The sequence below is a fragment of the Pacificibacter marinus genome, assembly GCF_018860505.1.
In the GTDB taxonomy this organism is placed as follows: domain Bacteria; phylum Pseudomonadota; class Alphaproteobacteria; order Rhodobacterales; family Rhodobacteraceae; genus Celeribacter; species Celeribacter marinus_B.
Map to the genome: position 1 here is coordinate 559 of NZ_JAHKPU010000045.1, position 55290 is coordinate 55848.

Annotated in this window: 47 protein-coding genes and 2 pseudogenes; 32 read left to right on the forward strand and 17 right to left on the reverse strand. The window is 50.9% G+C overall.

The annotated features are described in order from the left end of the window. The 4 genes and pseudogenes from KO503_RS16045 to KO503_RS16060 all read right to left on the reverse strand — a co-directional run. Positions 1-286: pseudogene (locus tag KO503_RS16045) on the reverse strand (hypothetical protein); the annotation flags it as partial. 288 nt (positions 287-574) lie between these two features. Continuing rightward, positions 575-1942 (reverse strand): hypothetical protein, encoded by a 1368-nt coding sequence (locus KO503_RS16050; RefSeq protein ID WP_215992567.1) that lies wholly within the window; start codon positions 1940-1942, stop codon positions 575-577. Positions 1943-2045: 103 nt separating this feature from the next. Next, the gene (locus KO503_RS16055) at positions 2046-3212 is read right to left on the reverse strand and encodes an iron-containing alcohol dehydrogenase (RefSeq protein ID WP_252731143.1); all 1167 of its coding nucleotides are present in this window, start codon (positions 3210-3212) and stop codon (positions 2046-2048) included. 66 nt (positions 3213-3278) lie between these two features. Then, entirely contained in the window at positions 3279-4724 is a 1446-nt protein-coding gene (locus tag KO503_RS16060) for an NAD-dependent succinate-semialdehyde dehydrogenase (RefSeq protein ID WP_215992568.1), read from the reverse strand. Positions 4725-4872: 148 nt separating this feature from the next. On the opposite strand from KO503_RS16060, the gene KO503_RS16065 reads away from it, so the two are divergent. The 12 genes and pseudogenes from KO503_RS16065 to KO503_RS16120 all read left to right on the forward strand — a co-directional run. Then, a complete protein-coding gene (locus KO503_RS16065; RefSeq protein ID WP_215992569.1) occupies positions 4873-5637 on the forward strand; it encodes an IclR family transcriptional regulator in 765 nt (254 codons plus the stop codon). Between the two features lie 124 nt (positions 5638-5761). Continuing rightward, positions 5762-7315 carry a PLP-dependent aminotransferase family protein gene (locus tag KO503_RS16070; protein WP_215992570.1) on the forward strand — a complete coding sequence of 518 codons (1554 nt, stop codon included), beginning with the start codon at positions 5762-5764 and terminating at the stop codon, positions 7313-7315. A gap of 143 nt (positions 7316-7458) precedes the next feature. Continuing rightward, entirely contained in the window at positions 7459-8787 is a 1329-nt protein-coding gene (locus KO503_RS16075) for an aspartate aminotransferase family protein (protein ID WP_215992571.1), read from the forward strand. A gap of 5 nt (positions 8788-8792) precedes the next feature. Continuing rightward, positions 8793-10121, forward strand: a complete 1329-nt coding sequence (locus KO503_RS16080) for an NAD(P)/FAD-dependent oxidoreductase (RefSeq protein WP_215992572.1) — start codon at positions 8793-8795, stop codon at positions 10119-10121. Position 10122: 1 nt separating this feature from the next. Continuing rightward, the gene (locus KO503_RS16085; RefSeq protein ID WP_215992573.1) at positions 10123-10797 is read left to right on the forward strand and encodes an amino acid ABC transporter permease; all 675 of its coding nucleotides are present in this window, start codon (positions 10123-10125) and stop codon (positions 10795-10797) included. A gap of 1 nt (position 10798) precedes the next feature. Continuing rightward, positions 10799-11467 carry an amino acid ABC transporter permease gene (locus KO503_RS16090; RefSeq protein ID WP_215992574.1) on the forward strand — a complete coding sequence of 223 codons (669 nt, stop codon included), beginning with the start codon at positions 10799-10801 and terminating at the stop codon, positions 11465-11467. After that, the gene (locus tag KO503_RS16095; protein WP_215992575.1) at positions 11464-12237 is read left to right on the forward strand and encodes an amino acid ABC transporter ATP-binding protein; all 774 of its coding nucleotides are present in this window, start codon (positions 11464-11466) and stop codon (positions 12235-12237) included. The genes KO503_RS16090 and KO503_RS16095 overlap by 4 nt, the downstream gene beginning before the upstream one ends. A gap of 59 nt (positions 12238-12296) precedes the next feature. Beyond that, positions 12297-13148, forward strand: a complete 852-nt coding sequence (locus KO503_RS16100) for a transporter substrate-binding domain-containing protein (RefSeq protein ID WP_215992576.1) — start codon at positions 12297-12299, stop codon at positions 13146-13148. Between the two features lie 105 nt (positions 13149-13253). Next, positions 13254-14183, forward strand: a complete 930-nt coding sequence (locus KO503_RS16105; RefSeq protein WP_215992577.1) for an aminotransferase class IV — start codon at positions 13254-13256, stop codon at positions 14181-14183. Between the two features lie 108 nt (positions 14184-14291). Next, positions 14292-16421 carry a malate synthase G gene (locus KO503_RS16110; RefSeq protein ID WP_215992578.1) on the forward strand — a complete coding sequence of 710 codons (2130 nt, stop codon included), beginning with the start codon at positions 14292-14294 and terminating at the stop codon, positions 16419-16421. A gap of 9 nt (positions 16422-16430) precedes the next feature. Continuing rightward, positions 16431-16856 carry a GlcG/HbpS family heme-binding protein gene (locus KO503_RS16115; protein WP_215992579.1) on the forward strand — a complete coding sequence of 142 codons (426 nt, stop codon included), beginning with the start codon at positions 16431-16433 and terminating at the stop codon, positions 16854-16856. A gap of 194 nt (positions 16857-17050) precedes the next feature. Further along, positions 17051-17141: pseudogene (locus tag KO503_RS16120) on the forward strand (IS481 family transposase); the annotation flags it as partial. Between the two features lie 24 nt (positions 17142-17165). Here KO503_RS16120 and KO503_RS16125 read toward each other — a convergent pair. Then, a complete protein-coding gene (locus KO503_RS16125; protein ID WP_215992580.1) occupies positions 17166-18308 on the reverse strand; it encodes an FAD-dependent monooxygenase in 1143 nt (380 codons plus the stop codon). A 303-nt stretch (positions 18309-18611) separates the two neighbouring features. Here KO503_RS16125 and KO503_RS16130 point away from each other — a divergent pair, with 303 nt between their 5' ends. The 8 genes from KO503_RS16130 to KO503_RS16165 all read left to right on the forward strand — a co-directional run bounded on the left by KO503_RS16130 (position 18612) and on the right by KO503_RS16165 (position 27469). Further along, entirely contained in the window at positions 18612-19286 is a 675-nt protein-coding gene (locus KO503_RS16130; protein WP_215992581.1) for a TetR/AcrR family transcriptional regulator, read from the forward strand. A gap of 170 nt (positions 19287-19456) precedes the next feature. Beyond that, positions 19457-20158: a maleate cis-trans isomerase family protein gene (locus KO503_RS16135; protein ID WP_215992613.1), complete on the forward strand. Its 702-nt coding sequence runs from the start codon at positions 19457-19459 to the stop codon at positions 20156-20158. Between the two features lie 10 nt (positions 20159-20168). Then, positions 20169-20945 carry an alpha/beta fold hydrolase gene (locus tag KO503_RS16140; protein WP_290122957.1) on the forward strand — a complete coding sequence of 259 codons (777 nt, stop codon included), beginning with the start codon at positions 20169-20171 and terminating at the stop codon, positions 20943-20945. A 19-nt stretch (positions 20946-20964) separates the two neighbouring features. Then, entirely contained in the window at positions 20965-21996 is a 1032-nt protein-coding gene (locus KO503_RS16145; RefSeq protein ID WP_215992583.1) for a leucyl aminopeptidase, read from the forward strand. 115 nt (positions 21997-22111) lie between these two features. Next, entirely contained in the window at positions 22112-22732 is a 621-nt protein-coding gene (locus KO503_RS16150) for an isochorismatase family protein (protein WP_215992584.1), read from the forward strand. Between the two features lie 276 nt (positions 22733-23008). Further along, on the forward strand, positions 23009-23494 hold the full coding sequence (locus KO503_RS16155; protein WP_215992585.1) for a (2Fe-2S)-binding protein: 486 nt from the start codon (positions 23009-23011) through the stop codon (positions 23492-23494). Next, complete coding sequence (locus tag KO503_RS16160; RefSeq protein WP_215992586.1) at positions 23491-26916, forward strand: molybdopterin cofactor-binding domain-containing protein; 3426 nt, start codon at positions 23491-23493, stop codon at positions 26914-26916. Before KO503_RS16155 ends, KO503_RS16160 begins: the two co-directional genes overlap by 4 nt. 109 nt (positions 26917-27025) lie before the next feature. After that, positions 27026-27469 (forward strand): MarR family winged helix-turn-helix transcriptional regulator, encoded by a 444-nt coding sequence (locus KO503_RS16165; RefSeq protein ID WP_215992587.1) that lies wholly within the window; start codon positions 27026-27028, stop codon positions 27467-27469. A 17-nt stretch (positions 27470-27486) separates the two neighbouring features. On the opposite strand, the gene KO503_RS16170 is transcribed toward KO503_RS16165, so the two are convergent. The 3 genes from KO503_RS16170 to KO503_RS16180 form a co-directional block, all read right to left on the reverse strand. Beyond that, on the reverse strand, positions 27487-28746 hold the full coding sequence (locus KO503_RS16170; protein ID WP_215992588.1) for a TRAP transporter large permease: 1260 nt from the start codon (positions 28744-28746) through the stop codon (positions 27487-27489). Beyond that, positions 28746-29324: a TRAP transporter small permease gene (locus KO503_RS16175; protein ID WP_215992589.1), complete on the reverse strand. Its 579-nt coding sequence runs from the start codon at positions 29322-29324 to the stop codon at positions 28746-28748. Before KO503_RS16175 ends, KO503_RS16170 begins: the two co-directional genes overlap by 1 nt. Positions 29325-29390: 66 nt before the next feature. After that, positions 29391-30371, reverse strand: coding sequence for a TRAP transporter substrate-binding protein (locus KO503_RS16180; protein WP_215992590.1), 981 nt, complete (start codon positions 30369-30371; stop codon positions 29391-29393). An 868-nt stretch (positions 30372-31239) separates the two neighbouring features. On the opposite strand from KO503_RS16180, the gene KO503_RS16185 reads away from it, so the two are divergent. The 10 genes from KO503_RS16185 to KO503_RS16230 all read left to right on the forward strand — a co-directional run bounded on the left by KO503_RS16185 (position 31240) and on the right by KO503_RS16230 (position 41360). After that, positions 31240-32289, forward strand: a complete 1050-nt coding sequence (locus KO503_RS16185; RefSeq protein ID WP_215992591.1) for a tartrate dehydrogenase — start codon at positions 31240-31242, stop codon at positions 32287-32289. A 127-nt stretch (positions 32290-32416) separates the two neighbouring features. Next, complete coding sequence (locus KO503_RS16190; RefSeq protein WP_215992592.1) at positions 32417-33370, forward strand: XdhC family protein; 954 nt, start codon at positions 32417-32419, stop codon at positions 33368-33370. Beyond that, the gene (locus KO503_RS16195; protein WP_215992593.1) at positions 33370-33942 is read left to right on the forward strand and encodes a nucleotidyltransferase family protein; all 573 of its coding nucleotides are present in this window, start codon (positions 33370-33372) and stop codon (positions 33940-33942) included. Before KO503_RS16190 ends, KO503_RS16195 begins: the two co-directional genes overlap by 1 nt. Positions 33943-34077: 135 nt before the next feature. Then, positions 34078-34545, forward strand: coding sequence for a MarR family winged helix-turn-helix transcriptional regulator (locus tag KO503_RS16200; protein WP_215992594.1), 468 nt, complete (start codon positions 34078-34080; stop codon positions 34543-34545). Between the two features lie 182 nt (positions 34546-34727). Next, the gene (locus tag KO503_RS16205; protein ID WP_215992595.1) at positions 34728-35798 is read left to right on the forward strand and encodes an aromatic ring-hydroxylating dioxygenase subunit alpha; all 1071 of its coding nucleotides are present in this window, start codon (positions 34728-34730) and stop codon (positions 35796-35798) included. A gap of 58 nt (positions 35799-35856) precedes the next feature. Next, a complete protein-coding gene (locus tag KO503_RS16210) occupies positions 35857-36930 on the forward strand; it encodes a xylose isomerase (RefSeq protein WP_215992596.1) in 1074 nt (357 codons plus the stop codon). After that, entirely contained in the window at positions 36923-37981 is a 1059-nt protein-coding gene (locus KO503_RS16215; protein WP_215992597.1) for a 2Fe-2S iron-sulfur cluster-binding protein, read from the forward strand. The genes KO503_RS16210 and KO503_RS16215 overlap by 8 nt, the downstream gene beginning before the upstream one ends. 303 nt (positions 37982-38284) lie before the next feature. Then, entirely contained in the window at positions 38285-39271 is a 987-nt protein-coding gene (locus KO503_RS16220; RefSeq protein WP_215992598.1) for a Bug family tripartite tricarboxylate transporter substrate binding protein, read from the forward strand. 69 nt (positions 39272-39340) lie between these two features. After that, entirely contained in the window at positions 39341-39856 is a 516-nt protein-coding gene (locus tag KO503_RS16225; RefSeq protein WP_215992599.1) for a tripartite tricarboxylate transporter TctB family protein, read from the forward strand. Between the two features lie 13 nt (positions 39857-39869). Continuing rightward, on the forward strand, positions 39870-41360 hold the full coding sequence (locus tag KO503_RS16230) for a tripartite tricarboxylate transporter permease (protein WP_215992600.1): 1491 nt from the start codon (positions 39870-39872) through the stop codon (positions 41358-41360). Between the two features lie 315 nt (positions 41361-41675). Here KO503_RS16230 and KO503_RS16235 read toward each other — a convergent pair whose 3' ends face one another. The 8 genes from KO503_RS16235 to KO503_RS16270 all read right to left on the reverse strand — a co-directional run bounded on the left by KO503_RS16235 (position 41676) and on the right by KO503_RS16270 (position 50513). Beyond that, complete coding sequence (locus tag KO503_RS16235) at positions 41676-42374, reverse strand: peptidoglycan-binding domain-containing protein (RefSeq protein WP_215992601.1); 699 nt, start codon at positions 42372-42374, stop codon at positions 41676-41678. An 80-nt stretch (positions 42375-42454) separates the two neighbouring features. Beyond that, positions 42455-43822, reverse strand: a complete 1368-nt coding sequence (locus tag KO503_RS16240) for a DUF3131 domain-containing protein (RefSeq protein ID WP_215992602.1) — start codon at positions 43820-43822, stop codon at positions 42455-42457. Further along, positions 43819-45651, reverse strand: a complete 1833-nt coding sequence (locus KO503_RS16245; RefSeq protein WP_252731146.1) for a glycosyltransferase family 2 protein — start codon at positions 45649-45651, stop codon at positions 43819-43821. Before KO503_RS16245 ends, KO503_RS16240 begins: the two co-directional genes overlap by 4 nt. Then, complete coding sequence (locus tag KO503_RS16250; RefSeq protein WP_215992603.1) at positions 45648-46796, reverse strand: acyltransferase; 1149 nt, start codon at positions 46794-46796, stop codon at positions 45648-45650. The genes KO503_RS16245 and KO503_RS16250 overlap by 4 nt, the downstream gene beginning before the upstream one ends. A 2-nt stretch (positions 46797-46798) precedes the next feature. Beyond that, on the reverse strand, positions 46799-48526 hold the full coding sequence (locus KO503_RS16255; RefSeq protein ID WP_215992604.1) for a DUF3131 domain-containing protein: 1728 nt from the start codon (positions 48524-48526) through the stop codon (positions 46799-46801). Between the two features lie 54 nt (positions 48527-48580). Then, positions 48581-48973 (reverse strand): ATP-binding protein, encoded by a 393-nt coding sequence (locus KO503_RS16260; protein ID WP_215992605.1) that lies wholly within the window; start codon positions 48971-48973, stop codon positions 48581-48583. A gap of 17 nt (positions 48974-48990) precedes the next feature. Beyond that, on the reverse strand, positions 48991-49335 hold the full coding sequence (locus tag KO503_RS16265) for an STAS domain-containing protein (protein WP_215992606.1): 345 nt from the start codon (positions 49333-49335) through the stop codon (positions 48991-48993). Beyond that, positions 49332-50513 (reverse strand): PP2C family protein-serine/threonine phosphatase, encoded by a 1182-nt coding sequence (locus KO503_RS16270; protein WP_215992607.1) that lies wholly within the window; start codon positions 50511-50513, stop codon positions 49332-49334. Before KO503_RS16270 ends, KO503_RS16265 begins: the two co-directional genes overlap by 4 nt. Before the next feature lie 479 nt (positions 50514-50992). Here KO503_RS16270 and KO503_RS16275 point away from each other — a divergent pair, with 479 nt between their 5' ends. Beyond that, a complete protein-coding gene (locus tag KO503_RS16275; protein ID WP_215992608.1) occupies positions 50993-51535 on the forward strand; it encodes a heme NO-binding domain-containing protein in 543 nt (180 codons plus the stop codon). A 13-nt stretch (positions 51536-51548) separates the two neighbouring features. Then, a complete protein-coding gene (locus KO503_RS16280; RefSeq protein ID WP_215992609.1) occupies positions 51549-53288 on the forward strand; it encodes an ATP-binding protein in 1740 nt (579 codons plus the stop codon). A gap of 7 nt (positions 53289-53295) precedes the next feature. Here the strand turns inward: KO503_RS16280 and KO503_RS16285 are convergent, their stop codons facing one another. Continuing rightward, a complete protein-coding gene (locus tag KO503_RS16285) occupies positions 53296-54804 on the reverse strand; it encodes a hypothetical protein (protein ID WP_215992610.1) in 1509 nt (502 codons plus the stop codon). Between the last annotated feature and the right edge of the window lie 486 nt (positions 54805-55290).

Below are 55290 nucleotides of genomic sequence, written 5' to 3' on the forward strand. Positions count from 1 at the left end.
AACTAAAACCGGGCAAGACCACATGGGAAAATGCACGAACATGTGCTGCGCAAACTTGCCTGACATCGTACCCAGCAGCATCTAACGCTTTCCATACGGTCCATTCATAACCGCCTGTGGGCTCCAGAGCGATAATTTGGCCGTCAACTGGCCCTAACTTGCGCTGAAGACTGCTATGACCCGCAGGTGTATTTGACACCGAAAAAGCCGCGCCAGTTTTGCTAACATATACAAAAATCTCAAACTTACCGACATCAAGGCCGACAAAATCCGTATTCTGTCCCATATTCTAAATCTCTTTCTTATGCTCCGGGGTCATACGCCCCAATCAACTGTTCGAGTTTGAAGAAAAAGAAGGGGCGCCAGTCTAGATTACGTGGTCGCACCACAAGGGGCTAACGGCGTACACCTTCCCGATCCGGTATCTTGCAAAACGCTGGATCGGGATAACGATAGCAAACTTCCGATACATAAGGGGCTGTTCAGTTCTAAAAAGCAGGTCCAGGTCGTGATCAGCACTCAACCGTCGTAGAAAACGAGGACAATTGTGCCCTCGTTTTCGATTTTAAAACCCTTACGAGTTTTGATCTTTCACAAAGGTATTGTCGACTTCTCCACGGAAAAAATCGCGACCGTAGACCAAGAGACACAGCACAACACCGACACCAAAGGCCCAAGCTGCACCGCGTGTGGCAAGCACCGCACCGACCACACCGGCGATACCAAGGTCACGTTGCGAACGCGCTTCCATAACGCCGATACGCACGGAAACGTAGCCTTGGATCAACAGTGTCAAGGCGAGCGCAACGCCAAGGATCGGCTGAACCAGCGTCACGATGGGCATCAACAAAAGCCCTGTGTTTGTGCCCCAGCGGAAAGAGCCCGCACCACCAAAGATAGAGTCCATAGTCTTTTTGCCTTGGGTGAAACGCTCGACGATCACCACGTGCATCGCTGCCCAAAGCGGACCACACATCGCCACATCAGGGCCGATGATGGACATAACCGAGTTGCGCGCACCAAAGATCATGTGAGCACGATCAGGATCGTAATCGATCTTTTCATCAGGGCGCATTTCGTCCGCTTCGGTCAGGATGGCTTTACTTTGCAACACGTCACCAAACAAAACGATATAGGCAGCCAAAACAGTCGGGATCGCAGTCAAGAACATCGACACAGGTGGCAAGCCCAGACCAAAGACAGTGTATTCTTTCCATAAGGTGGTAAAGTCAGGCTTAGAGATACCCCATTCGATTTGTGGCCATGACGCTTCACCAAAGATAGGCGCTACGATAATAGCAAGGGCAACAATCGGGAAGATCCCCAGTTTGCCAATCGCGCCAAAAATACGGTTCTCAGATTTTAGCTTGGCAAAGTGGCGCGAGAAAATCACGTAGAACGCGATGCCGACAGCAATAGAAATCGTGAACGGGTAGGTGTCGAAACGACCACCGATTTTGAACACGGAAATCACGGCGGCCATACCTGCGCCAATAATGATACCGGACTTAATCGCTTGGGGGATCAGTTGCACAACGCGGTGCGCCAATCCCGAGGCTCCAATGAAGATCGAGAATAACCCCAACATCAACTGAAAGGCGATCAAGGCATGAACGCGCTCAGGGCCTTCTGGGAAGGCAGCACAATAGGCCATCAAAAGCGGGATCGCAGGTGTGATCCATCCTGGGATAACCGGATCGCCGAGCATGTGGTGAGCCAGATACAAAACACCGTTCATCATGACAACAGCAAGAGCCACCTCAAAGGGCATCCCTAACAGTTCAACCATGAGTGGGATCGCAGCCAAGTCCACGGCACACATCAGCAAGCCTTGGCAGTAATCCGGCCATTCAAATCTGTAGTGCAAAAAGGGCAGGCGGATTTTAAATGGGCCCGCCGGCCAATAGGGCGTTTCCTGCCCATCTATACGTTCTTGTCTCATTTTGTCTCCTCGCTTTACGCAGAATTGCCTTCCCCCTCCGAAAGGCTTTTTTGTTATGTGTCAGGCGCTTTCCTGCGGTGCGTCGCAGCACCTGACATGAGGGTCAAAATGCTTCGCGGTAGAGTGCGAGCGCATCTGTTTCGGTAACTTCAACTGGATTGTTGACCAAAAGCCGCGTTTGCAGCATGGCGTCTTGCGCCAATGTTGGCAGGCTGTCTTCTGTCACTTTGCAATCGCGCAAACGGCGCGGGGCGCCAGAGCGATCCATCAAGTCTTCCATGAACTCGACGAACTTGGCAGAACGTGCCTGCACGCCATCTTCAGACGGGCCCATCACCACGTCTGCCAGCTCCGCATACAAAGGTGCTGCTTCACGCATGTTGTAGCGCAACACAGGTCCAAGCATCAGCGCATTGGTCAACCCGTGTGGCAAATGGTAGTGCCCCCCCAGCGGATAGGCCAAGGCATGAACCGCGCCAACGGGGCTGTTTGAAAAGGCTTGTCCGGCAAGGTTTGCCCCCAAAAGCATCGCTTCGCGCGCGGCGCGGTTGCTGCCATCTTCACAGGCTGTCACGAGATTGGCGGTCATCAAACGCAGCGCTTCTTTGGCGAATACGTCTGACAACAAGTTCTTTTTATGTTGGCTGGTAAAGGCTTCTATCGCATGAACCATGGCGTCAATGCCTGTGGCTGCGGTTTGAACCGCTGGCAGACCAATCGTCAATTCCGCATCAAGCAGCACGCGGTCGGCGTAGAGTTGATGTGAGACGATGCCCATTTTGGTTGTCTCGCCTGTGGTCAAAATGGTGATGTTTGTCACTTCGGACCCTGTGCCCGCTGTGGTTGGCACTTGAACCAAAGGTGTGCGTTTGCCTTTGATTTTTCCAATGCCGTATAATTCAGCAAGCGGTTGTTCGGAAACCAACATCACCGCGACAAGTTTCGCGATGTCCATTGATGATCCGCCACCAAGTCCAAGTACAATATCTGCTTTTGCGGCTTTGGCGCTTTCAACGCAGGACATCACAATCGCTTCGGGCGGATCGGCGACCACATCATCGAACACGGTTACGGTAAACCCGTGTTCTTTGAGCGAGGCAATCGCGGGATCGAGTAAGCCGTTTTCATGCAAGAATTTGTCTGTCACGATCAGCAGATTGCGTTCCGTGAACCAGTCACCCAAAAGTGCGCCCATCCGCTTTGCCCCACCCCATTCAACAAGAGTAGATCCAGGTGTGTCAAAAGAAAACGGTTTGATGCCATCAGTCATTGGTCTTGTCCTTGAAGTTAGAAAAACATGCGGGCGCAGGTGTCTACGCGTCGCGTGGTCTTAAGTTTAAATCGCGCTGCAGATGTATTTCAGCTCGAGATATTCATCGATGCCGAACTTAGATCCTTCGCGGCCCAAACCGGATTGTTTGACTCCGCCAAAGGGCGCGACTTCGTTGGAAATCAGACCTGTATTGTGGCCGACCATGCCGTATTCCAGCGCCTCAGATACACGGATCATGCGCGCGTGGTCCTTGGTGTAAAAATATGCGGCCAAACCGAAAATTGTATCATTGGCCATCGCGACGGCATCTTCTTCGGTGTCAAATGAGAACAACGGCGCAAGTGGGCCAAATGTTTCTTCGGTTGCCACTTTCATGTCTGGCGTCACACCCGTCAGGATCGCAGGTTCAAAGAACAGCCCGCCCAATCGCGTGCCGCCTTGGACCAAGGTGGCCCCTTTGGAAACGGCGTCTTCAATATGGCTTTCGACTTTGTCCAAAGCTTTGGCTTCGATCATCGGGCCAATGTCTGTGCTAGCTTCTGTGCCGTTGCCAACGTTCAACGCCTTCACTTTGGCGGCGAGTTTTTCAGTGAAAGCTTCATAGACGCCGCTTTGCACCAAAATACGGTTTGCGCAGACACATGTTTGGCCAGCGTTGCGGTATTTTGATACCATCGCACCTTCGACAGCTGCATCTAAATCAGCGTCATCAAAGACAATAAATGGCGCGTTGCCGCCAAGTTCCAAAGACACTTTTTTGATCGTGTCCGCACATTGCGCCATCAACAAGCGGCCGACTTCGGTGGAGCCTGTAAAGGATAACTTGCGCACAACATCGCTGTCAGTGATGACCTTGCCAATTTTCGATGCAGGGCCAGTCACAATTTGAAATACGCCAGCAGGAATGCCAGCACGCTGAGCCAATTCACCAAGGGCAAGCGCTGTCAGGGGCGTTAAATCAGCAGGGCGTACAATCATCGAGCAGCCAGCTGCCAATGCGGGTGCTGCTTTGCGTGTGATCATAGCGGCAGGGAAATTCCATGGCGTAATCGCCGCAGTCACACCAATAGGTTGGCGCAACACAGTTAGGCGTTGGTTGACTTTGGGGGCAGGGATCGTATCGCCGTAAACCCGCTTTGCCTCTTCGGCGAACCATTCAATAAAGGATGCCGCATAAGCAATTTCGCCTTTGGCCTCGCTTATTGGCTTCCCTTGCTCAAGCGTCATGATCAGGCCTAGGTCTTCGGTGTTTTCAACGATCAATTCAAACCATTTGCGCAAGACAGTAGAGCGATCTTTTGCTGCCCAAGCGGCCCATTTCGCCTGTGCCAGCTGTGAAGCTGCAATCACAGCAGGTATTTCATCTGGGGACATCGATGGCACAGTGCCGACAATAGTGCCATCCGCAGGGTTGGTGACATCCGTGGTGCCGCCAGATGCGGCTTGAACCCACTGGCCGTTTACAAGACAAGAATTTTTTAAAAGTGTTGGATCTTTGAGCGTAAGCAATGTGGGCCTCTTTACGTTTGTCTTGTATTTTGCAAATGACCGTTCCTTATATGGAACGTTGTTTTCAATATGGAACGTATGCCATTGTATGCGCCTCTGTCAATCACCAGGACACTCGTTTATTATGTGCGACTAAAAGGAACCGAAAATGTCCACACAGGTTAAAAGGCGCGCGCCGGCAGCGCAGCGCACGGTCTTGATACTTGACCGTCTTTCAACCAGCTCAAAACCGCTTGGAGTGTCCGAGATTGCCCGCGATATAGACGCGCCCAAAAGCTCGGTTTACGGAATCTGTGAAACTTTGGTTGCAGCAGGCGTTTTGCACTTTGAAGCAGATGGTTACAGCCTAGGGTCGCATTGTTTGCGTTGGAGTGCTGCCTATTTGAACAGGTCATCCTTGGTTTCAGAATTTCGCCGCATTCTGGCCGTTGACGGGCGGCTCGCCAGCTATACTGTGACCTTATCCGAGCTTGATAAAGATCAGGTGGTCTACTTAGATTGTCGCAACTCGGACAAACCATTGGGGTTTACGTTTCAGGTTGGTATGCGCTTGCCTGCCGTTTATTCTGCAACGGGTAAGGCAATGCTGTCCTATATCTCAGACGAGGAACGCCACGAAATTCTATCTGCGGTGCTTTGGGATGCTCCCTTTACTGCTAATAGTGTTCCAAATCATAAAAAATTCGATGCAGATGTTAAAGTTTGGCGCGCACAAGGTTACGCGGTCGACAATGGCGAGATTCGAGAAGGTATGGTTTGCTTAGGTGCCCCAATTTTGAATCCGCAAGGCCTGCCTGTCGCGGGGATTGCCATATCAATGACGGGTGCGGAGGCGCGTCTAGAGATTCAGAAAGAGCTGGGGACAATCGTGCGCGATATCGCAAACGTTTTAGCGCAGCGTTATACGAGCTGAGCACTGGCGCTGGTATGGTTCGGTGGCGACCATTTTCTTCATCATACCGCTGCTTGGTTGAATGCTGCGCGCGCAAAAAACTTTAAAACTATCCTTATGGCTTTGGCCGTAAGGTGTCACCATCTTGGCGCTGCAACATAGATTGGGTAGAGTTCCTGAAACCAACACGGGACCCTTTATGCTCAATGCACGTTTCCTGACTTTGCCGAAGGCATCTAAGTTAAGCTTACGCGATCAAGTGTGTGAATTGATGAGCTCTGCCATCACGCAGAATTTGTTTCCTAAGGCAGAGCGACTGCCGTCTTGCCGTGCTTTGTCTGAGCATCTGGGAGTTTCGCGCAATACGGTACATGATGCCTATTGTCGCTTAATTGATATTGGTCTTGTAACGTCACGGGACCGCAGCGGATATTTCGTTGATGACACGATAATCGATCTGAACCGTTCAAATACTATGGCCAGGAGCAATGGCGAGACCATCTCGTCACCACTGGAACATGCGCTGGCGGACCGAAAGCGTCCGTCGGATATGGCAAAAGTGGATCATCCTGAGGATTGGAACAACTACCCTTACCCATTTGTTTATAATCAAATTGACCCCACATGGTTTCCGATACAGGAATGGCGCGAAAGTATGCGGACTGCGATGGCATCATCGGGCCTTGTTGAATGGAGCCGCGATGCTGGGGGCGCAGACAGTTCTAATCTGATCAAGCAACTGCAACACAGACTGTTGGGGTACCGTGGGATTCATGCCGCGCCAGACGAAATTCTAATAACCTCAGGGGCGCAGAACGCGATTTCTTTACTCGCGACTTTGAATGCTTATCTTGGACGCCGCGTCGCAATCGAAGATCCATGTTACCCTGAAGCTCGCAATGCATTTGAAGTTGCTGGCAATCAATTGTTTTGCGTTCCTGTGGATCAATCGGGCCTCATTGTCGAGCAAATACCAAGCGATGTTGGGTTGGTTTACACAACTCCAAGCCATCAATTTCCTACCACGGTAACAATGTCGGTAAAGAGGCGATTAGAGCTGTGTGAGCGTGCTGTTCGCGATGATTTCTTGATTTGCGAAGACGACTATGAAGCAGAAATGAGTTTCACTCAAAAGCGCGAAAAACCCATCTCGTCCTTGGATGCATCTGGTAGGACAGTTTACGTTGGAAGTTTGTCTAAAAGTGTCGCGCCAGGGCTGCGGATTGGGTATATGGTAGCCCATCCAGATGTCATTAGAGAAGTAAAAGCGATCCGGCGATCCACCATGCGCCACCCGCCGATCCTGCTTCAAGATGCTATGGCCCACTTCATCGCCAGCGGCGCACTTGACGCGCACTTGCGTAAAATGGAGCGGCGGTACCGATCTCGGTGGGAAATAGTCTTAGAGGCATTAACCGAGCACTTACCTGATTTTGACCGACAAGTGTCTCACGGCGGCACCTGTGTATGGCTGACGGCTCCCAAAGGAATTGATACAAGTATTTTAGCACATAGGTTGAAACAACAGGGTGTTCTGCTCGATGAGGGGGGCGTTTTTTACCGAGATCCGTCACAAGGGCAGCGCAAGTTACGGATCGGCTTTACTGCATTGCCGCGCGCGTCACTCAATGATGGTATTAAACTTATCGCAGCAGAAGCACAAGAAATGAGCGCTGAATTAAAAAGAGTGAGCATTTAAAGTGATTTTCATCTGTCCTATTCTTTGATCCAAACTGTCCATTAAACTTCTCATAGATCTTTGCAATGCTCGCGATTGAATTGCAGGAATTTTGGTGCGCCGTACTGAGTAAAGCATCATTACTCTTTTTAAGGATCTTGAAAATGAATGAGATAACATCCCACGTTGATTGGTCGACGCAGTCCATTATCGATAAGCGTGACAAATATTATGCAGCGTCTCAGAGTGCGTTTGTTCCCTATAAAAAACCGTTGATCCTGAAAAAAGGTAAGATGCAGTATTGCTGGGACGAGAAAGGCAACAAGCTGACTGATCTATTGGGTATGAACCTGTGTATCAGCGTTGGCCATGCGCACCCTGCAGTTGTCGAAGCGGTGACCGAACAGGTGAAAGATCTGACGCATTGTACGACAATGTTTCATCACCCAGTGCCCGCACACCTAGCTGAAGAGTTAGCCGCAACCATGCCTGTAGGCCACGAGTGGGTTGTCCATTTCACCAACTCGGGAGCGGAAGCGATTGATTTGGCGATGATGATGTCACGCGCCTATACAGGCAATCACGACGTCATCTCGTTGCGCAACTCTTACCATGGCGCAACTTATGGCGCACAGGCTGTGACAGGCGTTCATGGCTTCCGCCACAATGTTGCGCAATTGGCTAATATTACCTTTGCGGCAGAGCCGAACCAGTATCGAGGCATATTCGGTGAGGGGACAGATCCGTATCTCGACGAAATTGATCGCACGATCGCATATACGACAAGCGGCGCTCTTGCGGCGATGTTGATTGAACCTGTTCAGGGCTATGGCGGTATCATTCCAATGCCAGCCGGATACATGAAGGGCGCTGCAGAAAAAGTGCGTGCTGCAGGTGGCCTGATGATTGTCGATGAGGTGCAGTCAGGCTTTGGCAAAACGGGCGATTCAATGTGGTGCTTTGATCAGCACGATATCGTGCCTGATATCATGGTTATCGCCAAGGGCTTGGGCAATGGCATTCCTATTGGTGCTGTCGTTGTTAAAAAAGAAATCGCTGAAAGCATGTCGGGCAAATTCATCTTCCATACTTATGGCGCGAATCCTGTTGCCTGCGCTGCTGCACGCGCTGTTCTGCGTGTCATCCGCGAAGACAACCTGATCGAAAATGCCAAAACGGTTGGTGCTAAACTGCATGAGGGTCTGCAGCATCTCAAAGATCGCTATGACATTATTGGCGATGTACGTGGGCGCGGCTTTATGCAGGCGGTTGAGCTGGTCAAAGACCGCGATACAAAAGAACCGGCTCCCGATCATACATCTTATGTGTTTGAGAGAACTCGCGAGCATGGGCTGATCCTGTCCAAATCAGGCACGTACAAGAACGTGCTGCGCATGGTGCCGCCTTTGTGCTTGCAAATGGAGGATGTGCAACCCGTTCTCGATGCATATGACCGAAGCTTTGCGGATCTTCAGAAAGTAAAGTTGGGTTAACTGACATGGCGCATGTTTTCCCCAATGCCGCGGATGAAACCGAGCCGCCAATCGTTGTGATTGGGGGTGGTATGGTCGGGATAGCAACGGCAATTTGGCTACAAAAATCCGGTCAGCGGGTGACGCTGATCGACAAGGCAGAGCCAACAGGACGTGCGAGCTATGGCAATGCTGGTGTCTTGGCATCATCTTCGGTGCTTCCTGTGACAATGCCGGGGTTGCTCACCAAGTTGCCTAAGATGGTGCTGAATCCATTCGAGCCGATTTTTGTGCGCTGGCCCTATCTGCCAAAGCTCATTCCTTGGGCTTTACGTTACCTCTCACACGGAAATGAAGCTGACGCCCGCCGCATTGCGTCGGCAATGGTGCCGATTATTGGCAACAGTTTAGACGATCATCTGTTGCTCACCGAAGGCACGCCCGCGCAACGACATATCAAGCCCTGTGATTTTGCGGTGTTGTTCAAAGATCGGGCTCAGTTCGAAGGTAGCAAGCTCGGCTTTGACATCCGCCGCGACCTTGGCTTTGAGTGGAGCGAACACGAAGGTGCCGCTTGCGAGTCCTATGATCCTTTATTTCCGAAAGACTATGGTTTTCTCGCCGCGTTTGGCAAACATGGCCGCATAACTGATCCTGGCGCGTATCTTGATGACCTACATGGCCATTTCGTTGCTTCAGGGGGTACAACACATCAAGCTGAAGTCACAGACATTACACATGAACGCGGCCAAGTGACAGGTGTGGTAACATCTGACGGTCCCTTGGCTGCCTCTGCTGTCGCGATTACTGCCGGCGCTTGGTCGCCACTTATGACCAAGAAGCTTGGTGTGAAAATTCCGGTAGAAGCGGAAAGCGGGTATCATTTGGAATTTTGGGGTGCATCGTGCATGCCTAAATCGCCGACCTTGGTCCCTGACTTTAAACTTATCTTATCTCCGATGGAGGGCCGCTTGCGCGTTGCAGGTGGTGTTGAATTTGGCGGGTTGAAAAACGCCGGAAGAGATGTGCCGTTTGCCGCGTTGAAATACGGTGTCGATCAAATTTTACCGGGGCTGACCTATTCGAAAGAAACACGTTGGATGGGGCATCGCCCCGCGCCAACCGACTCGATTCCGATCATTGATGAATTGCCCAATGTCAAAGGTGTTTATCTGGGCTTTGGTCATCAACATGTCGGACTTACCGGAAGTGCGCGCACGGGACAGATTCTTGCCAATCTGATTACGGGCGAGGCGACGAACATTGATCTAAAGCCTTACAAAGTAACGCGTTTCATGGGGGCGAAGGCTTCTCAGTCGCGCACCGCTCACACATACCAAATGGAAGCCAGCTGATATGGAATGGAATTTCGCGCCTGTCATTGCCAATCTAGATATACTTCTTCTAGGGCTACTAAATACGCTAAAAGTTACAGGATTGGCGCTGTCACTCGGTGTACCTCTTGGACTTGGGCTCGCCTTGATGCGGTTGTCGCAAAACCGACCAATTTCAATGATCTCAGAGTTCATTATTGAATTCTTTCGCACCACGCCGCCATTGGTTCAGTTGTTCTGGTTTTTCTTTGCCTTTCCGATTTTGTTCAACATTAACATGACGCCATACTTGGCCGCAGTGGTGACGTTCTCGATCCAATCATCCGCGTTTTTTGCAGAGATTTTCCGCAGCGGTATCCAGTCTATTGATCACGGTCAGTGGGAAGGTTCCAAAGCCATCGGAATGACCCGAAATCAAAGCTTGCGCCGCGTGATTTTGCCCCAAGCCGTCAAGCGGATGATCCCAGCCTTTATGGAGCGTTCAATCGAGTTGTTGAAAACGACAACACTGGTATCCACGATTGCCTACACTGATCTGATGTATCAGGCGAACAGTGTCGCACAGAGTACATTCCGTCCGCTTGAGGTCTATTCTGTGATTGCTGCGATTTATTTCATTTTGATTTTCGGGTTCAGTCAGTTGTCGATCGTGGTCGAGCACAGACTTGCCAAATCTGGCGAAGGGACGGTGAACTAAGATGGACCATAACTGGGATTTCGCAACCATATTTACCAACTGGCGTGTCTATTGGGTTGGACTTCAGGCGACACTATTAATGTTTGGAGTGACTGTCACTCTTGGCATGTTAGGTGGGTTACTCATAGGCATTCTGCGCTATATTAAACATCCCGCTGCGGCTTGGCCTGCGCGTGCCTTTGTTGAAGTGTTCCGCAACACGCCCGTGTTGGTACAAATCATTTGGTTTTACTATGCCTTTCCAATCCTAACAGGGGTCGAGACTTCACCGTTTTTGGCCGCAGTTCTGGGCATTTCTTTGAATACGATGGCATTTTCCGCTGAAATTTACCGCGCGGGTATTCAGTCCATCGATAAGGGGCAATGGGAAGCAGGCAAAGCCATAGGGATGAGTTTCACCCAAACACTGAGACGCATAATCTTGCCCGTGGCCTTGAAGCGGGTCCTTCCTGCGCTGACGAACCGAGGCATTGAGGTATTCAAGATGTCTACCTTAGCCTCGATTGTCGCCTATAACGAGACACTCAGTCAGGCAAAACTGATCGCTGAACTGAACTATAACCCCATTGAATCCTATACTGCCGTCGCCATCATTTTCTTTGTGGTGCTCTATCCGGTGGTGCAGGGAACCTACGCCCTTGAACGCGTACTAAACCGGAGCGACCGATGAGCGAACTTATCCGCGTAGAAAACCTTCACAAAAGCTTTGGCACACTTGAAGTGCTCAAAGGAATTGACCTGCATGTGAACTCTGGGGAAACTCTGGTTCTGTTGGGGTCCAGTGGATCAGGCAAATCCACTCTCCTGCGCTGCATTAATTTTATGGAAACGCTCACAAGCGGGCGCATTCTTCTAAATGGCGATGCTATCGGCTCCGAAACCCGCGGTAAAATCACTTATAAAGAGAGTGACCTGTGTAAATTGCGGACCCGTATTGGCATGGTGTTTCAGCATTTCAATCTGTTCCCGCACATGACGGTTTTGCAAAACGTCATGGAAGGCCAGCTGACTGTGCTTGGTCGTGACAAAGCAGAAGCGGCAGAGAAATCCATGATCCAGCTGACCCGCGTTGGGCTGGCTGACAAAGCGGCTGAATTCCCATCACGTCTGTCTGGCGGCCAAAAGCAACGCGTTGCGATTGCACGTGCGTTGGCGATGGACCCAGATGTGATGCTGTTTGATGAGGTTACCTCAGCACTCGATCCTGAGCTGGTGGGCGAGGTGCTTAAAACCATGCGCCAACTCGCTGAAGAAGGCATGACGATGATCTGCGTAACGCATGAATTGGGCTTTGCCTATCATGTGGCCAACCGTGTGTTGTTTCTGAACGAAGGAACAATCCACGAAGAAGGCGATCCTCAGTCCGTGCTCCGCAATCCACAAACGAAACGGATGAAAGAATTCCTCGAAGGGCACGCGCTCTTCAAACTACCGGAATAAACCGACGATCAACAAGAAAAATACAAGAACAAACAAAAGACCAACAGGAAGGAACGACAATGAAAAACATTATTAAAAAAGCTACAACATTGCTCGCAAGCATCGCTACCGTGTTGACTATGGCGACCTTGCCGGTTGCTGCTCAAGAGCAATCGACTTGGGACCAGATCAATGAGACAGGAAAGTTGCGCATGGGCGTCATTCAAGCGCCACCATGGTGGAGCAAAAACCCTGCGACTGGAGAATGGGACAGCGGCCTTGGTGTCGCTCTTGGCCAAAATATGGCTGAGGTTCTTGGTGCTGAACTTGAGTTTGTTGAAGTGACATGGGGCACAGCCGTTGCGGCGCTTCAATCTAACAAAATTGACTTTATACCTGTGCTAGATGCTAAACCTGAACGCGCAGTTTCAATTGATTTTCCTTCCAATCCTCTGCTCTTTATCTCACTTGCAGTGCTTGCGGATGAAGATATCAATGCAACCAAATGGGAAGACTTGAACAAAGAAGGTATCTCGGTTGCTGTACCTCAGGGATCTAGCATGGATGCGTTCATCACCGATGCGCTACCTCTTGCGGACATTCAACGCTTTCCTGACAACGGAGCGTCCATCGCGGCATTCCAATCTGGTCGTGTGAATGCGGTGTCTTTGTTCCACCCACCACTCCTTGCTGCCCGCAAAAAACTGGGCCGTGGCCAGCTCGTCATTCCAACGCCGGCGTTCTCATCACCAACTTCAGTGGGCGTACGTAAAGAAGATGACAAGACATTCCGCGACTGGGTCAACTCTTCGATCGGTTACTGGTACGAAACCGGTAAAGTTCAAGAATGGTACGCTGAATTCTTGACTGATTTCGGTCTAGACCCAAAGGCTTCACCTGTCGTTCAGCGCGAGCTTCTTTTCGGCAACTAAGTTTAGTCAATACATAAGAAAAACGCTGGATACTTATAGCGTCCAGCGTTTTTTGCCACTTATTATTCCCAACTTCATCGCCTTTGAGCACTTCATGGATACCACATGACCCTAGATCAGAACTCGCCACCCCTCACCACACACGATGCAGACGAAGATATTCGCAATCGCGACATCAAGATCTATGTGAACGGCGACATTGTTCACCGCGATGAGGCCAAGGTTTCGGTCTATGATAGTGGTTTTATGCTTGGCGATGGTATGTGGGAAGGGATGCGTCTTTATAACGCAAAATGGGCTTTTTTCGAGGAACACATGGATCGTTTTTTCAGTTCATGCAAAGCAGTTTCCCTTGATGTTGGCATGGACCGCGCTGGTATATTGGATGCTTTAACGCGCACCGCTGCTGCCAATGACATGACCAACGATGTGCATTGTCGCCTGATGTTGACACGCGGCGTAAAGGTAAAACCCTTTCAGCATCCGTCGTTGAGCCGCTCGGGCCCAACCCTTGTGATTATCATGGAGCATTCCAAACCTGTCGAAGGCTTACACAAAGCAGGCATTCGTTTGGCAACCGTTCCGCAAGTGCGCGGATTGCCGATGTCACAAGATGCTAAATTCAACAGTCACTCCAAACTCAATTGTGTGCTTGCGTGCCTGCAAGCTGAGCAAGCTGGGGCTGATGAGGGCTTAATGCTCGATCCGCATGGGTTTGTGAACACCACCAACGCTTGCAACTTTTTCATTGTCAGAAAGGGCGAAGTTTGGACCTCGACCGGCGATTACTGTATGAACGGCGTCACACGTCAAAAGGTTATCGATCTGTGCCGTGCGAATGACATTCCAGTGCATGAAAGAAACTATTCGCTCGTGGATGCTTACGGTGCAGATGAAGCCTTTTTAACAGGTACATTTGGTGCACAAACCCCAGTGGCTGAGATTGATGGAAAACCGATTGGTTCGGGTTTCAATCCCGTGATGGCACGCCTGCAAGAGCTTTATAAGCAACTGATCCAAGACAGCATCGCCTAAACTTCACTCGAGGGCCAAAGCGGCGGATACTTACCCGTCTCCTTCATATTCTCATCAGATGCTTTCCTCGCATCCTTTCTGACATCCCCTTTATAAGAGGAATTACCGATGACTGATTACGTACTTCGCCACGGCCTATCTGTTGCAGCGCCGCTTGCAAAACTTGTTGAAGAACAGGTTTTGTTGGGCGTAAGTGCTGATACGTTTTGGACTGGTTATGCAAAGCTGCTTGCGGATCTTGCGCCTGTGAATGCTGCGCTGCTGGCGAAACGTGAGAGCTTGCAAGCTCAGATAGATGCGTGGCATGACGCCCGTAAAGGACGGACGTTTAACGCTTCAGATTACGAAGCGTTCTTGCGCGAGATTGGGTATGTGCAAGATACTCCACCTGCATTTGAGCTCGGCACCACCAATGTAGACCCCGAAATTGCAACGCTTGCAGGGCCGCAACTTGTGGTGCCTGTGATGAATGCACGTTTTGCGTTGAACGCGGCCAACGCGCGCTGGGGCTCATTTTATGACGCGCTTTATGGCACGGATGCAGTCAAAGGGTCGGCGCCAGCGGGCAAAGGTTTTGATGCGGCGCATGGCGCTAAGGTCATTGCGCAAGCGCGCGCACATTTGGATGCGGTTACGCCTTTGCGAAGCGGATCTTGGGCGGATGTCACGGCACTCTCAGCAGGTGAAACCTTGACCGTTGAAGTTGGCGGCAGCCTCACAGAGCTTGCTGATCAAGCGCAATTCGCTGGCGCAACGGACAGCGGTCATATCATGCTGCGCGTCAACGGATTGCTGATTGAGATCGTGATCGATGCAGCGTCTTCAATTGGCAAAAATGACCCAGCACATATCGCAGACATCCGTTTCGAAAGCGCCTTGACGGCGATCCAAGATTGCGAAGATTCCGTTGCGGCTGTGGACGCTGAAGACAAATGTGTGGTCTACGCCAATTGGCTCGGATTGATGCGCGGCGATCTTGCGGAAAGTTTTGAAAAAGGTGGCAAGGTTCACACGCGCACATTGAACCCTGATGTGCGCTACACGTCACCTACTGGTGAGGTGATCACGCATCCTGGTCGCGCGCTTCTTTTGGTGCGCAATGTGGGGCATTTGATGACCACAGATGCAGTATTGATGGATGGCGCTGAAACGCCAGAAGGCATGTTGGATGCCGCGATCACCGTTGCAGCAGCGATGCACGATCTTGCTAAAGCAGGGACAAAGAATTCTCGCGCGGGATCAATTTATGTGGTGAAACCCAAAATGCACGGCCCGAAAGAAGTGGCCTTTACAGACACGATTTATGGTCGTGTTGAGCAAATCCTTGGGCTTGAAAAGAACACAGTTAAGATCGGTGTGATGGACGAAGAGCGGCGCACATCCGTCAATCTCTTGGCCTGTATCCACGCTGTCAAAGACCGCTGTGTTTTCATCAATACTGGCTTTTTGGATCGCACTGGTGATGAGATCCATACTTCAATGCATGCAGGAACAGTTGTGCCAAAAGGTGAAATGCAAAGCTCCGCGTGGTTCTCTTCCTATGAAGATAACAATGTCGATGCAGGGCTTGCTGCAGGCCTGTCTGGCAAAGGTCAAATCGGCAAAGGCATGTGGGCGAAACCTGATGAAATGGCGGAAATGTTGGAGGTAAAAATCGCTCACCCCAACGCTGGCGCAAACACCGCTTGGGTACCTTCGCCGACTGCAGCCACCTTGCATGCAACGCACTACCATCAGGTCAACGTTGCAGCGCTGCAAGAAACACTTAAAACACGCACACCAGCGCCTTTGGGCGATCTGTTGACCCTGCCTTTGATGGATGGTCGCAATCTTTCAAGCGAGGCAATTCAACGCGAATTGGACAACTCCTGTCAGTCTATTTTGGGCTACGTGGTGCGCTGGGTTGATCAAGGTATTGGCTGTTCGAAAGTGCCTGACATCAATGATGTGTTCCTTATGGAAGATCGCGCGACTTTACGTATTTCGTCACAATATTTGGCGAATTGGATGATGCAAGGCCTGTGCTCAGAAGGCGATATCATCGCGTCCTTCAGGCGCATGGCGCCAAAGGTTGACGCGCAAAACGCCGGAGATGCAGCCTATACGCCGATGGCTCCAAGCTTTGATGGTATTGCTTTTAAGACCGCTTGTGACTTGGTGCTTAAAGGCGCAAGCCAGCCTTCTGGTTACACCGAACCTCTTCTTCACGCCGCACGCCGTGCTGCAAAAAACGCATAAGGATAAACCATGCTGACCATTAAACGTCTCGATATTAATGATGCTCACGTTTTGATTGCGGGCGCCCGCGCCCATGCCACTGAAATCGGCGTTCCGATGTGTATCGCCATCACAGATGAAGGCGGAAATCTCATCGCATTTGAACGTATGGATGGCGGTAAAGTGACCTCCACAACCATTGCAATCGACAAAAGCTACACTGCCGCAGCCGCCAAAAAAGCGACGCATGAATACGGTGCAATCAGCCAGCCAGAAGGCCCGACGCATGGCATCAACTCAGCCATCGGTGGCCGTTTAATGGTTGTTGGTGGCGGCTTACCTGTGATCGTCGATGGCGAAGTGGTGGGCGGTATTGGCATCAGCTCTGGCACCCCAGCCCAAGATCAAGCCTGCGCTCAGGCTGGCATCGATAAGCTTATGGCAGCCTACCGATGAAATACAGATCGGATATTTATGGGGCATCTAAGTGACACAAAGGTCATTCTTGGCTCAGAGGAGGGCGACGTTTGATGGCTGCGGTTTCTTCGTCATCTCGATTTCCTAATCGATAAGATGAGCCAGAAGCCCTCCGTTATTCAAATCCCCAAATCTGTCCCACGCGTACCGAGGATAGAGACCTCCGAATAGGCAGGCTGTACACCAAACGGTATCAGAAGCAGGTGCGAGTGCATCACATTCAAGTGGAGGTTAAGTTTCTAACCTTCAGAGGAAAAAACGGCCCCGTTTCAGGGGCCGTTTGTCGTTTTAGCTTAAGTCCGCTGTCATCGGATCGTAGGCATAAAGCCATGCGGGATCTTCAGGTTTTTTCAGCCATGTGTTGGCGTTGGAAATTGTCTGCACTTTGGTCGCGCGTTCGCGGCGGGTGTTTTCATAAGATGTAAAAGCAGACGTGTAATCGTCGAGGCCACTTTGAGACAATGCGCGAGTTAGCACGGCCGCGTCTTCGATTGCCATACATGCCCCTTGAGCCATGTGTGGGCGCATTGGGTGACAGGCGTCACCAAGTAAGACCAAGCGTCCTTGGCTCCATAGGTTCAATGGATCACGGTTCCAGAATGGCCATTTGGTGACGGTTTCTGTGGCGTCGATCAGGGCCTGAACCATTGGGTGTGAACCACCGAAGGCAGCTTCCATTTCTTCGCGAGAGCTGTCGATAAAGCTCGCTTCATGATCCCAAGTGTCCTGCGGCAAGCCAGTGACATAGTAGTATTCGGATTGATCGTTTTTGGTCGCATATGCCATGATGTGACGGGATTTTTCCCACCACCATTTGACGCAAGGCTCAAATTCAAGGCCAGAAGCGCGCAGTTTGTCCATGTTGACAAGCGCTCTGTGACCGACCCAGCCGCTGTAACGGGGTTTTTCAACACCAAGCAGTTTTTCACGCAGCATCGAATTGATACCGTCCGCGCCGATCACCAGTTTAGCTGCAACTTTTTTGCCATTGGCAAAGGTCAACAAAACATCGGAATCGCGTTCGACGATATCTGTTAGGCGATGATTGAAATGTACTTTGTCTTGGGGCAGGGCGTCGATTTGCTCTGCATGCAGGTCGCCGCGGTGAATTGTGATGTAAGACGCACCGTATTCTTTTTTCGCGTAGTCACCCAGTGGGATTTTCGACAAGTACTCACCTGTGTTCCCATCGCGTGAGAACCAGTGATCGGGGTGGGACCCAATGGTTTCCAGTCGTTTTTCCAGTCCGATTTGACGGAAAATCTTCATGACGTTTGGGCCGATGTGAATCCCTGCGCCAAGGCGCGTGAATTCTGGGGCCTGTTCAAACGTATGAACGGAAAATCCAGCGTCCAAAAGCAAAGCTGCAGCGGCTGCGCCACCGAGCCCTGCGCCGATCAGTGCGATATCTACTTGGTCGATCTGTGTCATGTGGTGTCCTGTATGTCAGAATCAATTTGTTTGTATGCCAACAATTATCCAAGTCTGGTCAAAAGTCAAAAGCCTATCTTTCAAACGGTCATTTGAAACAGCGAAATGCTTAAAAAATAGGCTGTACCGTGTGATTGGGGTTAATATGAGGGTCGAAAGGTCGCTTTGCCTGATGCGCATGATTTTTCAAATAAATAACGTTATTAATTATTCTTATGAATAATATAGATGCTTGAGTTTTAGAGAGCTGACTGTCAAAATAGACGAAATATTTGTAATTGGGCTTAGTAGTTGGGCAGTGATGTGGCGGATAGCATACAAGAGACAACGCGACGTAAGCCGGGGCGCCCGAAAGAAGGCGTTGAGCTGCGAGATGTGATCCTCGATCAGGCGGAACTTATCTTTTCGCAAGCTGGGTTTAATGGTGCCAAAGTGCGCGATATTGCGACCGGCGCGGGGGTCAATCAAGCGCTTGTGCGGTATTACTTTGGATCAAAACAAGATCTGTTCGATGAGGTCGTGCGCCGCCGCGGCTTGGTGATTTCTGCGGCCCGCCACGTTTCTTTAGATAAACTTTTGGCTCAAAAATCACAGTTGGATGTTGATTGTATTGTTCGAAGTTATCTTAAACCTCAATGGGATATGAAGTATTCTGGTCCCAATGGCGCTGCATTTGTGCGATTGCAGGCGCGCTTGCATTCTGAACTGGATGAACATGCCTTGCATCTGCGCAGCGAGGTCTATGATGCTTCTGTCAAGCGGTATATTGATGCATTGTGTGACGTATTGCCTGATATTCCTAAAGACGTAATTTCCGTGCGAATGGCCTTTCTTGTTGGGACTTATATGTTCATGCTCAATGATCTTGGGCGGCTCAATGACCTGACCGATGGCCAGATTGGCGACGTGGGGCAGGTGGCAATGTTGGATCATCTGACGGCTTTCTTGTCAGCGGGTCTAAAGGCGCCAATGCCGTAATTTCTGTTTGAGGCAACTGCTTAATTTCTGTGCATCTCACTGGCTATTAATTATTCAGGCTTGTAATTATACAGAGTTGTAATTAATCCTTAAGCCAACCCCAGTCAGCAAGGATGAGAATCATGAAGAGTTTTCGTATCGGGCAAATCGTGCCAAGTTCTAACGTTACCATGGAAACAGAAATCCCGGCGCTGCTCAAAGCGCGTGAAGCCATCGCTCCTGAGCGTTTTACGTTTCATTCCGCACGGATGCGGATGAAGCATGTGACCAAAGAGGAATTGGCAAAGATGGATGGGGATAGCGACCGCTGTGCGCTTGAGCTTTCTGATGCCAAGGTTGATGTAATGGGCTATGCATGCCTTGTGGCGATTATGTCCATGGGCAAAGGTTATCACCGCGTTTCTGGCGAACGTCTTTCTGGTGTTGCGGCTGACAACGGTGGCGCTGCTCCTGTTGTCACCTCTGCTGGTGCATTGGTCGATGGTATCCGTGCGCTTGGTGCTAAAAAGGTTGCGTTGGTCGCGCCTTACATGAAACCTCTGACTGAAATGGTTGTCGAATACATTCGCGACGAAGGCATCGAAGTCAGCGATTACATCGCGCTTGAAATCCAAGACAATTTGGCTGTCGCTGCACATGACCCAATGAATTTGCCTGAGATCGTGAAGCGGTTGAAAACGGATGATGTCGACGCTGTTGTGTTGTCCGCCTGTGTGCAAATGCCATCATTGGCGGCTGTTTCCATGGCCGAAGCTGTCACTGGCAAACCTGTAGTAACAGCGGCAATCGCCACAACATGGCAGATGCTCAAAGAACTCGATCTTGATACACGCGTTCCCGGTGGCGGCACTTTGCTGTCCGGCGCGTACTAAGGAGACTATGATGGGATACGGATATAACGTTCACGCCAATGGCATTCGTCACCACCTGATCCGCTATGAAGGGCAGGGGCCAAAGCTGCTTTTGATACCTGGAATTACATCGCCTGCGATCACATGGGGCTTTGTTGCAGAGCGTCTTGCTGAGTCTTTCGATGTCCATGTTTTAGATGTTCGTGGTCGCGGTTTGAGTGAAGCTGGTGATCTGGATTACACGTTGGATGCTATGGCAGCTGATGCTTTGGCTCTGGCTGAAGTCATGGGGCAGCCGATTGTGATGGGGCACTCTATGGGCGCGCGTACTGCTATTCGTGCGGCTGCCACCAAACCCGATGCTTTTAAAGGCGCGATCCTTTTGGATCCACCTGTTTCTGGCCCAAATCGTCGTGCGTACCCACCGCAGTGGGCATGGTATGGCGATTCAATTCACATGGCTGTCAAAGGCTGTTCCGCTGAAGACATGCGGGCCTATTGCCCAACATGGACGGACGAGCAAATCGCGTTGCGCGCCGAATGGTTGCACACCTGTCACTGGGGCGCGATCCGCACGGCTTATGATGGCTTCCACACTGATGACATTCATGTCGATGTGCCAAAACTGACCATCCCAACGCGGTTGGTCATTGCGGGCGGCGCGCCAGTGATCCAAGCCGAAGATGAAGCTGAATTGAAACAGCTTTTGCCATCGCTTGAGGTGCGCACAGTTGAAGGTGCTGGGCATATGATTCCTTGGGATGATCTCGAAGGCTTCTTGGCCGCAACTTTAGATTTTAAAGCCTAAGCAACAGGGAAAATAGATAATGGACCACGCGAGTTTTACTGAAATCTGTCTGCATCAACTTAAAATGTCAGGTGTGCGTAAAGACGAACGTCTTATCGTTTTGACCCAAGGTAATGAGCGTTTGGATTACGCTGACGCCTTTATGGCGGCGGGTCGTATGTTGGGCGCGAACATGTACCACATGCGTCTGCCTGCGCCTGCGATCACTGGTGAATGGGCTGTGGGTCAAACCGGTCTGGCGGCGATGCCTGATGCGGTTGAAGCCTTGAAAAACTGTGAGATGCTGATCGATTGTATCTTTTTGCTGTTCTCACCTGAGCAATTCGCGATTCAGGCCGCGGGCACTCGCATCTTGACCGCAGTTGAGCCGCCAGAGCTTTTGGCCCGTATGTTGCCAACGCAAGAGATCAAAGAAAAAGTCACAATTGCAGGCGAAATGCTGTCTAAAGCCAAAGTTATGCGCATCACGTCGCCTTACGGTACTGATGTGACGTATAAATTGAACACCTATCCAGCCGTCACAGAATACGCGTGTACGGATGAGGCTGGCCGCTGGGATCACTGGCCGTCTGGTTTTGTGTTCACAGGTGGCGATGATGATGGTGTTGATGGCACAATCGTTGTGGCGGCGGGCGATGTTTTGTTGCCGCAGAACACCTATGTGCGTGACCCGATCACCTACACGATCAAAAAAGGCTTTATCACCGACATGTCTGGTGGGCTCGATACCGAGCTGGTGAAATCCTACATGGATGCCTTTAACGATCCACGCGGCTTGGGCATGAGCCATGTTGGTTGGGGTATGAATCCCAACGCCAAATGGCACAACATGATGCCGGGAGCTTTCCCTGGTGGCATGGGTATGGAGCCGCGCAGCTACTATGGTAACGTGATGTTCTCGACTGGGCCAAACAACGAATTGGGCGGACCAAATGACACGGCGTGTCACCTCGACATCCCAATGCGCAATTGCTCTTTGTTCCTTGATGATGAACCCATCGTGATCGATGGCGATATCGTGGTAAAGGACATCCAGATGGAACGCACCTAAGGGGTTTCCTTAGGTTCTTTCTAGGGCGACCATGTTTCCCTGATATGGTCGCCTGCCAAATTCACTAAAATGGTTTTGAAGCCGCTACACCTCCCATCAGCACAAAGGACAAACCATGTCTCAGTCAAATACTTACAAGGCCGCAGGTTTCGGCGCATCTGTACCACGTGGCACGCGTCCGGGAATTGTTGTGGTTGATTTCTCATACGGGTTTACCGATCTTCAATACCCAACAGCCTCAGATGCTGCCGCGCAGATGGAAAAGACAAAACGCATTTGTGATGCGGCGCGAGCTAAAGGCTATCCCGTTATTTTCACGACGATTTCCTATCATCTTGGTGAACTTGATAAACTGCCTTGGCTGAAAAAAGCCACAGGAATGCGCGCGCTTGTTGAAGGTACGCGTTTGGTTGAAATCGATGCGGCTACAGGCATCCAGCCCGAAGATGCTATCGTTGTCAAAAAAGGCGCGTCGTCGTTCTTTGGCTCCACGTTGAATGCACTTTTGACGGGCGCGGGTGTGGATACCGTCGTTGTCACAGGAGCGACCACATCGGGTTGTGTGCGTGGAACTGTGGTTGATGCGGTGCAGTCGGGCTATAATGTTCTGGTGCCCCATGATTGCTGCGCAGATCGTGCAAAAGCGCCTCATGATGCGAACCTCTACGATATGGATCAAAAATACGCTGATGTCACCGATAGCGATGATATCTTGAATTGGCTCAACAGCCTGTAAAACTGGCAAAAAGCGCTGATGCTCTATCGGGCCTTGATCGGATATACGATCTTGGCCCTTTCGCTTTCGTGCGATTAATTCGCTGTTGGGGGAGGGCACAGTTTTCTTGTTCCCTGTGCAAAAAATTCGATCACTTTACGTAAAGTTCAGCACTATTTGGGCCGTTTTCACGAGACACTCCTGAAAATTAGTGTTTCATGAAATTTATGACTTCCCCCATCTCTTACGGTCGTTATATTGTTTGTAAGCTAACGACTTTGTATTGGATGTGTCCCTATGCCTGATGAAAAATTGCATTTAAACATCAATGGGCACAGCAGGGCCGTTGCAGGCGATCCCGACAGAACACTTTTGGATTGTCTGCGTGAAGAAATGGATCTCACAGGCGCAAAATACGGCTGCGGCATGGCACAATGTGGTGCTTGTACCGTATTGATCGATGGCGCGCCTGCACGGTCTTGCGTGTTGCGTTCGCGCAAAGCTGAGGGGCATGAGATCACCACACTTGAAGGGCTGCGTGACGTTAAAACAGGTCAGCTTCACCCCGTGCAAGCAGCTTTTATTGAGATGCAAGGGGCGCAATGTGGCTACTGCACCAATGGCATGATCATGACGTCGATTGCATTTTTGGACCAAAACCCGTCCCCCACCGAAGTTGAAGTCCGTCAGGCCCTGCGCCATAACTTTTGCCGTTGCGGGGCGCATACTGAAATTATCGCCTCTGTGATGCTGGCCGCTGAGAAAATGAAAGCCAAACCATGACCAATCTGCCTCAGCTCAATATATGTGACACGCTTGGCCAAGTGCATGTGTCAATCGATGGCTCGGGCAAAGTCACGGGCTTTTGCGGCCATGTGGATTTAGGTCAAGGTATTGAGGTGGCTCTGGCGCAAATCGTCGCCGAAGAGCTGGATTACCCTCTTGAAAACGTGGCGATCGTGTTGGGAAATACAGCATCGACGCCCGATCAAGGGCCGACGATTGCCTCTGAAACCATTCAGGTGACATCCAAACCGCTGCGCCGTGCTGCGGCGACACTGCGCCATGAATTAATACGGCGCGCCGCCCTGCATTTGAATGTGGCAGCAACGGATATCATCTTTGATCAAGGCAGCGCCCATGCGCAGGATCGAAAGTTGTCTGTTGCGAAATTGGTTGATGCAACGGATACAGAAATCGTGATCGATGATGCGGTCAAATTGAAAGCCCCTTCAGATTATAAAATCGTTGGGCAGAAAACCGATCGCCGCGATTTGCCAGCCAAAGTGGATGGTGCATTTAATTATATTCACGATGTCAAAATCGATGGCATGTTGCACGCCCATGTCATCCGTCCGCCGTATTCTGGCCGCGACAGTGGGCCGTTCGTTGGCACAAGTTTAATTGGCTATGACGAAGCCGCGATTTCTGGCCGCGACGGGTTCGTTGCGGTCGTTCGTCAAGGCGATCTGCTGGGCGTTGTCGCAACGCAACCCGATATTGCACGCGCTTTGGCCGAAATGTTGCCAGTGCATTGGCGTATGCCGCCTGAGTTGCCAAATATGGGTGATTTGGCCAATACCATCCGTGAGCAGCCGAGCACAGAACGCGTGTTAGACATTGCGGGCGATATAGATAGCGCGTTGCACAGCTCCGATAAGCATCTCAAACGCAGTTATGTTTGGCCTTACCAATTGCACGGCTCTATCGGTCCGTCTTGTGCGGTCGCTGATTGGGCTAACGGCGCGCCCGTCGTTTGGTGTGGCAGCCAAAACCCTCATATGCTGCGCGGTGATCTTGCCCAACTTGTTGGCTTGGATCCCGACGAGATCGACGTCAGACGGTATCAAGCTGCTGGGTGTTACGGGCGCAACTGCGCCGATGATGTGGCGGGCGATGCGCTGATCATGTCGCGCGCTGTGGGGCACCCTGTACGGGTGCAATTGACGCGCGCGCAAGAAAACCTGTGGGAACCCAAAGGCGCTGCACAGATTATGGATGTTGAGGGTGGCTTAAAGGATGGCCGTTTTCACGCTTACCGCCTTGATACGTGGTATCCGTCTAATCGTGGGCCCAATTTGGCGCTTTTGCTCACTGGCGTGATGGGCAATCACCCGCAGCCTGTGGAAATGGGCGATAGAACTGTTGTTCCGCCCTATGTCATTCCTCACAAACGCATTACCGTGCATGATTTGGCGCCCGTTGTGCGGGCCTCATGGTTTCGCGGTGTGTCTGCTTTGCCAAATACCTTTGCCCATGAATGTTTTATCGACGAACTCGCCTCTGAGGCCGAGGCTGATCCCGTGGAGTTTCGCCTCGCGCATATCGAAGACGCGCGGGCGGCGGATTTAATCCAACGCACGGCTGAGGCGGCAGGATGGGAACATCGCACAGGGCCCCGTTTGCGCCGTGAAGGGCGTATGGCTTACGGGCGTGGGTTTTCTCATGCGACCTATGTTCATGGGAATTTCCCTGGTGTGGCGGCGGCATCGGCTGCTTGGGTGTGTGATGTTGCTGTAGACACCGAAACGGGTGAGGTCACTTTGACCCGCGTGTTCGTTGGACAGGACCAAGGGTTGGTCATCAACCCCGATGGCGTGCGTCAGCAAATTCACGGCAATGTGCATCAAACGGCGGGACGCGTGCTCGGCGAACAAGTCACCTTTGACGCGATTGAACCGACGCAAAAAAGCTGGGGCGATTACCCCATTATGACTTTTCCGAAAGCGCCTGAAATTGAAACTATGCTGATTGAGCTGCCCGATGAACCGCCGCTTGGGGTGGGCGAAAGTGCTGCAGTTCCGTCAGCGTCTGCGATTGCGAGCGCTATTTTTGATGCCACAGGCGTACGGTTGCGCGAAGTGCCGTTTACGCCGGAACGTATGCGATCTGAGCTGCGCCAAGCTGGGTATTTTGTGCAAGGTGACGCGCCAGCGAAGCCCAAATTTAGCCTACGCAAACGTATGACAACTGCGGCTGTGGCTGTTGGGGGCGCGTTGGCGGTTGGGGCTGTTGCAATGCCGCTCTATCGCCCGATTGCGCCCACAACTCCGCCTCCAATGAACAGTTTTTCTGCTGAGCTTTTGGAACAGGGACGACAGGTTTTCGCAGCAGGCAATTGCATCGATTGTCATACTGCGCCGGGCGGCGTTCCGGGGGCTGGTGGAAAACCTTTTGAAACGCCCTTTGGTACGATTTATTCGTCCAATATTTCCTCTGATCCTGAAACGGGTTTGGGCCGTTGGTCTTATGATGCGTTCAATCGCGCCATGCGCACAGGCGTCAGTCGTGATGGATCAAACCTGTACCCTGCATTCCCGTACACGTCCTTTGCGGGCATGTCTGATGATGATATGTTCGCGGTTTATGCCTATATCCAGTCAAGCCCAGCGGTAGAGCAGCCGACCCAACAAGCGCAAATGTTGTTTCCTGCAAATTTACGTCCGACAAATATTGCATGGAATTGGATGTTCCACTCTGTGTCTGCGCCGCTTGAACCGCTGCCCAATCAAACAGATGCTTGGAACCGTGGGCGTTACTTGGTTGAAACTGTTGGCCATTGCAGTGCCTGTCACACTCCGCGCAATGCGTTGGGGGCGGAAAAAACCGGCGACGCGCGGTTTACAGGGGCCGTGGTCAACGGTTGGTATGCGCCGCCTTTGGCGGGGCCTGAAGCTGCCGCAAGGGGCTGGGATGTGACAAGCCTAAGGGCTTATTTGCAGACGGGTCATTCAGACGGGCTTGCTGCGGCAGCAGGTCCGATGGCTGAGGTGGCTTCCAATCTTCAAGAGCTCCCCGAGAGCGATATTGAAGCGATGAGCCAATATTTGGCGAGCCTTTTGCCAGAAACACCCGTGCCCGAGCTTGTTGCCACATCAGGCAGCATTGCCGATCTTGGGCCTGCAATGTTGAATACGCAATCGCACCGTATTTTCGAAACCTCTTGTGCATCGTGCCATGAACCTGCCGTGGCAGGCATGTTGACCGCAGCTCAAGTGCCATTGGGGAAATCAATGGCGATCCGTGCGCCATCAAGTCAAGCCGTGAAAACCATTATATCTCAAGGGTTACACGCGCCAAGCAATCTTGGCCTGCGAGATATGCCGAGCTTTTCGGACGATCTGAATACGGCTCAAATGGATGAGATGGCGCAGTATTTGCGTAAACGATACGCATCTGATTTGGATGCTTGGCCAAGCGAGTAACCGCGTCAACTCTGACTGGCGAAGCCTTTTCATCCATGCAATAGTTATAGTCGCCGCCCCGATACCGAGGGCGGCGATATTCATTTGGGCTGGTATGATGACTGACACGTTGAAATCACAAGACACCGACGACACTTTGGTTGAAGAATACGAACTTGAAAAACAAATTGGGTTTTTATTGAGGCGAGCGCACCAGCGTCACATCAGTATTTTTACAGAGCACATGCAAAATGGGCTGACGACACAACAGTTTGCCGTACTCATGCGGTTGCGTGAAGCTGGGCGGCTGTCTCAAAACGAACTTGGGCGTCAGGCGGCGATGGATCAGTCCACTATAAATGGTGTGGTGCAAAGATTGTTTAAGCGCGGGTTTTTGCAAAAAAATCCAAGTCCAACTGACAAAAGAATGATCTTGCTTGAACTGACCGAAACAGGTTTGTCTACATTGCTTGAGGTGATGGGGGCCGCGACTGAGATCTCGAAAGAGACCCTAAAACCATTAAAGCCTCAACAACGCCAAACGCTGCTGAGGCTTCTTCGTCAGATTTGTTAGATCGCTTTTGTGGCCCGTTACAGGAACGCTAGGCTGATTTGTGGCACCAGTGCGAGAATAATCAGCGCAAAGAACGTGACGACAAAGAACGGCAGTGATGTGCGGAACACAGCGATAGGGCTGATTTTCGCGACATTCGCTGCGATGTACAATCCGATGCCGACAGGCGGTGATAACAATCCAAGGATAAGATTGATCGACACCACAATCCCAAAGTGGATAGGGTCAATGCCGTAGGTTCCTGTCGCAATGGGCAGCAAGATTGGAACGACCATGATGAGGGCAGGGATGCCGTCGATAATCGTGCCAAGCATCAGCAAAATCACCATCACAAGCAACATGAACATGACTGGCGTTGTTGCGACCGTTTCAATCCATGCGGCAACAGTTTGCGGTACTTGGCCAAACACCAACACCCAAGAAAACACACCCGCTGAGGCCACAAGGAACAGCACCAAAGAGGAATTGATCCCTGTGCGCAAAAGGATTGGGCCTAAGTCTGAGATCTTTAATGTTTTGGTAAAGAATATACCGAGCAAAGCTGCACAGAGCGCACCAAGTGCCGCAGCTTCGGTTGGGGAACCGTATCCACCAAGGATGGTGCCGATAATCACAGCCGGAATGAGCAACATTGGCAGCGCTTGGTAGAGCGCTTTAAAGCGGTCAGGCCAGCTTAAACTCTTGCCACGTGGGTAGTTGCGCCAGTAACCAAGCACCGCGATTGTCGCGATAAACAAGCCCGTAAGCATGATGCCAGGCAAGATGCCGGCCAGCAGCATGTCACGCACGGCAAGCTGCGCCAAAACAGCATAGACAACAAAGACGATAGACGGCGGAATGATCGGGCCAAGCAGGCCACCAAAGGCTGTGACCGCCGTGGAAAAGTCGCGCTCGTAGCCTTCTTTTTCCATCTCGGGGACCATGACTTGCGTCATCATCGCAATCTGCGCTGTGGCAGACCCCAAAATTGATGCCACCATCATATTCGCAATCAGGTTGATATAGGCCAGCCCGCCTTTAAGAGAGCCAACGAAGACGGCAGCAAGGCGGATCAAACGTTGCGTGATGCCCGCGCCATTCATCAGTTCGCCGATCAAGATGAACAACGGGATTGCCAAAAGGCCAAAGTTGTTCAAAGAGCTGAACATTTGCAGGCCAAAGCTGTCTAACAACACGGTGTTGCCAGAGCTTAGAATGAAAACATAGGCGGCAGAACATAGGATAATGCCGATTGGAACGCCTACGACCAACAGAAGGAAAAAGATAAGTACGGTCATTAGATGTTATCCATTTTAAGGCCAGCGGGATCATTAGGGCGTGTCAAAAAGCCTAAGTCTTCCAGCAGGTTTGTTGTCGCATGTATCGTGATCCCGATCGCAAAAAACGGGACGATAAAATAAAGGAAGTACGTGGGTATCGCCATCACAGGCGTCATGTCTGTGTAGATGAAATTAAACGTTTGTGCTTCAAATGCACGGGTATCAAAACCGTTTTGCATCAACACGACAGGGTTGAACCATCGCAAGCACAGATAGAACAAGAGCATCCCAAATGCAGCAGAAATCACGGATACCAGCGCCCTTAGGAGCATCGTGACTTTTGGTGGCACAAAACTGTGCAGCAACAATACGGCCGGATCAATCCGTGCGCGCAACATCAACGATGCGCCAACAAAACCTGACAGAACCATGGTGTAAATGGCCAACTCGTCGGCCCAAGCCAAGGTGATGCCAAACATTCTTAACAGCACATTTGTAAGGATAAAGACGGCAAGTGCACCTATCAAAAATTTCAGCAAAAAGCGTTCGATGGCGCTAAAGCCTGATGATAGTCGGCTCAGGGCACGTGGGATCATCGTATCTTCCAATCTGGATAAGTGAAAACCGGCGACACAGGGTGCTGTCGCCGGTCTTTTTTGGGTTTAGTAAGTTGCGACGAGTGCGCGCAATTTTTCTACGTAGGGTGTTTCTTTGCTCCAGTCAGCATCCCAACGTTCAACGATGTCGCCAAAAAAGTCAGCACTGACATCTTCGGTCACTGTCAGGCCTTCGATGCCTTTGAGTTTCTCAAGTTTGCCAGCTTCTTCTTCGACAAAACGATCAATTGTTGCGTCACAGTGCTGTTGAGCCGCCGCGCGTACAATCGTTTGATCTTCTGGGGATAATTGTGCCCAAACGCGACCAGAAACCAAAGCAACCATTGGGAACAAGTGGTGGTTGGTTTCCATCAAGTTTGACGCATGGTCGTGGTAGCCAAAGTTGATAATTGACTCGTAATCCATGTCGATCGCATCAATCTGACCGTTTGCCAATGCATCGTAAACTTGTGTCAGCGGCATGGGGGCAGGGGCTGCGCCAAACATTTCAAAGAATGTTTGAATTGCTGGAGCTGGCGTAATGCGGAAACGCATGCCGTCAAGATCTTCTGCGGATTCAATCGGATCCTTGGTCATCAACTGGCGCATGCCTGTCATGGCGTAGCACAAGCCAACGGTGCCTGTTGCAGCAGGCAAAGCGTCAAGGATTTCGATAGCCTCATCAGAGCGCAAAACTTTGGCCGCATCTGCGATGTTATCAACAAGGAACGGCGCGTGAAGGGCACTCATGTCTGGTACGCGCAAAGTCAAACCAGCAGATGTGAGCCAAGCCATGTCAAGTGCGCCTGTTTGAAGCTGCTGTAGCATTGTGCTTTCGCTACCAAGCTGGCCAGATGGGAAAGTCGTGACAGAAAAACGACCATCGGATGTTTCGCTAAGGGTTTCCCCCATGGCGCGCGCTTCTTGGTTCCAGACGTGGACAGGGGGTGTGATAAGGCCGACCCGAAAATCATGGTCCTGTGCTGTGGCAGCGAGCGGCAAAAGCATTGATGTCGTTGTTGCCAAGACGGTTAGAATTTTATTCATTGTTCTCTCCTGTTGAAGTCTTTTGTCACGGGTCAACCGTGTTGGTTGTTGTGGCAGCGTGCGAATTTTTTACACATCATTTCTGGATGCAATTTATGTTTGTATAGAAACATGTTTGCGTCAGCGTTTTGAGTCAAGAGATAAACTTTGAAGCTGCTCAATATGGGCCTAAGTGCCATAGCGTAAACTATGATTTTTCGAGGATATTACTCTCAGCGATAGGGTGTAAAACACCTGATTTATCTATGATGAGACGCTGATTTTTGAACGGTGTTTTTAGATGTGAAAAGACAATGTGAGCATCAAACCGTTTGGCGCCTGTGTAAGGTAATTACTCATAATTCATCAAGAATATAGGTTTTTGACCTGCGATAGGCGCGCCTTCGTCTGAGGCATTTTATAGGGTTTAGTGCATAAGACAAACGGCTTACGAAGGACGTGATCGACTGATGTTCATTCATGTTGTTGATTAAAAAATATGCACATATTCAATTCGCACAATTTTCTATCAAACCTGCCTCTAAAAATGATCAATTTATACTCAGTTTACCTCGCCAAGGTCTCAATTGTAAAAATCTGACGGATTCTTATTTGGTTTAAATCCACAGCCTAAAGTTGAATTTATCCTTGGTGGGAAGTGTTTTTGAGAAGGCGCAGCCGCGTATCTGAGTGCGCACTGTGGGGCTATATTCGCCATGCGCCTGTGTATTTTTGTCGCCGTCAGATCGCTTAAAAATTAGATGAGATTTGAAAAATAATATTTTCAGGGATTGCAAAATAGGCGCATGGCAGCAAAACAGCAGCGAGAGCTGATAGCTCGCCTCTTGGATGGGGCGTGAGTCAAACCTAAGATTTGGAGCCACTGAACATGACAACTTATAAACTTGCGCTTATCCCCGGAGATGGAATTGGTTTGGACGTGACCGATGCCACAATGGAGGTGCTGACAGCGGCAGCGCACCGTTTTGGCTTTAAGTTGGAAAGCGATGTTTTTCCATGGTCTTGCGAATACTATGTAAAACACGGTGTGATGATGCCCGAAGATGGCATTGAAACGCTATCTCAGTTCGACGCGATCTATTTGGGCGCCGTCGGCTGGCCAGATACGGTGCCAGACTCGGTGTCCTTGCACGGGCTTTTACTGCCGATCCGTAAAGCGTTCACGCAATATGCCAACATTCGCCCGCATCGCTTGTTGCCAGGGGTCGAAGGGCCGCTGAAAAGCGATGCCTTTGATATTCTGTGCATCCGCGAAAATACCGAAGGCGAATATTCTGGCGCTGGTGGGCGTGTGCATCAAGGTCAAGACAATGAAGTTGCCACCGAAGTATCTGTTTTCACACGTAAAGGCGTCGAGCGGATTATCCGCTTTGGGTTCGAGCAAGCCCGCGCGCGTCGCAAGCATTTGACGTCTGTGACGAAATCGAATGCGCAAAAATACTCTATGGTGTTTTGGGATGAAGTGACACGCGAGGTTGCGCAAGATTATCCTGATGTGACCGTCAGCCATATGCATATCGATGCGATGTGCGCCAAGATGGTGATGGCGCCAGAAACTTTGGATGTAATTGTGGCATCCAATTTGTTTGGTGACATTTTGACCGATTTGGGCGCTGCTATTCAGGGGGGCTTGGGCTTTGCTGCTTCTGCAAATATCTGCCCCGATCCTGCCGTGCCCTCAATGTTTGAACCTGTCCATGGCTCTGCGCCTGATATTGCGGGCAAAAACATCGCCAACCCGATTGCCGCTATTTGGTCTGGCGCGATGATGCTGGATCACTTGGGGGAAAAAGACGCCGCCGCAGCCGTACTTGCCGCCGTTGAAGCCGCCACAGCGCAGGGCGTTGGCACGAAACCTGGCCAAAGCACCACTGATGAAATCACATCTGCGGTTCTTGCGGCACTTGAGGTAGCATAAGCAGAGTTAAATGCATCTCCCCCCAGTTGTTTGGATAACTGGCAGTTGGGGGGGGCATGTTTTTCGTCTGTTCAGAAAAATGCGCGACACCTCTTGTCTCACAGCGCAAGCGCGTTAAACCGTTTGCATGATAACAATTCGCGCATTTGATTTTCCGCTCTCTCAAGCTATAGCTCACGCGCAAGATTGCGTGGAGAGCGGTGATTTTCCATGTGTTTTGGCGATGATCGGGGGCGTCGCGGGGCCATCTTTTCGGCCTCTCGGGGCGAGCATGTTTGTGATGCAGGACGGCACTTGCTTTGGTGGGCTGTCGTCAGGCTGCATCGACGGGGATGTGGCGCAGCACGCAGCGGATGTGCTCAAAGATAATACTCCACGCAAATTACGTTATGGTCATGGGTCGCCCTTTATGGACATCCAACTGCCCTGCGGTGGGTCATTGGATATTTTCCTTGTGCCTATTCGTGATATTTTTCAGTTACAGGCTGTGTCCGACACTATCACCAAACGGCGTGCTGTGACGCTTTTGATCGACACGGATCAGGGTGGGGTTTCTGCTGTGCCGCACAGTGATGATGGTCAAGGCACACAGCTGCGTGTTCTGCCTGACGCGCGTTTCGTTGTCTTTGGGGCGGGCGTCGAAGCCTCTGCCTTTGCCGCAATGGCAGGGTCTGCGGGGTATGATACGGTTCTTTTGTCACCGGATACCGAAACGCTGGCGGCGGCGCAGCGTACTATTCCGAATTTAAGCACACATCACATCACCCAAGCTGCCATACCCGATGACGTCGCGATTGATGCTCATACGGCTGTGACCCTGTTTTTTCACAGTCATGATTGGGAAGCGGATATTCTTGTGAGCGTCCTCAAATCCCAACCGTTTTACATCGGGGCGCAAGGCAGCTTGCGTACCGCGGCTGCACGGATTGAAGCATTGCGTGCCAAAGGCGTTGATGAGGCCGATCTTGCCCGCATCAAAGGGCCGATTGGTTTGATCCGCTCAACACGTGATCCGCGTACATTGGCGGTGTCCGTCTTGGCCGAAGTTCTGTCATTTGAAAATACGCAAGGGCAGGTGTGATGCGGGTCGGGCTTGTCCTTGCTGCGGGCCACTCGCGGCGCTTTGGGGCAGATGATAAATTACTGGCGCTCTTGAAGGGGCGTCCGCTGTGTTCCTATGCGTTTGAAACTTTGAGCGCGCTTGGCTTGGACGCCAGCTTTGCCTGTGTGCAAAGCGGTCAGGTGGCCAAAATTGCCCAAGCAGCTGGGATTAAAGTGGTGCGGGTGCCACAAAATGCGCAACACAGTGACAGCCTGCGTACAGGGCTGCAGATGGCGAAAGTGCTGGGGGCAGCTCAGGTGCTGATCATGCTTGCGGATATGCCCTTTGTGCCCGCAGCACATGTGGCAGCCTTGTTCGATATGGCGCAGACGTTCCCTGCTGCCAGCAGCACTGTTGACCAAATTTTACCGCCTGCTGTATTCCCTGTGGCTTATATCGACGAAATTCTCACGTTGACTGGTGATCAGGGGGCGGGACCTATGATCAAAGCGTTGCCCGATAATCAAGTGTTGCCACTGTCAGCGCCTGCGCTTTTGGACATCGATACCATCGCTGATCTACGACGCGCCCATCAGTATGATCTGGCATGATTGCTCATTTCTTTCGCGTCAGGCGGCGCATGCGGGAGGCCTTCTTCAAAATGCGCGACCATCTCGCTGACTGGCGTTTTGCCACAGAAGGCGATAAGATTTGGTTCATATAGTTTTGATTGCAATGGACCACTCATGGACAATGAATCTGTCTCTCAAGAGGCTATCGACAGTTACGATCCGCGTGACCATCCGGCGCAACTCGTTCGTAGAGTGCATCAGCGCGTCGCGCATATGTTTACACAGGCCGTTGTGATGCCGAATCTTTCAGTCACTCAGTTTGTGGCACTGGTGACTTTGCTCAAGGAAGGCACTGTGTCTCAAAGCCGGCTTGGGCGGTTGACCTCTATGGACCCGTCGACCACGACAGTTGTGGTGCGAAAGCTTGAAAAAGACGGATTGATCAAAAAAACAAAGAGCGCAGACGATCAACGCGCTTCGGTTATTGAATTGACGCCTGCTGGGCGCGACTGTGCGCAGGTACATATTCCGATCAGTCTAAAGGCCAAAGAAGACCTTCTTGCGCCGCTCACACCTATTGAGCGCAGCTTGTTTGTTGAGCTCTTGCGCAAAGTCCTGTCGGATTGCTCCGACTCGCAATAGCTTCGTACTAAAACTAATTTTTGAATGGTATTTATTCATTTTTGATTAAATATTAATCCTTTTCGTGTATTTTTGATAGGTGATTGCAATTATCTTCCAGATATGACGATTTTTCTACCCATATTTACTTTTAGTACGTACTAATTTTCCTCAACGCACACGTTAACAGTGAGGGAGTGAATATGACAACTTTGGTCAGAAATGCATGGTACGTCGCGGCATGGTCATCGGAAATTGATGACGAGTTGCGCCGCTTTGTGATCCTTGGGGATCCTGTTTTGTTGTACCGCCGTGGAGATGGCACTGTTGCGGCTCTTGAGGACCGCTGTCCGCACCGCCTATTGCCGCTTTCTAAGGGGAAGCGCATTGGAGACGCTGTGCAGTGTGGGTATCATGGGCTGACTTTTGGCTCTGACGGGAAATGCACGCGGGTGCCGGGTCAGGATAAGATCCCGCCTTCTGCCTATGTCGAGGCTTACCCTATCGAAGAACGTCACGGTATCGTTTGGATCTGGATGGGGGATGCGCATCGTGCAAATCCTGATGAAATTTTCGATCTGCCGCAGTTTTCCGATCCGAATTGGCATGCGCACCACGGTGATGCGCTACATCTTGAATCGAATTATCTGAATGTGGCGGAAAACCTCGTGGATCCGGCGCATGTGAGTTTTGTCCACCCGACGACACTTGGCAATTCTGCATCGGAAAACGTGCCGGTTCATGTCTCGACCGAAGGTAAGACCATCACAGCATGGCGCTGGATACGCGATGCGGAACCGATTGGTTTCTTTAAGGCGTTCGGCGGGTTTTCAGGCAATGTGGATCGCTGGCACTATTATCACCTTCACCTACCATCGATTGCTATGATTGACTTTGGTTCTGCGGATGTTGCGGATGACATCAAGGAAGATGACCGCGATGCCGGAAACCGTATCTTTGCGCTGCACTTCATGACGCCGGTGACAGAAAACTACACAATTGACCGCTGGATGCACTTGCGAAATACCGCAGTGGACACTGACGAGGCTTCCGAGAAAATCGATGCGATGTTCCGGATTGCCTTCGGTGAAGACAAGGACATTCTAGAGGCCGTTCACGCCGAAGAGCAGGTGCCGTTGAAGCGTCGTCCAATACGGATTGCCATCGATCGTGGTCCGTTGGTGTACCGCAAGCGCATCAACGAATTGCTTGAACGTGAAAGGACTGTTGATGCCGCCTCTGAGCCAGATACATCTTTTGTCTATCATGACTGAAGTTTCGAAATGTTCGTGATCACATTGCCTACGGGCATCCTATTCGGAAAGTAAAGACATGACGCCAATTCTGATTGGTTGCAACGGTCGCGGAGCGCAAGCCTCTACGCCCGAGCGGCCTGTTGCATTCACTGAGCCATCACTTTCAGACCAGTTTCAAATGGTTGCGCAAGCAGGTGTGTTCGACTTTTTTGATCGCTTACCTCTTGAGCATGAGGTTGATGCTTTTCTTGATTTAAAAGAGGCAAACGCCTTGCCTGTATATACGGCAAGCGGTGTTTATGAGCTGGGTGAGGGTTATCTTCCTGCTTTGCGCGCCAATATGGAACGCGCGGTTCAGGTTGGTGCGAAGTTCCACAATATGATGGTCTATAGCTGGCACGGCGAAAAGCGTTGGGTCACGGATGATGAGGTCATTCGCGCTTGGCTTGATGCGTGGGAACTGGGGCAGGAGCTTGGGATAGAGCCCTGCTTCGAGTTGCATGTGAATATGTGGAGCGAAGATCCGCGCCGCGTCTCGATTGTGGCCGAAGCGTCGGACAAGCAGGGCGTGCCGTTTAATTTGACGCTCGATTATTCTCACATGCTGTTCAAAATGGGCGATGACGCTGAATTAGAGGTGTCTGGCATTCGCGAAGATGTGGCAGCGGGGCGTGTGGTTCTTGATCCTTACGAGTCTAAAAATTTGGTGGATCAATGGCTGGATGCTGGACTCGTGCGGTGGTTTCAGTTGCGTTCTGTGACGCCGTCTGGGCCGCGTAATCTGTGGTCTAAGCATGACAGGTCTAATGGGGCGGCAGGCGTGCCCGATGATCCACATCAACGAAAACGCGATGGGGAACATGGGCGTGCGATCCTTTATCCCTTTACACGACCGGCGTCGGGGGAATGGCATTCACCTTGGGAAGCATGGCGGTTGGAGCCGTGTAAGCATGTGGCCCGCAAAGTGTTGAAATACCACGCGGATCATCCTGACAGCCGTTTGGCGGTGATCACAACTGAAATGATCAATCTGACAGACTATGGCGACGGTGCGCGGTTTTCGTTGATTGATCAAAATGCTGCAATTGCGCAGTTTTTGCGTGACGAAATGATGGCGCTGGGCGTGCCGCAAGGTGGGTCAAATGGTTGATGCTCCTATGATGCTGGAAGTCGTGGACCGTGTTCAGGAAAGTCGAGATGTGATTTCGTTGCACTTTAAGGTCGTGGGGGGCGTATTTCAGCCATTTGAGGCTGGGCAACATTTGCCGTTGCGGCTGGATTTGCCAGAGCGCAAAATTGCAACCTATACGATTTCCTCTGATCCAGCGGATCACAGCGGTTATCGTATCAGTGTTAAGCTAGAGGCTAGTGGTAAAGGTGGATCGCGCTTTTTACATGAGCAGGCGCAGGTCGGTACGCGTCTGGCGGCGGAAAAGCCGCGTGGCGGGTTTGTGCTGGCGGACGATGCGCGTCCGGTGCTCTTGCTCACTGGCGGGATCGGGATAACACCGGCGCTTGCGATGCTTTCTGTGCTGGCGCGCCAGCCTGCTCGACCGGTGTATTTTGTACATGCCTGTTTGGATGCGACGCAGCACGGTTTCGCCGAGGAGCTTGCTGAGGTCATCGCGGAAGCGGCGCATATTCGCAGCTATACCGTCTTTGCAGAAGGGGATGAAGGCGACCTGTCGTCTGGCCGTTGTCAAGAAATTGGTCTTTTAGGACGAGACAGCTTACGTAAATTGCTGCCGCTTGATGCCTACCATGTCTATCTTTGCGGCCCCAGTGGTTTCATGACCGCGATGCGTGAGGCTTTGTGTGACCTTGGCGTGCCTGATAGTGAGATAAAGCAGGAAGCTTTTGGAGGCTCTCCTGTGGCTGCTATAAAAAAAGTCATGCACTCTGTTACGTCTCAATTACCTGTTTCTGAAGTTGGGAGTGCGGGGCAGGGACCTATCGTTCGCTTCGTAAAATCTGGTATTGAGGTGGCTTGGGATGGTTCGAGTGAAAACCTTTTAGAGCTTGCTGAAGCTCAAGGGCTTGCTCCCAATTTTGAATGTAGATCTGGAATATGTGGTTCGTGCGCCTGCCGTAAGGTATCGGGAAGTGTTGCGTATACGGAAGACTTGATCGATTCGCCTGAAGAGGGAGATGTCTTCATTTGTTGCTCTGTGCCAGAGGGAAATGTCGAAATCGATCTGTAAGCATTCGAACTTCAAACCAGCAGGCCTTGCCTAAAAAATAGGCGCTTCTGGGGCGTAATCGGGTGTGATGAAGAGAAATTATTCGGTTGAATAATTTATTTCTATACAAACAAGTTTTAGTCAGCTTTTCTAACCAAACAACGGAGCAAAGACCCGAAAAAAGGGCTGAGAACTCCGCAGTGAAATGCACTGCCTTCAAGGCTGATATCTTGAAAATAAATTCGCGGCCCGCGTTCGGTGGGCTGTGCGCGGATAGGCTGTGTCTATCTATCAACGCTCAACATCAAAACGAACAGGGAAGTCATGAAAAAACGTAACCTCTTTACCTCAGCCCTTTGCTTGGCCACATTTGCAGCTCTGCCATTTCAGGCTGCATTCGCAGATGATGCCTACCCCAACAAACCGATTCACGTCACTGTGGTTTGGCCTGCTGGTGGTGGTCATGACCTTGTTGGTCGTCTGATCGGGCACGAACTTTCAACCATCATGGACACAGCTGTCGTCGTAGACAACGTCACCGGCGCTGGCGGTTCTACTGGTATCCGTCACATCGCCAAAGCCGACCCCGATGGTTACACCATTGGCGTGATGGGGCTGCATGCGGTGTCGCAATCATTCATGAATACAAGTGCGCCACAGCTCGATGGGCTTGATCCGCTGGCCTATGTCAGTGACGAACCGGGCGCTCTTCAGATTGCAGCAGATACTGGCATCGACACGCTGGAAGCCTATGTCGCAGCCATGAAAGAAGACCCAATGGGGCTGATGAATGGCAATGACCCACAGGGTGGTAACTCTTTCGTCTTTGCTGAAGTGATTCCACAAGCCTTGGGCACCGATATGATGCGCTTGCCTTATCCGGGTCATGCGCCAACAGTGACCGCGCTGTTAACCGGCGAAGTGCAAACCGCGACGCTGCCGATCCCACCGATCCTAGAACATGCGCTCGCTGGCACAATCAACGTGCTTGGTGTTGCTTCTGAGACGCGTCACCCGCAGTTGCCTGATGTGCCGACGTTCAAAGAACAAGGTTACGATGTGGTTGTGAATGACTTTGTCATGCTGGTTGGGCCGGTTGGTATCCCTACTGATATTCGCGCAAAGCTGGAAGCCGGACTTCTGGCAGCAGTCAATAGCGAAGGTTTCGTTGCGGCAGCAAAGAAAAGCGGCATGGTGTTGCGCCCACTTGGTGCGACCGATGCCGCTGCTGAACTCGCTATGCAGCAAGAGCTTGTTTATCCGCTGCTGGAAAACGCTGGACTTGTTGCGCCGGAACTCAAACGCGACTGAAGCTAACAACGGGCGGGCCTTTGTGTGAGGTCCGCCGACATATTTCAAGGTATACCCTAGGAGCCAGACATGACACCTCCCATTGATGGATCGGCGCGCAAAACATTTGCGGCAGGATTGCTGTTTCTCTTCCTCGCAGGTGGCGGTTATCTTTTGTTGACAGACAGTCAAGGCATGTATTCGAACACGCCTATGCGGGGCGATCCGGGGCCGTTCTTTTTGTCGTCTTTGTGTCTTGGATGTCTGGCTGTGGCTGGGGGTATTCTGTCTTTGATCGGGTTGCTGGGGTTGCGAGGCCAAGGTGCCAGCTTTGTGCCAACACATCAATTCATTGAGGGTGTGCGATCTTGGGGGCTGCCGATTGGTTTTGTTGTCTCTTTGCTCGCGATGCCAACGGCCATTGAAGGGCTGGGGACGATGTTGGCTGTTGTCCTGTTTTCCTCGATCTGGATTTACGTGTTGCTGTCTAACTTGCGGGGACATGCGGTGCGACATGCTATTGAAGCACTCATTTTCGGAGCGGGCGCTGCGCTGTTCATCCAATTGATTTTTGTGCGTCTTTTGACGCTTCCACTGCCAGTTTGATCGGGGATATTACATGCTGCTTACCTCTTTTATCGACGTATTGCTCGGATATCTATCTAGCCCTCTGATGCTTGGTCTTGTCGTGCTTGGGACTGTTCTAGGTCTTGTGCTTGGGGCCATTCCTGGAATTTCATCAACGATGGCTTTGGCGATATTGATGCCCGTGACATTTACCATGGAACCAGGCGTCGCGATGCTGTTCTTGATCTCGGTGTTTATGTCGAGTGTCTATGGCGGGTCCATTTCTGCCATTTTGATGAAGCTGCCTGGTACGCCTGCGTCTATTTTTACGCAGATCGATGGTTACCCCATGGCGCAACAGGGGCGGGCAGGACATGCCTTGAATTTTGCGCTAGTGTCCTCGACAATAGGCGGCATGATCGGTCTTGCGATGCTGGTTTTGCTTGCGCCGGTGCTGGCTGAGTTTGCCACCAATTTCCGCAGTCCAGAATTTGCCGCTGTTGCGCTTTTTGGTATTGTGATGCTGTCTTTTTCCTCAAATGGATCAACTCTGGTGGCCAGTGTTGTCGGATTTATTGGCGTCATTTTGGGTATGGTTGGCTTTGATGCGCTGACAGATGCGCAACGCATGACACTTAATACGCCGATGTTACAATCGGGTTTGAATTTGGTGCCGATGATCATTGGTCTGTTTGGTCTGGGTGAAATTTTGCAAAATTTGGTGGGCTTTGCGCAAACACCCAAGGTGCGGCCACAGATCGGCAAAGTGATGTTGCCACTGAATGAACTGACGAGCCGTTGGAAAGTGATGCTGCGCGGTTCCGTTATCGGTACGTTTATCGGCGCTATCCCCGCGGCTGGTTCTGCGGTGGCGGTCTCTATCGCTTATGCGCAAGAACGGCGCTTGTCCAAGACGCCTGAGAAGTTCGGTACCGGTCATGCCGATGGGATTGTAGCGCCCGAAGCGGCTAACAGTGCCTCTGTTGGCGGCTCTCTTATTCCACTCATTGCTTTGGGGGTGCCGGGGGATACGATTACGGCCGTTCTGATGGGCGCATTGATGTTGCATGGCTTGACGCCGGGACCGTTGCTGTTTGCTAACAATCCGACCTTTGTGGCTTGGATTTATGTATCGGTTCTTTTGGCGCTGATCGCGACGCTGGTGGTTGGTCTTGGCATGATCCGCGCGGCAGTGCTTGTGACGCGGATCCCTCCACAGTTGATGTATGTTTTTATCGCGGTGTTTTGTGTGATCGGCGCTTTCGCCATCCGCAATGACATGAACGACGTCTACGTGATGATTGCCTTTGGCGTGGTGGGGTTTGTCTTTTCGCGATTGAGTTTGCCAGTAACGCCGATGGCCTTTGGTTTGATCCTTGGGCCAATCCTCGAAGAAAACTTACGGCGTAGCCTTATGATCAGTCGGGGGTCGTGGTCAATTTTTCTGGAGCGTCCGATTTCGGCAGTACTTATACTGATTTGCGTGTTTCTGATCTCAATACCGCTGCTGAAATGGAGTTGGGTTAAACTTAGAGCGTTGTGATGGGGCGTTTTATTCAGGCTCTATCGCAGGGTTTGTGGTGCGACCCTATTTTGTGCTTTTTGATATAGGTTCTCCCGAGCGTCACCTGCGCTAAGGACTTGAGATAAGATCAATACCCCAATGGCAAACAATGTGTTGGGATATTGACCCCACAATTGACCTGATCACCGTTCCGTTGTGCGGGGGTGTGTCAGCCCCTCTCGGCAGATTGCTTTGCAATCGCCTGCCGGACAATCAATCACACAAACGAGCCAGAGCCTCCATTACTCAAGCCGCCCTGATGTCCCATTTTATATGACGAGGGACATAACGCTCTTATCGGCACAAAAGAGCATTTAATTCAACGATCACTTTGGACAAGTCTAAGGTTTCTTGAGGTTCACCCAAAACCTCGCTTATGGCTGCGCGGGTCATGCCCCCAATAATGCCATCAATTGGCCCGGGGTCCGCCCCCGCGAGCGTCAGTAACCGTTGCACCGTAAATCCAGGTGTTCCCTCAGGAATTGCAGCAAGACCACAAGGGTCTGTAACGGCCTTTTCTATATCCTCACCTTGGGGTCGCACGGCCTCAATCTCTGTGGCCTCCTGTTCAGTGTCTTGCTGCTCAATAGCTTCGGATTCGTCCTCTACATCAGAGATCGCAAGCGGTTGCGTCAACGCATGAGTTTGCCCTTCCGTGTTTACGGCCCGCTCAGAAAGGGAGAGTTTTTGCTCAACGGCTTCTGCCGACAAATTTGGATCGCGCAAACAGGATGCAAGCAGGTCTGCTATGTTGATGGTGCCTTCGTTTGGATTGCCTGCAACATTACGATGGCAGACTTCATCCACACATGTGATGGCGATAGACCAATCTGGCTCTGATTTCGATTCAGCCAATACGGCCTCATCGTTGGCAAAAATTTGGTAGAAATACCCAAAGATAAACCCTTCTTGCCAAAGGCCCGGAAAATTTGGAGACGGGACATCAACATGCCGTGTTTCAACCGATGTGGCACCAGGGAAAGCCCTATCCATCGCAGGTCCTACGCATGTTTCAGCGGTCACAGGCTGGATTTGTAACATTAGGGCGCACAGAATGGATGGTGCTATCTGTTTCACTGCGCGCTCCGGATCAACGGCCCAAACGCACGGAAAGCCAATGCCGCGAGGACGACAGCATTCGTATTTGTGGTTACAGATCCATTGATCGAGCCATCCGCTTCATAAAGACCTTCCGGCCAGCCACGATCAGGATCACCCAGTGGCGCAAGGGCCGTCACCAATTCTTTCGCATATTCCGTTCCAAACAATGCATACCATGCAAAAGCAGTCTTGGTTGTCACTGTGCGTTTGCTATCCAGTCGATCACCTTGGAAGGTCATAACAGCCCAAGGCGCCCCCCCGCCCCAGACAGAGGAATAGACAAAATATGGTGCTTCATCGAGATGAGATTCACTGACTGCCGTCAAAATTCCAGTCTCAGTGTAGCGCGCTTCCTGTGCCTTATAGATCGCAGTCGCAAAACGATGCGACCGTGCATCAAAGCCAAATTCCAAGCCGTCGAAGACATAGGGTTCACTCACAACAAAAGCGGGCGTTACGTTGCGATGAAGTCGATCATCTACGGGGATTGGCTGCCCCAAGACATCTTTGATCATGAGATGTTCTTCCGCATCATAGGCGCGATACATATCAAAGCCAAAAAGCATCATCGCCTTGGCCGCATATTGCCCGTAGCCCACACGGCCTTCTTGATCCCGACGCAACATGTCATCTGACAAATTCCCGCCAATCAGCTGACCATCTTCAACCATCTGAGACAGATCCCAATAATCTAAGAGCGCGTTCACTTGTGGAGCGAGTTCAGGATAATGCTGCGTGATTTGAGCTAAAGTTCCGACCAACCGCGCGATGTCCAAAGCAGACCAGCCCAGCCCGCGTTCCACAGGTTTATTGGCGTAATTGACCAGTTCCGCCGTTTGTACATTGTAAGCTTTGTTGGGTAAAATGTCGTCAAACAGCCGTATTTTGGTCAGCGTATCCAAAGTCAGAGAGAGCCGCGACTTTGCCTCTTGCTCATCAATAAGCCCCAATAGGTTCGCTGAAATGACGGCCACAAAATACGACCCTGTTTCCCACATCGTGGTGGAGGGGTATTTATCGGCTGAGTTCACAAGCCCTGTTTCGGGATGCGTGTTGTTCTCAAAATAACGCCAAGCAATCTGGGCGTAAGCGAGATCATCCTGTGACGTTTCCCCCACAATCGCGAGTGACAAGGGTGTGATGTCATCAAAGGCTGCCATGGGGGAGGCATCAGTTAATTCCACGGCGGGCTTTTCATTAGACTTCAATTTCATGGCCTGTGCATCAGTGTTTTTCGCGATTATATTTTCCAATCCTATGACCATGACCAGGCCAACGGCTAAGGCCCCCAGAAAGATGATGTGGCTTCTTGCCTTTATTAAGTTTTCACGAAAACTCATTTTGATTGCCCTTCTTCTTTTTCAGCAGGCTGCCACATGGCCGCCGCGATGATTCCTGCCATAGCAATGCAATTGTTCAGCCCCCAAAGGGCATTGGCCAAAACCCCGCTCGTAGAATGCGAGGTGCCGCCCAAAACCAAAGCCCCTATCGCCCAAAGAACGCCTAAAATCGTCAGGACGACAACCGCGATTTGAGGACGTACAAGAGCTAGAAATGTGCCCGCTTGACGCGCCTTTGGCGTGACCTTGAACGAAATCTTTTCGCCTCTCGCGATGGTCCAGATGGCTCTCAGTCCTAAAGGGAAAAACGATAGATAACTGGCTTTAGCTGGATAGCCATCGACCCCCCACGTTCCGACCATGATCGCAAGTTCAAGCGTGACCAGAAATGGAATGAGATGCAAAAAGAAATCTGTCGAATACGCCGACACTGGGGAAAGCCCCGTCAAAAGATACAGGACTGGCGCGAAAAGGAAGATAACGTTCCAAAGCGGCGCAAGGTAGGAATAAAAGGTCGTCGCATACATCAAACGCTGAGGCAAACTTAGCCCTTTGCGAAACAAGGGATTGTCATTGACCAAGATATCAAGGCTGCCGCCTGCGTATTTAAATCGCTGCACAGTCCAAGTCACAAGGTCTTGAGGCGACAACATTTTGCTTTCCACAATCGGGTGCATTTTGGACTTCCAGCCGCGTTCATGATCGGAATGCAATACGATAGATGTGTAAATATCTTCTGAAACATGAAATTTATAAGGGGTCAGAACCTCAGTCGCAGCCGCTTCAGTTTTGATCGCTTGCATCAACTCAGGCGCGACTTCGCGTTCTTTGCTAGATACAGTGATGGTCTCCTCGACAGCCCAAGTGCGTTCTTCGACTTTTTGCCCAAAGCTGCGTAGCGCCGCCTCCATCACAGCCTCACGGCGGTGGATCGACCCCGCGCCACAGCAAAACGATGCATTCACCCAATTTCGACGCCGTTGTATAATGTCGTAAAACATCTTTGGGTCGTTCACGAACGGATCATCACCAACGGTCACAGGTCCGATAACTTTTTCAACAATACGCCCAAATGCACCCCCTCGGGCTCCGAATTTTTGCGTCAACTTTTCTGGCAAGCGCTCGCCTTCAGGCAGGTCATAAAACCATTGCGGCGTTTGAACCCATGCCATTTTAGGATCACGAAAATAGCCCAGTGTGTGTTCCAAAAGCGTCGGAAAGGGGCGCGTGTCAGCGTCGCAAATCACAAGGAAATCGCCATGGGTTTCGTCCATTGCGTTGCGTAAATTCCCTGCCTTGAACCCTTCGTTTGTCGTGCGTGAAATGTAATTTGCGCCCTCTTCTTCGGTCACGCGCCGCATGTCGGGGCGGCGTCCATCATCGAGAATATGTATGCGCACATCGATGGGATGAGGATAGGTCATCCGTTTCGCGTCTTGAATACCAAGGCGCACCAATTCAGGGTCTTCGTCATAGGTGGCAAACATCACGTCGACCGCGATCGGACGGTCACTTTCAGGATGGCTCTGCACGACATCACCCAAAACCGCAGGCGGTGTTTCTATTTTGATGGGCTCGTCTTTCCACAGATTAAAGACGAATAACAACATCCCAAAATAGGCGCAGGTTTCAGCCAATACCAAAGGGATGGCAAACCACATGGCGTCAGGGTTTAATGACCCTGTCCAGCGCCACCAGATGTACCAGCCCCCGACAACCAAGGCCACAGTTGCTAAGAACTGCCAAAGACTTTCACGCCTCGCCGAATAGGGCAAAGGTGGTGGCGGAACGCGGTCTTCGAATTTAAGAAAATAATCGTCCGTCATCATGCGCCTGCCTCTTTTGATTTACGCGCCTCCCACGGCGTCGGGCCTAGTCCGATGGTCCAAGCAAGTAGCCCGATCTTTGATATCCCTAAACTTACGAAAAACGACATCGGCAGCGCCACAGCGAACCGCAACAAAACCAATGCTGTGGGCGACAACATGTCTGATGTGCCTGATTTGAACAGCGCAATATCAAACAGATCAATCACCGCAGGATGAACAAGGTAAACACCGAATGAATATTTGGCAATTTTAGACCACAGTGGTGACCAGTCACGATATTGCCCGCCCAGAAAAATCAGGAAAATACAGATCGGCATGAGAAAGTGGCCATAAAAATCCCAACCACTGCGCACGCCCCACGCGCCGTTTTGCACCGCATAAGCAAAAAACGGGATCGTCGCCACATAAGCAAGCGCAGCAAAGTAAAATCCACCACGGCGCAGCAAGCGTGATTCACCGCGTGGAATGCCATCTTTCCAAAGCCCGTAAAGCGCAAAGGCCGCCAAACCATAGCCGACATAGCCTAAAATTTTGATCGCACGAAGAATGTAGTCACGTACTTCGGCCTCAAGCCCGAGCCCCCAGATAAACCCTTGCGTGTTGTTCATGATGCCCAGCGTCACGAATAAGGTTAGCCCAAGTATTGGGTAACGGGTCGCGCCTCGCATGAACGGGTAAAACAAAAAGAGCGCAAAGAGCGTTGGTAGAAAGTGCATGTGGTACTGAACTTTGCCAAGAAGAAAGTAGCCAAACCAATTTTTGATGTCAGAAATCTGATCCCACATATAGGGCGCATAGTTAAAAGCATCGGCTTTGAGCAGCCGAAAAAATGCGTAGAACACCACCCAAAACACAAACGGAACCAACAACCGTTTGGCCTGCATGCCGATGGCGCTGGAATAGCTCGGCATTTTCTTATCCACCCGCATCGCCATTAGGAAAAGCGAGAACAAAAAGAACATTTCAGAGCCCGAAAATTCACCGAGCGACCGTAAGACCACGGGAATCAAACGCTCTGAGGTCTCCACTTTGGCGAAAGGTTGGCCTGCGAAATCTGTTGAAGAGTGGATCAAAACCACGCCCATTGCGGCAAACACGCGGTTTGCATCAAACCAAACCAGTCTCGGTTTGCCAGCTGCGCTCATATTCAGTTCCCCGCTGGAATTGGACAGGAGCTGGCCAAAACTTTACGCGGTGTCGGCGGAGCAAGATTGTGTTTTTCAGGCTGACACTCGGTTGCTGCTGTCTCTCCTGTTGTCGGCACAGCGCGGCAGTACAAGAATTCTTCCAACGGGATAACCGGATCGAGTTGGGTTGGGTTCTCGCATGCACAGCATGGCACGACTTCTTCCATCAAGCGCGGATGACACTTGTTGTCACGCAAGCCTGTTCCGGCATAGGCCGTGTCCCAGAATTGCGCAGATGTGTTGATTTGCTGCAAGATTGGCCCTTGCACCTTATAAAGCAAAGCCGCGAGGATGATGCCATTGTTGTTGGCCGTTTGCAGTGGGATATAGCCGTTTCCGTTCTCATACAGTCCTTCGTAAAACCCTGCTTCGGGATCATAAAGATCCGCGACGCTTTCAAACAAAAGATCAGTATAATCTGTATCCCAAAGCGCCCATAGACCCACCGCGGCCTTGGCAGCAATCGCTGCGCGGTCAGGTTGATATTCCCCTGTCGGGTCTAATGTGTTCCACGCATAGCCGTCCGCGAAAATCGAGTCATACACAAAGTAAGGTTTTCCGTTGACCTGATGTTCAGACCGCGCTGTGATGATGCCCGTTTGTTCGTAACGACGTTGTTGAACCAGATAAATGCGGTTCGCAAACTCAGCCCGCCAGCCATGGCTTGCGGTCAGTCCGTCATAGGACTTATCAGAGGGCAAATCCCAACCCATCTCAAGTCCGTCAAGGATATACCCTTCGGTTAAAACATAGTTTTGGTTTTTGAAAACACGTGGATCGCGACCATCATAGGGCACTTTCACATCGTAAATCGTGGTATAGGCAAGAGGCTCAGGTGACATAGCTTTGTCAACGTCGAAACCCCAAAGAGCAAAGCCTTTGGCGGCGTATTCTTCATACCCTAACCGGCCTTCTTGCACGTATTGCGCGGTTCCATCACCACGTTTAAAGGCCCCAAACATGCTGCCATCATCGTTGACCATATTGCAAAAGTTCCAGCGCATTGGAACGTTGTCTACACTGTTTGCAAGGTAAGGGTTGCGCTCTTTAAGAATGCGAAGCCAAACCAGCAACCGCCCGATATCGAGCGCGGACATACCGACCTCGCCAGCTTCGTTGGCATAGTTAACTTTTTCCCCTGTTTCAGTGTTATACACTTTGTTGGGGGCTTCCTTATTGTATAAATCAAGGTTGCGCAGCGTGTTTAATAGCTTAGTGGCGCGCGTGTCGAATTCGCGCTTATCAATGATACAAAGCTCACGTGCTGCGACCAGCGCACTGATATAAGAAGCCGTGTCCCACATCGTGGTTGACGGATAAGAGCCAACAGCATTCACAAGTCCTGTTTCTGACTGAAACCGTTTTTCGAAATAAGACCATGCAATTTTTGCCATCTTAAATTCACGGTCAGTCAAACGGCCAGATCGCCCGAAATGCGGTCTAGAGATATCCCCTTCTTCATGCGCGCACTGACCAGAATTCATTCCATCAAAATCAAGAATGAGGGGTGTTTCTGAACGGATCGTGACGCTGTTGTACTCAGTCCCATTGATAGACACGTTGTCAATTGTCATGGATCGCGGCTGGACAGCCGTTTCAGACTGAGCCCCAGATGACGTTGGAAATGCCAATACAACGGCGGCACATGCGCCGGCCCAGGCCGTCTTCAAAAAGGTTTCACTTTTCATTCGCATGCTCCGTTCTGGATGAGAATATATCTTCGGGTACGTTCGGCCCGATTTTTAATTTCGCGCCTGAAACTTCAAACTCAGACATCTACGATTTTGCACAGGACCATATTCAACCCCGTCAGCACATTCTAAAATCAGCCCTAGTCCCCGACCACTTTCGGCCATGACATCCACATCAGACAACGCGCGCGCTTGCTTGCGAATATCAAATGCCGCGGTCCCATCAGGGTCAAAAACATCAACGATTAACAGCTCCCCGTCGAAATCCAACATCAGGTCGATTGGCGCATCTTTTTGTTCCGTTTTTGCGTGCAGCACCAAGTTCGCCAAGGCTTCGCTCATACAGATGTCAAATCGCATGAGCACTTCATCAGCCACTTTGTCTTGCAAATGACTTTTCAACGCCAAAACCATCGGATCGACCGCTTCGAGTTGGTTCTGCATATGAAAAGTCAATGCGCTCACAGACTTTCACTCATGGCCTGCACCGCGGCGTCAACATCTAGGTAGCTTTTAAACACCCTATCCATTCGACAAATTTTAAACATTTGAGTGACATCGCTGTTCAATCCGCAGACAACCAAATCTCCTCGGTGTCCAATCCGTTTGAGTACACCAGTCAATGCACCCAATCCTGATGAATCCAGAAAAGAAACCTCTTTAAAATCGATCACAAGTTGCGATGCTCCGCCTTCAATCAACGCTATGACCTCTTCTTTAAAAGCCTTTGAATTGATGGCTGTCAGGCGTTCCACACCAGGGCGCACAACAACAATATGCGGGGCATACTTTGACGTATGTATCATGAATTTATCCTTTTTAGGGCGACCACAGTTAAGTCATCTTCCAATGCGCGACCACCGCGCCACTCTTTCAAATCTTGAACAATAATGTCTGGCACCTCATCGGTATCGCACTGGTGGTTTTGCTCGATGACGGAACGCAACATCCCGCGTCCAAACGGAACGCCATGTTCGTTTTCCGCTTCGCCAGCGGCATCTGAACATAAAACCAGCAAGCCCCCTTCTTCGAAGGCAAAGACATCGTTCTCATACGAAAAATGAGAAAACATTCCGACAGGAAATCCGCCTTCCCCCACTGAGGTCGCTTGCCCATTCGTATCCACATAGGTAGGAGACGGATATCCGGCCTGACAAAAATCCATATGGCCCGTATCCGTGTCGATGATCGCACAAAACATCGTGAAATAGTCGTCATTGTCAGCGGCGCTAAACCGTTGATTGAGATTGGACACCAAACCAGCAGGGTCAGGTTTTCCGTCTTTACCACATGCGGCATTACAAAAGAATTCAGGTGTAATCAGATGCCCGATGGCAACCGACAAAAGCGAGGCGTGAATGCCGTGACCAGACACGTCCACCGCATAAAGGCCCAGCTTATTTTGTGGTAAAGCGAAGCACCCGAACATATCGCCGGACACCATCGCAGAGGGTACAAAAGCAGATGAAACATGGATGCCACCGATGTCGCGCTGAATCACGGGTAAAAGTTGCCTTTGCGCATCAGCAGCCGCTTTCAGATCTTCTTGAATACGGCTGTTGATTTCTTTCAAGATGTGGTGCTGATTTTGTCGCTCTCTCGCATGATGAACAAGACGAGAGGCAACATGGATGCGCGCCTTCAAGCGTGTGGGGTCATTATCTTTTGTCAGGAAATCATCGACGCCCGTATCCAATGCCTCGGCACTGGTTTCGCTTTGCCCACTGCCTGTCAGCATAATGATATGAACATAATGGTCTAAGTCCAAACCACGCACAGCACGCGTGAGCTCGATACCATTCATGCGCGGCATATCAAAATCGGTGATTAAAATTTGAGCGCCGGTGGACTGAACCAATTCCAACGCCTCGACGCCATCTTCAGCGACACACGCTTTGTGCCCCAAATGCTCGATCATTCGAGCCAGATAGGTGCGCTGAACCAAGTTATCCTCGGCGACGATAATGTCTAAGGGCATTTCCATGTCACACAAGCCTCCATTCTAGCAGGCCAACAGTTCAAATCTAAAGCAAACAAAAAATTCAGGTCACTTGGTTTCCCAAATCCAAGCCAGTCGACGTTAAACATCACATAGCGGACCAAGTTGCTTCGTTGCTATCATCCTTAACCAAAAAGGACACATAAACAACTTAAAGATGCGCCCCTAACTGAACTTATCGCGCTCAAAAATGTCAAAATACGCACAACTTCGCGGCAAAATAATGCAACTTTTCTTAGGATAAACGCGCAGGTCCACGCGCCATAGGAAGACATAAACAGGATATTTTATTTTTGACTCTGCACAGAATTGCAGCAGTATTTCTTGAATATTCTCAATTTTATCCTTGCCTTAATCGGCCAGCTAGGACTGACTAAGGCAAAAGACACAGGCAAGCCAAGTGAAGAACACATGACGGTGCATTTGCTGAAATGTCTCAACAGACGTGATGAAAGGACGAATCCATGAAAGGCACGATCTTTGTTGAATTGATCAAAATGGCAGAAAATGCCTTTGGCGAGGACACTGTAGATGAGGTGTTAGACAAAGCCGATCTTGAAAATGATGGGGCGTTTACCACAGTCGGAAATTATCCCTGCTCGGAATTGGTCAAAATCGTTGTCGCCTTTAGCGCACATTCAGGCATTGACGCGGAGACATTGCAAAAGATGTTTGGGCATTGGATGTTGACTCATTTCGTTGAACATTATCCGCAGTTTTTTGCTGACAAAAAAGACGCATTTTCTTTGCTGGATTCCATCGAAAATGAAATCCATGTCGAAGTTCGAAAGCTCTACCCCGAGGCAGAGCTGCCCACCTTTATTACGGAACGGACAGCTCCGAACCAAATGATGATGGTCTACGAGTCGCCTCGTCCTCTAGGGGCTTTTTGCCACGGAATGATTGAAGCCGCCCTCGCACATTTTGACGAAAAGGGTGGCATCACAAGTCAAGTCAATCTTGCCAAACCAACAGTCACAAATTTTGAGATTACTCTGCAATCATAAGGTATTATCTGAAATGAGCTCTTCCGACGATACCCGCGTTTCACGCAGCAGATATAACCGTGAATGCGCGGCGCGCGCCGAAGCTGAAAAATTGCTGGAACGCAAGAGCCGTGAACTGTTCGAGGCAAACACGGCCCTAAATGCACATTCACAGCAATTGACCGAAGCCGTCGAGGAGCGGACAGCTGAGCTTGTTCAAGCCTTGGAGCGCGCTGAGGCCGCTTCAGTCGCACGGAGCAGATTCATTGCGACTATGAGCCATGAAATACGTACCCCTTTGGGTGGGCTCTTGGGGATGATTGATCTGCTGGCAATGGATGAGGTGGACGCGGGAAAACTGGAGCTTTTGAACTACGCCAAAGCTGCAGGCACCGGACTGAGCCGGATCGTCAATGATGTGCTCGACTTTTCAAAAATGGAAGCGGGCGTCTTTGTTTTCGAGGAGGAGAGCGTTGATATTCGCGCCTTGGTGAAAAGCATATCGATGCTGTACACGTCACATGGCAAAGGCACAGCACGCACCATCACGCTTCAAATCGACGACAGTGTTCCGCAGCTGTTCTTGAGCGACGCGACACGCATTCGGCAAGTCATATCTAATTTGATTAGCAACGCCCTGCGGTATTCAACTGAGGGACCAATCATCGTGCGCGCGACAGCCACGCCACATGCTCAAGGCGCACTGCTGCGTTGTGAGGTCGAAGATTTTGGCGTCGGCATACCGCCTGAAAAATTCAACGATCTGTTCAAAGACTTTTCTCAGGTTGCCAATCCATTAACCGTCGCGGCACAGGGCACAGGATTGGGCCTCGCGATTTGCAAACGTATCATGGACGGATTGGGCGGTCGCGTCGGCGTTGAGAGCAAACAAGGAGCTGGGTCCACGTTTTGGATAGAGCTGGCTGTCACCGTCGTCAGTGCCTCAGCGTCCCGTCCTTATCAGGATTCGGATGCACAGATAGCAACGCCCCCTCCTTGCATCGCAGGCAAACACGTCCTGATTGCCGAAGACAATATCATCAACCAAAAAATGCTTCTCGCTTACGCCCAACGCATGGATATGACAGCGGATCTGGCAGAGAACGGCCGGATCGCAGTTGAGAAATTCGCCCCAGGAAAATACGATCTTATCTTGATGGATATTGCTATGCCAGAAATGGATGGGATCGAAGCCACACGTCAAATTTTTGCCAAATGGCCGAAAGACTCTGTGCCTCCAATCCTTGCGCTAACGGCCCATGTTGCGGATGCGATTGAGGCCGAGGCAAATGAAGTCGGAATCACGCGTATCTTGTCTAAGCCTATTCCTTATGACGAATTGAAATCCGCTTTAGAAGCCACCCTCGGCCTCACGTCCATCACCGCATCCGCGCAAGAGGCGACCTCGCCAGAGGATCAAACCGCCTCTGTCGAAGAGCAACTGCTGGCGATGATGGACACAACTGTCGGTGAAAACATGTTAAGCATCTTCTCTGCTGAGGGGCTCATCGATTTAGCGGAAAAATTTGTGACAGATTGCAACCAAAGGCTCGACCTTTTAATCGCCGCAGCAGAATCCAGCGATATAGACGCCGCCTCAAAACAAGGACATTCGATCAAAGGCGCATGCCTTGCCATGGGATTTGAAAGCATGGCTGAACTCGCAAAACGTATTGAACACCACTCGACTGAGACGACAAAGGCGACGATAATAGAAATTGCGCAAGAGCTCTCAGACGAAATTGCTCAACTCAACGCGATTCTAAAGTCATGATATCAAACTAAAATTTGAACTTATAGGTCACAGATAGATTGCCGCCCAGAATGCCAGGCCCTGGCGCATCGCCCCGATTCCACGCCCATCTGTTGTTGCTATAATTGCTATACGACAGCGACCAATCATCAGCGATTTTGTAGCTGGCGGTATAACTGTAATCTGGCTGATATGAAGTTTGCACACCCGGAGCATAAAGATAGGCCGTTCCACCGACACGAAGCCGATCATTCACCGCATAACCACAGGAAAAGTTTAAGCTTTCGCTCGCAGGATTGGGAAATCCTATGCTGGCAGTGCAAGGTATTTTTTTATCAAACGGCAGTTCGATCACCGGAAGTTTGTAACTTGCGCGCAAATTCCCATCTTTCAATCCATCGAAAAAATTACCATTGGGCCCGTTAAACTGAGCCGAATAATTACTGTATCCTACATTGATTTTATCGCTGACCTGATAATTAAAAGCATAGGTGAAATCTGGATCAGATGTCGCCTTGTCGCTTGAATTCGCATAGCCGACCAAAGCGAAGCGAAAGGACAGTCTAGGCGTCAGTTTGGTACTACATCCCAAACTTGCGCGCGGTTTTGCAAACTGCAAAGTGCCCGCCCCAGACGCATCTTGCAGGCTTGTGGTCCCCGTTATCGCACAGGCCAAATCAAGCCGTTCCCAAAAGGTTTGTTGAGCCGTCTCTTGAACCGGCTCAGGTGGTGTTTGAGGGTCTGCGCCAGCCTGTGGTTGTATCGCCGCATCACGTTTAGGTGCTGGTTCAACAGGAGAGGACGACACAATGAGTTCCACCGACTGATGGCAGTCATCTGGAACAAAGGCAGCAAGATCAGGGCAGGACGCATTTAGCGCATCCAAAGGCTGTGGATCAGGCTCATCAACCTCGACCAAATCTTCAAGATTTTGAGCGTCTGCGTCAGGATCTTCCTCAACAAGAGAGACATCATCAGCCCCCTGTGGAGCAAGCGCATCAACGGCAATTTCTGACGTCAAAGTGACAAGTCCAATATCCGATTGCCCCTGCTCACTAGCCTCATCAGATACAAGGTTATCAAGCTGTGTGTCCCCACGAGATCCTGTCTCTGCCAGAATCCAGCGCGCGACAAATTGCGCCACGTCTTGCGCATTTGTAGGGGCCGGCGGAGCAGGCCTTTTCTCGCCCGTTGCATAGATAGTCGATTCTGCGCCGTCTGCACCCAAGATCAGGCATGATAGGCCCTCGGTGCATGTGACATCAAACAGGTTGCGATGTCGCCCAGCGTTGCTCATGACGTGAGCTGCCCCATTTGGGTAAATCACATAAATCCAGTCCCCCAAAACTCCGCGTTGATACCGTGTTGGGTGCAATGGACTTGGAACATCGACAATAATCTCTTCAGCGCCTTCGACCAAAGGGATGGCAGTGTTGCCAAAAGGTTGTGGTATTCTCAAGTCGAGATCAGCCGTTTGCGACTGTGCCCCAAAGGTTACGAAAAGACTTGCCGCCGTGGCCTTAAGCAAAAACTGCATTTTCGAGAGGAAACACTCTCTCCAAAGAGGACGTGTTGTATCTGATCTAATTTTCAACACTGAATTGTCCATCGTCAGGATTTTGGAACAAAAGACCGCTTAAACATATAGAAAGTTTGGCGCACTTGGCTGGTTTCATTATGCGAGGCGCAGTCAGTGATGCAAGTGTCGCGTTTCAGCATTTTGTTATTTAGCATTTTTCCGTTGCTAAATAATGGATTTTTCAGCCAAGACACCTGTGATTTTATGGATGCCTTCGATGTTCTCACTGCGCAGATTTCCAGCTGTCACAGCCAAGCCACATGGATAGGGGGCAACCGCAGGAACCTCGTTCTGGACCTGATGCCGCTTGTCTTATGAATGTTCAGCGCTGGTGGTGGTTGGATCGTCTGCCGCTTGGTCTTTGAGAACCGTAAAGGAGGCAGGTTGGTCTTGCCTCGTGTACGTTCCGGTCTCTGAACTCATTTATGCGGCCTTTCGCTCGAA

Excerpts from the sequence above, each read along its gene's own strand:
- KO503_RS16050 (WP_215992567.1), bottom strand. The coding sequence starts at position 1,942 with ATGAGACAAGAACGTATAGATGGGCAGGAAACGCCCTATTGGCCGGCG.
- KO503_RS16055 (WP_252731143.1), bottom strand. The coding sequence starts at position 3,212 with ATGACTGATGGCATCAAACCGTTTTCTTTTGACACACCTGGATCTACT.
- KO503_RS16065 (WP_215992569.1), top strand. The coding sequence starts at position 4,873 with ATGTCCACACAGGTTAAAAGGCGCGCGCCGGCAGCGCAGCGCACGGTC.
- KO503_RS16075 (WP_215992571.1), top strand. The coding sequence starts at position 7,459 with ATGAATGAGATAACATCCCACGTTGATTGGTCGACGCAGTCCATTATC.
- KO503_RS16080 (WP_215992572.1), top strand. The coding sequence starts at position 8,793 with ATGGCGCATGTTTTCCCCAATGCCGCGGATGAAACCGAGCCGCCAATC.
- KO503_RS16085 (WP_215992573.1), top strand. The coding sequence starts at position 10,123 with ATGGAATGGAATTTCGCGCCTGTCATTGCCAATCTAGATATACTTCTT.
- KO503_RS16090 (WP_215992574.1), top strand. The coding sequence starts at position 10,799 with ATGGACCATAACTGGGATTTCGCAACCATATTTACCAACTGGCGTGTC.
- KO503_RS16095 (WP_215992575.1), top strand. The coding sequence starts at position 11,464 with ATGAGCGAACTTATCCGCGTAGAAAACCTTCACAAAAGCTTTGGCACA.
- KO503_RS16100 (WP_215992576.1), top strand. The coding sequence starts at position 12,297 with ATGAAAAACATTATTAAAAAAGCTACAACATTGCTCGCAAGCATCGCT.
- KO503_RS16105 (WP_215992577.1), top strand. The coding sequence starts at position 13,254 with ATGACCCTAGATCAGAACTCGCCACCCCTCACCACACACGATGCAGAC.
- KO503_RS16110 (WP_215992578.1), top strand. The coding sequence starts at position 14,292 with ATGACTGATTACGTACTTCGCCACGGCCTATCTGTTGCAGCGCCGCTT.
- KO503_RS16115 (WP_215992579.1), top strand. The coding sequence starts at position 16,431 with ATGCTGACCATTAAACGTCTCGATATTAATGATGCTCACGTTTTGATT.
- KO503_RS16125 (WP_215992580.1), bottom strand. The coding sequence starts at position 18,308 with ATGACACAGATCGACCAAGTAGATATCGCACTGATCGGCGCAGGGCTC.
- KO503_RS16135 (WP_215992613.1), top strand. The coding sequence starts at position 19,457 with ATGGAAACAGAAATCCCGGCGCTGCTCAAAGCGCGTGAAGCCATCGCT.
- KO503_RS16140 (WP_290122957.1), top strand. The coding sequence starts at position 20,169 with ATGGGATACGGATATAACGTTCACGCCAATGGCATTCGTCACCACCTG.
- KO503_RS16145 (WP_215992583.1), top strand. The coding sequence starts at position 20,965 with ATGGACCACGCGAGTTTTACTGAAATCTGTCTGCATCAACTTAAAATG.
- KO503_RS16150 (WP_215992584.1), top strand. The coding sequence starts at position 22,112 with ATGTCTCAGTCAAATACTTACAAGGCCGCAGGTTTCGGCGCATCTGTA.
- KO503_RS16155 (WP_215992585.1), top strand. The coding sequence starts at position 23,009 with ATGCCTGATGAAAAATTGCATTTAAACATCAATGGGCACAGCAGGGCC.
- KO503_RS16160 (WP_215992586.1), top strand. The coding sequence starts at position 23,491 with ATGACCAATCTGCCTCAGCTCAATATATGTGACACGCTTGGCCAAGTG.
- KO503_RS16170 (WP_215992588.1), bottom strand. The coding sequence starts at position 28,746 with ATGACCGTACTTATCTTTTTCCTTCTGTTGGTCGTAGGCGTTCCAATC.
- KO503_RS16175 (WP_215992589.1), bottom strand. The coding sequence starts at position 29,324 with ATGATCCCACGTGCCCTGAGCCGACTATCATCAGGCTTTAGCGCCATC.
- KO503_RS16180 (WP_215992590.1), bottom strand. The coding sequence starts at position 30,371 with ATGAATAAAATTCTAACCGTCTTGGCAACAACGACATCAATGCTTTTG.
- KO503_RS16185 (WP_215992591.1), top strand. The coding sequence starts at position 31,240 with ATGACAACTTATAAACTTGCGCTTATCCCCGGAGATGGAATTGGTTTG.
- KO503_RS16190 (WP_215992592.1), top strand. The coding sequence starts at position 32,417 with ATGATAACAATTCGCGCATTTGATTTTCCGCTCTCTCAAGCTATAGCT.
- KO503_RS16195 (WP_215992593.1), top strand. The coding sequence starts at position 33,370 with ATGCGGGTCGGGCTTGTCCTTGCTGCGGGCCACTCGCGGCGCTTTGGG.
- KO503_RS16200 (WP_215992594.1), top strand. The coding sequence starts at position 34,078 with ATGGACAATGAATCTGTCTCTCAAGAGGCTATCGACAGTTACGATCCG.
- KO503_RS16205 (WP_215992595.1), top strand. The coding sequence starts at position 34,728 with ATGACAACTTTGGTCAGAAATGCATGGTACGTCGCGGCATGGTCATCG.
- KO503_RS16210 (WP_215992596.1), top strand. The coding sequence starts at position 35,857 with ATGACGCCAATTCTGATTGGTTGCAACGGTCGCGGAGCGCAAGCCTCT.
- KO503_RS16215 (WP_215992597.1), top strand. The coding sequence starts at position 36,923 with ATGGTTGATGCTCCTATGATGCTGGAAGTCGTGGACCGTGTTCAGGAA.
- KO503_RS16220 (WP_215992598.1), top strand. The coding sequence starts at position 38,285 with ATGAAAAAACGTAACCTCTTTACCTCAGCCCTTTGCTTGGCCACATTT.
- KO503_RS16225 (WP_215992599.1), top strand. The coding sequence starts at position 39,341 with ATGACACCTCCCATTGATGGATCGGCGCGCAAAACATTTGCGGCAGGA.
- KO503_RS16230 (WP_215992600.1), top strand. The coding sequence starts at position 39,870 with ATGCTGCTTACCTCTTTTATCGACGTATTGCTCGGATATCTATCTAGC.
- KO503_RS16235 (WP_215992601.1), bottom strand. The coding sequence starts at position 42,374 with ATGGATAGGGCTTTCCCTGGTGCCACATCGGTTGAAACACGGCATGTT.
- KO503_RS16240 (WP_215992602.1), bottom strand. The coding sequence starts at position 43,822 with ATGAGTTTTCGTGAAAACTTAATAAAGGCAAGAAGCCACATCATCTTT.
- KO503_RS16245 (WP_252731146.1), bottom strand. The coding sequence starts at position 45,651 with ATGATGACGGACGATTATTTTCTTAAATTCGAAGACCGCGTTCCGCCA.
- KO503_RS16250 (WP_215992603.1), bottom strand. The coding sequence starts at position 46,796 with ATGAGCGCAGCTGGCAAACCGAGACTGGTTTGGTTTGATGCAAACCGC.
- KO503_RS16255 (WP_215992604.1), bottom strand. The coding sequence starts at position 48,526 with ATGAAAAGTGAAACCTTTTTGAAGACGGCCTGGGCCGGCGCATGTGCC.
- KO503_RS16260 (WP_215992605.1), bottom strand. The coding sequence starts at position 48,973 with ATGCAGAACCAACTCGAAGCGGTCGATCCGATGGTTTTGGCGTTGAAA.
- KO503_RS16265 (WP_215992606.1), bottom strand. The coding sequence starts at position 49,335 with ATGATACATACGTCAAAGTATGCCCCGCATATTGTTGTTGTGCGCCCT.
- KO503_RS16270 (WP_215992607.1), bottom strand. The coding sequence starts at position 50,513 with ATGGAAATGCCCTTAGACATTATCGTCGCCGAGGATAACTTGGTTCAG.
- KO503_RS16275 (WP_215992608.1), top strand. The coding sequence starts at position 50,993 with ATGAAAGGCACGATCTTTGTTGAATTGATCAAAATGGCAGAAAATGCC.
- KO503_RS16280 (WP_215992609.1), top strand. The coding sequence starts at position 51,549 with ATGAGCTCTTCCGACGATACCCGCGTTTCACGCAGCAGATATAACCGT.
- KO503_RS16285 (WP_215992610.1), bottom strand. The coding sequence starts at position 54,804 with ATGCAGTTTTTGCTTAAGGCCACGGCGGCAAGTCTTTTCGTAACCTTT.